The following is a 57,671-nucleotide window of genomic DNA, read 5'->3' as shown; positions in this document are numbered from 1 at the left end:
GCGACTTTTGAGCGCCAATAGTTACCCGTGGAATTGCCCCGCCTAAATCTGGCGGTGAGGCGAAGGTTTAAAAAACTTCGTAACTAATTGATTTCGATGGTGGGCGCACAAGGGCTCGAACCTTGGACCCGCTGATTAAGAGTCAGCTGCTCTACCAACTGAGCTATGCGCCCATCGAAACGCCGACGCGATTTGCTGCGCCGTCGAAGCGTGGGGCTGTTTAGCAAAGCGGAATCGGCCTGTCCAGTGTCCGGCCCGCGCTTTTGCGATTTTATGACGCACGCATTTTTGTCGAAACCGTCCCCTCGCCGTGATAAGAGCGCGCAGCCTTGTTGGCGGAACGGACAAGGGGGCAAGGGCGAGACACGCAATGGATGATGCGGCAGAAGTGCTGCGCGAAACACCGGATGATGGCGCGCGGGAGAGGTTTCTGGCCTTTCTGACGCCGCCAAGGCTCGATTGGCGCGGCTGGACGCTGCTGGCGGCCCTGGCGCTCACGGTCTGGGTTTCGACCGGCTTCTACAAGGTTCAGCCGGATGAGCAGGGGCTTGTGCTCCGTTACGGCGCCTGGGTGGCGACGACGCCGCCGGGCCTGCATTTCCACGCGCCCTGGCCGATCGAGGGCGTGCTACTGCCCAAGGTCACCCAGATTCGGCAGATGCAGCTCGGCCTGCCGCCCAATGGCGGCGTGCCGAGCGCTCGCGACACGCAAATGCTGACCGGGGACGAGAACCTTCTCGAAGCCGACGCGGATCTGCTGTGGCAGATCAAGGACGCGGGGCAATATCTGTTCAATGTCGCCGATCCCGAGACGGCGCTGCGGGTCGCGGCGGAAAGCGCCCTGCGCGAGGTGGTGAGCCGCACCCCGATCCAGGGCGTGCTGTCGGACAAGCGCAGTCAGGTCGCCGACGAAACGGCGGACCTGCTGCAAAGCGTGCTGGATCGGGAAGGCGCCGGGATTCGCGTCGTGCAGGTCCAGTTGACGCGGGTCGATCCGCCGAGCGCGGTGATCGACGCCTTCAACGACGTTCAGCGCGCCCGCGCCGATCAGGAGCGCTCCCGCAACGAGGCGGAGGCCTATACCAACGACATTCTCCCGCGCGCCGAGGGCGAGGCGGTGCGAATCACGCAGGACGCCGACGCCTATAAGTCGCAGGCGATCAATCTGGCGCAAGGCGAGGCCGGCAATTACACCGCGATCTACAACAGCTACGCCAAGGCGCCGAAGGTCACCGCCTGGCGCCTCTATCTCCAAAGCATGGACTCCGTGCTGCGCAAATCGTCGCGCGTGATCCTCGATTCGTCTGGCCAGGCAATGGGGCCGCTCGCGCCCTATCTCCCGCTCAGCGAGATCAAGCCGCCGCCGGCTCCCGCTCCCGCGACGGGAGGCGGCAAATGAGAAAGGCGCTGATCGTCCTCATCGCCCTCGTCGTGATCGCGACGGTCGTTGCGATGCAGAGCTTTTACACGGTTAATCAATGGGAAAGCGCGCTGGTCATCCGGCTCGGCGCGCCGGTCGCCGTGGTCCAGACTCCGGGCCTCAAGTTCAAGGCGCCGTTCATCGATTCGGTGGTGATTTTCGACCGGCGGCTTCAGCTGCTGGAGCCGCCGTCGGAGCAGGTGATCCTCGGCGATCAGAAACGCATCGTAGCCCAGATCTATACGCGCTTCCGTGTCACCGATCCGCTGCGCTTCTATCAGAGCCTCCATTCGATGGAGGTGGCCCGCGCCCAGCTCGCTTTGTCGGTGGATACGGCGATGCGCCGCGAATTCGGCCAGATCGACCTGCCGACCCTGCTGTCGGCGGGCCGCCCGGCGGTGATCCATAGGGTTCACGCCGACGCCAAGGCGAAATTCGCGCCGATGGGGCTCGACGTCGCCGAAGTGCGCCTGCACCGCGCCGACCTGCCGCTCGAAACCAGCCAGGCGATCTACGACCGCATGAAGTCGGAGCGCCAGCGCCAGGCCAAGCAGCTGCGTGCGCAGGGCGTTCAATGGGCCCAGGAGATCGAGGCGAAGGCGGACCGCCAGCGCACCGTGATCCTGTCCGAGGCCCAGCGCCAGGCGCAGATCACCCGCGGCCAGGGCGACGCCGAGGCGAATCTCATTCTCTCCAATGCGCAGAAGGGCGATCCGAAATTCTATACTTTCTATCGCTCGCTGCAGTCTTACGGCAAGGCGCTGGCGGACAGCGCGCCGGTGCTGCTGCTGACGCCAGACGCCGAATTCCTCAAGGCGCTGAAATCCGGCCCGCCGGAGACGCCCGCGGACGCGAAATAATGCCGGCCTGAACGGGGAAGATTGTCATGGACGGAGCCGCCGCCGCCTCTTCGCTCGGGGTCGTGTTGCAGATCATTTTTCTCGATCTGCTGCTGTCCGGCGACAATGCGCTGGTGATCGCGCTCGCCTGCCGCCGGCTGCCGACGGAACTGGCGCAACGCGCGGCCTGGATCGGCGCGGGGGGCGCCATTCTCCTGCGCCTGTTTCTGACGCTGATGACCGGCGCCCTGCTGTCTCTGCCCTTCGTGCAGCTGCTGAGCGCGTTCCCGCTGCTGGTCATCGCGCTCAATCTGATGAACGGAGAGGACGAGGCGGATGCGGCCGGCGATGAGGGCCGGGGCGAGGCCACCATGCTCGCGGCCATCGGTGTCATCATCGTATCCGACGTGGCGATGAGTCTCGACAATGTCGTGGCTCTGGCGGCGGTTTCGGGCGGTAATTTCTGGCTGCTCGCCTTCGGCCTCGCGTTGAGCGTTCCCCTGATCGTGTTCGGCAGTTTCGGCTTCTCCCGCGTGATGCAGGCCTATCCCTTGCTCACCGACTTCGGCGCCGGTCTGCTCGGCTGGGTGGCTGGCGGCATGATTTCGCGCGATCCCTGGCTCGCGGGCTGGATCGATACGCAGGCGCCGGCGCTCGATCTGGTTCTGCCTCTGGCCTGCGCCATTTTCGTTGTCGTCCAGGGCCGTTTCGCCCGGCAAAACGCGGCGAAGGACAAAGCGAAACGCCGGCGGAGGGCGGCGCCCAGGTACGCAGTCGCGCCCGTCGAGGCGCCCCAACCCGCGCTTCAGCCGGCGCCCGGGCCTGAGCCCATGGCGAAATTGATCGAACCGCCGGCGCCGGCGGTTTCCGAGGATAGGCCCGCGCCCGCGCGCGAAGGGGAGCGCGCGTTTCTCCAATCGCCTTCACCAGAGGCGGCCATGACGGCCATGGGGATGGGCATGGACGAGGAGGCGAGTTCCGGCGATCGTCTGATAATCTATGGGCTCGCTGGGTTGTTCCTGCTCTTCGGCGTTTTTCTTCTTATTTTCATTCTGGTTCCCGACTGATGCGTGACGCCCGCCGGCGTCACGACGCGGGGCCGATGATCGCCGCGACCTCGGCGGCGTTGAGATTGCTCACGGCAAAGCCCATCTGGCGGTCGAATTGCAGCGCCTCGGTCTGGGCTGTGAGCGCGGCCACGCGGTCGTCGTAGCCGCGCGGGCACTGGAAGGTGAGGGCGCGGCCGTTCCGCCCGCGGTAATAGGCTTCGAACCGCCGTTCGAGCCGCCCGCCTTCGGCGGGGCTGGAGAAAATGTCGGTGATGATCGTTTCATGCGAGGCCGCGGCGACCCCGATGCAGAAACGCCAATCCCTGGCGTCGGCCGCGCCAGCGAAAACGAGCAGGATCGGGAAGGCGAGGGCGCAGGAAGGAAGCCGCCGGACGAAAAAGGGCATGGGAGAGCGGGCCGTACTGGCGTGAACGAACGCTTTCCCGATAATCTCTCCACAAGGTAAACAAAGCCTCAAGAGGCCCGAGGTCCCGGCCGACGCCATGCGCCGGCGCGAAAATCGCGTATTTTCATCAAATATTTGCTCTCCTTCGCCCGTTTCCGCGCGGCCCGGCGCTTCGCCGCCCAGCCGATGGCGCGCAAACCCGCCGGACGCCCGGCTTTCGCCGCGGCCGCTTCGCAATCGCGGCAACAAGCTGTTTACGGCCCCAGCCTAGATTGGCCTTTGCGGCGCTCCCGCGCCGCGCGGGCTTGCGGCCCGGTGGAAAGTGGAAATCGGTTCATCATGCGCATGGCGGAACGCCTGTCCTCCAGAATTCAGCCCGGTTCGGACGCCGCGCCCGAGGGCTGGGGGCGGCCGGCCTTTCATGTCGCCGATTTGACGCGCCTTCGCCGTCCCGAGACGGCGCCCGGCGTCGAACCCTGGCGGGGGAAGGCTATTCCGCCCGATGCGCGGATTTCCCAGCCCTTGCTGGTCGGCGCGCTTCTGCTGTTCGACGTCCTGAACTTCCCGGCGAGTGGACTTCTCGCCTATCTCGCGACATCCGCGCCGCGATCGCTCGATTGGAACGAAGTCTGGGCGAGCCTCGCCGTCGTGACGCTGGTCGGGCTGGCGGCGCTCCATGCGCGCTGGTCCTATACGATCCGCGCGATGGGCGATTTCACGCGCCAGAGCCTGAATCTTACCCTGGCCTTCGGCGGCGCGCTCGCGCTGTGGAACGCCGGCGCGGTGATGGCCGGCTTCGGCGCGCCGGAACTGCTGCGCGGCTGGACCCTGGCCTGGTTCTGCGGCGGCTGGGCGGCGGGCTCGCTGGCGCGCGGCGTTTTCGCCGTCGCGGTGAAGATCTGGACCCGGCAGGGGCGGCTCGCGCGCCGCACCGTCATCGTCGGCGGCGGGCAGCACGCGCTCGAAACGCTCGGGGAGCTGGAGCGGTCGGGCCGGGGCGCGCTGCAGATTCTCGGCCTGTTCGATGACCGCAACCGCGACCGCCTGCCGGAGGCAATCGAGGATTACGCGCTGCTCGGCACCTTCGACGATCTCGAAGCCTTCTGCCGCGAGCAGAAGGTCGATCTGCTGATCGTCGCCATTCCCACCAGCGCCGAGACGCGGATTCTGCAGATTCTCAAAAAACTGTGGATCCTGCCGGTGGACATCCGCATTTCCGCGCTCGGCAGCCGGCTGAAGCTGCGTGACCGCGCCTATCATCACATCGGCGACGTGCCCTTCCTGCCGGTGTTCGACAAGCCGATTTCCGACTGGGGCTCCGCGCTCAAGGAAACGTTCGACCGCGTCGTCGCGGCGCTGCTGATTCTGGCCCTGTCGCCGGTGCTGGCGGCGGTCGCGCTCGGCGTCAAATTGTCCTCGCCGGGGCCGGTCCTGTTCCGTCAGACGCGCTATGGCTTCAACAACGAGCAATTCGCCGTCTTCAAGTTCCGTTCGATGTACACGGAAAAATGCGACGCATCGGCGAGCAAGCTCGTCACCCGCAACGATCCCCGCGTGACTCGCTTCGGCGCCTTCATCCGGCGCTGGTCGCTCGACGAGCTGCCGCAATTGTTCAACGTCCTGCTGGGCGATCTTTCCCTGGTCGGCCCGCGCCCGCACGCCATCAAGGGCGCGGCGGCGGGCCTGTTTTACGACGAGGCGGTCGAAGGCTATTTCGCCCGCCATCGCGTCAAGCCGGGCATCACCGGCTGGGCGCAGGTCAATGGCTGGCGCGGCGAGACCGACACGATCGAGAAGATAGAGCAGCGCGTCGCCCACGACCTTTATTATATCGAGAACTGGTCGGTCTGGTTCGACCTCAAGATTCTGGCGATGACGCCGATCTCGGTCATGTTGACGAAAAACGCCTTCTGACCGAATTCGTCGCGGGACAATAAGCGCTGTTCATGCGATCGCGGCTCGCGCGGGCGCCGCTCACTGGAGCGAAACCTCGCCCGCGTCCGTCGCGTTTTCGGACTCGTCGTCCGCCAACCGGACGATCACGTCGATGCCGACGACTTTTTTCCCCTTCGGCGGGGTGATCTTCAGCTGTCCGGCGACGTCCTCGGCCATGTCGAACAGATTCGCCCGGTCCTCGTCGTAGAAATGGCAATGCGAGCCGGTCTTGGTATCGTACCAGACCTTGGAGCCATAGAGGGCGATCTCGCGCACCAGCCCCGCGGCGACGAACTGGTGCAAGGTGTTATAGACCGTGGCGCGCGAGAGGGGCATGCGCAGCGCCTTGGCCTCGTCGAACAATTGGTCCACGGTGACATGCCGGTCGCCCGCGACGAACAGCAGGCTCGCCAGGCTGATGCGCTGGCGGGTGGGCCGCAGATCGACCATGCGCAGCTTATCGCGGACCAGCCGCGCCAGCGCGCCGTCCTTCCAGTCGAATGTCGGTTTCGCGACAGCGCGCCGACCCGCTGCCTTTTTGGGTTCCGAATCGGTCATGCCTTTCATGGTCCGGTTTGTTCCTCGATCTGGCGACAGCGGGAATGGGTGGCGTTCGAACTTTTTTGAATGGTTCTAAACATTTTGTAAAGGGGCGCCCGGCGCCAGACACAGTCGAGCAAATCCGGCGCCAATAGGGCGAAGGCGCGGGCCCGCGCCAAGCTAGCGGAGCTTTCGAGGACCGACGCTTCTGGCGGAACGTCGAGGCGTCACGCCGGCCGATCGTCAGGCCGCGACGTGCCTTTCGGCAGAGCCGACGTGCGCCGGGCGTCGCTTGGCGATTTTTCATTGCCCCTGGCAGGAGGCGCCTCCGTCGCTGACCCAGCTGCCGTACGTTAACTCAATCCTCAATAAATTCATGGTTCTATGAGGTTCACGCTTGATTGATCGCCATCGACGAAAGTCGTTTACAGCCATGAAGAACTCGTTCGACTGCGTTCGACATATCGGTTCCTTCGCTTCCGACCGCCGCGGAAACGTGACGATCATCGGCGCCTTCCTCATCGGCGCACTGATCGCCTTCGTTTCGCTTGTGAGCGAATATGGCATGGGGCTGGAGCGTCAGAACAAGGACCAGCGGATCGCGGATCTCGCTTCCTTCGCCGCCGCCAATTATTACATGGCGAATTCGACCGATGGGAACGTGATGGCTTCGGCGACTTCCGTCGCCCAGAATGTCGCCGCGCTGAACGGCGTTCCCGGCTCGGACGTCCAGGTCAATCTCGTGACCTCGCCGACCAATGCCTCGGCCAACGCCATCAAGGTCAAGGTGACGACGGCCGCCCCCTTGTTCCTCGCGAAGCTCGTCGGCGGCGGCACGAGCCTGACCGACTCGGCGAGCAGCTATGCGCAGGTCGTCAGCGGCCCTGGCAATGGCTGCGTGCTTTCGCTCAACAATTCGGCGGTTGACGACCTTTGGGCGAACGGCAACACGACCTTGAATCTGAAAAACTGCGATATCTATGACAATTCTTCCAGCAGCGCCGCATTATCGGTCGGCGGCAGCGCCTCGGTGACGGTGAGGTCGGCCTACATCGTGGGCGGCGTTTACGGATCGAGCAAAATCAACGCGTCTGGGACCGTCCAGACGGGGGCCTCGCGGACGCAGGACCCCTATCGGTCGGTCGATATTCCGGCCTATACCGGCTGCGATCACACGAGTTATTCGACGACGACGAACGCGACGCTGAATCCCGGCGTCTATTGCAATGGTTTTCAGATCACCTCGCACGCGGTCGTCACATTGAATCCCGGCCTTTACATTTTCGATCGCGGCGCCTTCTCGATCAGCGGTCAGGCGACTTTGCAGGGCGCGACAGTGAACGGGGTCAGCGGCGTCACTTTGGTTTTCACGTCGAGCACCGGCTCCAGCTGGCCGACGGTCACGATAAACGGCGGCGCGACCGTCAATCTTACGGCGCCGACGACCGCGGATATCAAAGCGGGAAACAACGGCCTGAACGGGATCCTTTTCTACGGTGACCGGAACATGCCGGTCGGCACGGCCTTCAAGATTAACGGAGGCTCGAGCCAGACGCTGACCGGGGCAATTTATCTGCCGGAAGCCGCCATCAACTATTCCGGCACGACAGATGTGAACAACGCCTGTCTCCAATTGATTGGCGATACGATCACCTTCATCGGCACAAGCAATGTGGCCATCAGCGGCTGCGGGCAGTTCGCCCTGCGCACTTTTGGCGCTCCGCTCGACAATAGCCAAAACAAAGTGGGTTTGGTCGAGTGACGCGCCATCGCCGAAAATGGGCGATGGGGTGAGGGACGCGGCGTAACCGAGTTCGAAAACAACCGGACCGGCAAAAGTGGAACTGGTGCAATGAAAACGACGGGCGCCTTTTGGCATGCAATCGGGGAAGGCAGGGCAGGGCGGCGGCGAGGGCTTTCCGCTCCACGACTGTGGCGCGACCGCAAGGCGGCCGCCATAGTCGAATTCAGTCTGATCGTTCCGGTCTTTTTCGCGGTGCTGGCCGCGTCGATCGATCTGGGACAAGCGGTGCGGACCAAGTTCCAGCTGGCCTCGGCGCTGGCGGCGGCCTCGAATTACGCGCTGAACAGCGCCTCATCCGCCACGTCGGGCGGCGGCGCGGGCCTGGCCTCGAATCTCGCCAAGATCGCGGCCTCCTACAATGGCTCCAGTGCGACCAATAACGCCAGTGTGGTGGTGAACAATGGCCCGACCGCCTCGGTTACGACAGGCGGAACGGTGACCACCGGCGGGACCGCCTCCAACGCCGACCTGTACTATTGCCCATCAGGGGCCAGGGCCTCGATCGTTTGGGGCTCGGGCTCCAATTCCAGCTCGTCCTGCGCCTCGGGCGGCGTCTCGAGCGGCAAATTTGTTCTGATCACGGTGAGCCGCGCCTATACGTCGCTCATCCTGCCGTCGCCCATGGTCGCCTCGTCGCTGACCGCTTCCAGCATGGTCCAGGTCCAATGAGGAAAGCGGCGCGTCGCCTGCTGAAAGCCTTGACGAGAGATCGGAGCGGCGCGGCGGCGCTCGATTTCGCGATCGTCAGCCTGCCGCTTTTCTTGTTCCTTTTCGGCGTCGCGGAATTCAGCCGAGCCATCTGGATCGAGGAAGCGCTGCAGAACACGGCCTCGGACGTGGCGCGCTGCGCCGGACTGCCGGTGCAGGGAGGCTCATACCCTTGCGCCGCCTCGGGGGCCACCACGTATAGTTCCTCGCTCACGACCACGCGCGCCCGATACACGGCGGGGAAATGGGGCGTCTCGCTCGCAGGGCAAGACCTGACTTTGGCCACCACGAACGCGTGCCCCGGCATGCCCACTGGCGCGACCTATGTGAGCGTGAGCCTGTCCTATCCTTTCAGCACCGTGGCGAAATCGCTCATTCCCGCGCTGACCAGCAAGACGCTCACCGCGCAGGCTTGCTTTCCGATGAGTTGACGCCGCGGCGTCAGGTCTCTTGACGCGGGCGGGCCGCGGACACATAACATTCATGATAGCCAAGGGGAGCCCCGCGCGAATTTTTCGTTCCTGGGGGCTGAGAGGCTGGCGGTCGAAAGACGCCCGGCGACCCTCAGGCGGCCTGTCCAAGGCTGCCGCACCTGATCCAGTTCGCACTGGCGGAGGGATGGCGCGATCCGAAGCCTCGTCTTCGCTCACGCTCGTTTCTTCATCAGGGCAAAACCAGCGCAAGCGGTTGGCGTATGCCAGAGCGCGCGCAAAGAATCTGCGCAAGCGGTTGGCGCATGCCAGAGCGCGCGCGAAGAATCTACGCAAGCGGTTGGCGTACGCCAGAGCGCGCGAAAAAACCTCACCCATAGGGCGGGAAGCGAGGGCGAACATGCGCATCCGCATCATCGGCGCCGGCGCGGCGGGGCTGACCGCCGCTTACGAGCTTGTCACCCGCGCCCAAGCGTCGGGCCGCGATCTCGCACTGCAAATCGTCGAGAAAAACCTTGGCCCGGGCCAGGGCTGCTCCTTCCACGCCGGCGGCATGATCGCGCCCTGGTGCGAGGCCGAATCGACCGAGCCGATCGTCGCAAGCCTTGGCGCCGAGGCGCTGGAATTCTGGACCAGAGCGGCGCCGCTCGCCGAAAGGCGCGGAAGTCTCGTCGTGGCCCCGGAGCGTGATCGCGCCGAACTGGTCCAGTTCTCGCGCCGCACCTCGCATTTCACCACCCTCGATCGCGCCGGCCTCGCCGCGCTGGAGCCCGACCTCGCCGGCAATTTCTCGGGCGCGCTCTATTTCGAGGAGGAGGCCCATCTCGATCCGCGCGCGGCGCTGGCTTTTCTGGCGAAAACGCTCGCCGCCGAGCCCAACGTGATTTTCGATTACGGCGTGGACGCCACGACCCTTCCCGACGATTGCGACTGGACGCTGGATTGCCGCGGCTATGCCGCCAAGCCCGATCTCGCGGGCTTGCGCGGCGTGAAGGGCGAGATGATGGTCCTGCGCTCGGCCGACATTAAACTCGCCCGGCCGGTCCGCATGCTCCATCCCCGCCATCCCGTCTATGTCGTGCCGCGCGCCGACGGAACCTTCATGGTTGGCGCCACCATGATCGAGAACGAGGAGCGGGCGCGGGTCACCGCGCGCTCGCTGGTCGAACTGGTCAATTCGGCTTTCGCGATCCATCCGGCTTTCGGCGAGGCCGAAGTGGTCGAAACCGGCTCCGACCTGCGGCCGAGCTTCTGGGACAATCTGCCGCGCATCCGCCGCGAAGGCCGCAAGCTTTATCTCAACGGACTCTACCGCCACGGCTTCCTTCTGTCGCCGGCCCTGGCCCGCCGCGCCGCGCAAATCGTGCTGGAAGACGCCCATTTCCCGGAGGTCATGGATGAAGATCGTGGTCAATGGCGAGACGCGCGACGTGCGCGCGCCTGATCTCGCCGCTCTGCTCGCCGAACTCGACTTCCCCCCCGAACTGGTGGCGACCGCCGTGAACGAGACTTTCATTCGCGCCAAGGAACGCCGGATCTGCGTGCTCGCCGAGGGCGACCGCGTCGAAATTCTCACGCCCCGTCAGGGAGGCTGAGCCATGAGCGACCTTCTTTGTTTTTACGATGTCGAGTTGAAATCGCGCCTGCTGGTCGGGACGGCGCAATATCCCTCGCCCGCCATTCTCGCCGACTCTCTTTTGGCCTCGCGCACGGAAATCGTCACCGTGTCGCTGCGGCGCGAGGCGGGGGGCGCGCGTGCGGGCGAAAGCTTCTGGAGCATGATCCGCTCGCTCGGCCTGCGCGTGCTGCCCAACACTGCCGGTTGCCGCACGGTGAAGGAGGCGGTGACGACCGCGCAGATGGCGCGCGAATTGTTCGCCACCAACTGGATCAAGCTTGAGGTGATTGGCGACGAGGACCTGCTCGCGCCCGAGGTTTTCGGTCTGGTCGAGGCCGCGCGCATCCTTTCCGACGAAGGTTTCGCCGTCTTTCCCTATACGACCGACGATCTCGGGGTGGCGGAAAAACTGCTCGACGCCGGCTGCAAGGTGCTGATGCCCTGGGGCGCGCCGATCGGTTCCGGCAAGGGACTCAACAATATCTTCGCTCTGCGCGCGATGCGGGCCCATTTCCCGGATACGCCGCTGGTGGTGGACGCCGGGCTCGGCGCGCCGTCGCAGGCGGCTCACGCCTTCGAGCTTGGCTATGACGCCGTGCTGCTCAACACCGCGATCGCGCGGGCCGGCGATCCGGTCGCTATGGCGCGCGCCTTCGCCGCCGCCAGCGAGGCGGGCCGGGCGGCCTTCCTCGCCTCGCCGATCGAACCGCGCGACATGGCCGCGCCCTCGACTCCGGTGCTGGGCCGTGCCTTTTCATGAGCCTCGACCCGTTCTACCTCATCGTCGATCATGTCGATTGGCTCCGGCGCCTGCTGCCCTGCGGCGTCAAACTGGCCCAGCTTCGGGTGAAAAACGCCGCCGAGGACGATTTGCGCGCCCAGATCATCGCCGCGCGCGACCTCTGCCGCTATTTTGGCGCGCAACTGATCGTCAATGATTACTGGCGCCTCGCGCTCGAGTTGGGCTGCGATTTCGTCCACCTCGGCCAGGAAGACCTGATCGACGCCGACCTCGCCGCCATTCGGCGCGGCGGGCTGAAACTGGGCGTCTCGACCCATGACGACGCCGAACTGGCGAAAGCGCTCGCCGCCAGGCCCGATTATGTCGCGCTCGGGCCGATCTTCCCGACCCTGCTGAAGAAAATGCCCTGGGCGCCGCAGGGCCTAGAAAAAATCGGGCGGTGGAAGCAGAAAATCGGCGCTTTGCCTCTCGTCGCCATCGGCGGCCTGACGCCGGAACGCGCCGTGAGCGCCTTGAGCGCCGGCGCCCAAAGCGCGGCGGTCGTCACCGACATCACGCTCAATCCAGACCCGGAAGCGCGCGCCCGGCAATGGGTCGCGACGACGCGGGCCTTTGTTTGAGCAGCGGACTGGAAATCTCGTCCGGCGTCGCTTCGGCCCGCATCGCCTTGCGGGGCGCCGAGCTGAAAAGCTGGCGCGTCGGCGGGCTGGAGCTGATCTGGCCGGGCGACGAAAAATATTGGGCGGATTCGGCGCCGATCCTTTTTCCCGTCGTCGGCTGGACGCGCGACGGCGTTTCGGTGGAGGGAAGGCGTTACCCGCTCGGCCTCCATGGCTTCGCGCGCGGCGAGGAATTTTCGCTCATCGAACAGACGGCGGACCGCGTCCTGCTGCGGCTGCGCGCCAATGAGCGGACGAGCACGCTTTATCCATTCGCCTTCAGGATTGATGTAGAATATCTTCTTTATAACAATGTATTGAAGATTATTCTTCATGTCATGAACGAGGGCGGCGCCGCCATGCCCTTCGCTTGCGGCCTGCATCCCGGCTTCAACTGGCCGCTGCCCGGCGCGAGCGGCGAACATTTTTTGCGCTTCGACGCCGAGGAGCGCGCCGAGGTTCCGATCATCGCGCCGGGCGGGTTGTTCTCGACGCGGCGCCGTCCTATTCCGCTGCGCGGCCGCGAGCTTATGCTGACCCCGGACCTGTTCGAGGAGGCCTTGTGCTTTCTCGACGCCAACAGCGCCGGGCTGGAATTCGCCGCCGCAGGCGGGTCCAGCCTGCGCATGGAGCTGGAGAATTTTCCCCATATCGCTTTGTGGTCGCTTTCCGGCGCCCCCTTCCTCTGCCTCGAAGCCTGGACCGGCCATGGCGACCCTGAGAATTTTGCTGGCGACCTGTTCGCCAAGCCGTCGATGCGGATCCTGGCGCCGGGCGAAAGCGCCCGCAGCGCCGCAAGTTTTCTTTGGCGCCCATGAAAGGACTGAAACCCCGGATCACGCTATGACGCGCCATGCATGATCGCTCCCTTCTGACCCGGCCCGGAAGCGCCCGGCGCAATGTCCTGCTTTTCCTGATCGGCCGGGGGCTGGTCGCTTTCGCGTCGCAGATGCTCGCGGTCGCCCTGGGCTGGCAGGTCTACGCCTCGACCGGCAGCGCCCTGACGCTTGGCTTCGTCGGGCTGGCCCAATTCCTGCCGCTTCTGGTCCTGCTGCGCTGGAGCGGCGCGGTCGCGGACCATTTCGACCGCCGCAAGGTCGCAAGTTTCGCCGCGCTCGGCCAGGCGGCCGCCTCGTTGGCAATCTTCGCCGTCGCCGCGAAGGGCGCGCCGGTCTGGATGCTCTATCCGGCGCTGTTCGCGCTCGGCTCGGCGCGGGCTTTCGCCGGCCCGGCCAATTCCGCGCTCCTGCCTGAGATCGTCGATACGGAGACCTTTCCGCGCGCCGTCGCCATGTCCACCACGGTGTTCCAGATGGCGACCATCGCCGGCCCGGCGCTCGGCGGCCTGCTGTTCGCGGCGTTTGGGCTTAAAATCTTCCCGTTCTGCGCGGCGCTCGCCCTCGGCGCCGCGCCAGCCGTGTGGGCGATCCGGCGTCCAGAGGGCGCGGGCACGCGCCCCGAGCTCGACCCGGCGCAACGCGACGCATTGGCGGGGCTTCGCTATATCTGGTCGAACAAGGTCGTCCTGGGCGCGATCTCGCTCGACCTGTTCGCGGTGCTGTTCGGTGGCGCGACGGCCCTGCTGCCGATCTTTGCGCATGACATTCTCCATGTCGGACCACAGGGCCTCGGCATTTTGCGCGCGGCGCCGGCGGCGGGCGCCGTCGTCGTCAGCCTGGTTCTGACGACCTTCCCGCTGCGCCGCGGCGCGGGACGGAAAATGTTCGTCGCCGTCGCCGGTTATGCGCTGGCGACCGTGGTTTTCGCTTTGTCGACGTCCTTTCAGCTGTCGCTCGCCGCCATGGCGGCGCTCGGCGCCTTCGACGTGGTGAGCATGGTGGTGCGCCAGACCCTGATCCAGCTCGCCACGCCCAATGAGATGCGCGGGCGGGTGTCGGCGGTCAATTTCGTGTTCATCGGGGCGTCAAATCAGCTCGGAGAGTTCGAATCGGGCGTCGCCGCCGCGATCATCGGGCCGGTCGGCGCGGCTTTGTTCGGCGGCTGCGCCGCGCTGGTCGTGGCCGCGGTCTGGGCGGCCATGTTCCCGCAATTGCGCAAGGCGGACGCGATCGGGGGTTAACAAGCCGCCTAAGCTCTGCCACAAGCGTGAAAATGTTGCGGGAGCCGGACATGACCCAGACAATCATAAAACCCTCGGCCGGAAAGGCGCTGCTGATCGACGGCAAGGCCGCCTCCACCGCCGTGCTGGAGCGCGTCGCCCGCGAGGCCGAAGGCATGAAGATCAAGCCCGGTCTCGCGGTCGTTCTGGTCGGCGAGGACCCGGCGAGCCAGGTCTATGTCAGGAACAAGGGCAGGGCGGCGCAATCCTGCGGCTTCCATTCCGTGCAGCACGATCTTCCGGCGACGACCGGCGAATCGGAGCTGATCGGCCTGATCGGCAGGCTCAACGCAGACCCCGCCATCCACGGCATTCTCGTGCAACTGCCGCTTCCCGCCGGAATCGATTCGACGAAAGTGCTCGAAACCATCTCGCCCGACAAGGACGTCGACGGTTTCCATCCGGTCAATGTCGGCCTGCTGGCGACGGGCCTCGTCGAGCGGGCTTTGGCGCCCTGCACCCCGGCCGGGGCCATGCTGCTGATCGAGGAGGCGGCGAAAGCGCTTCAGCGCGACATTTCGGGAGCGGAAGCGGTCGTTGTCGGCCGCTCCAACATCGTCGGCAAGCCGATGGCGCAAATGCTGCTGGCGAAAAACGCGACCGTCACCATCGCCCATTCGCGCACCCGCGATCTGCCCGGCGTCGCGCGCCGCGCCGACATTCTGATCGCCGCCGTCGGTCGCCCGGAAATGATCCGCGGCGACTGGATCAAGCCGGGCGCTTTGGTGATCGACGTCGGAATCAACCGCGTTCCCGGCGCCGAGCCCGGCAAGACGCGGCTGGTCGGCGACGTCGCGTTCGCCGAGGCGCTCGAAGTCGCCGGCGCGATCACGCCGGTCCCCGGCGGCGTCGGCCCCATGACCATCGCCATGCTGATGGCGAACACCCTGCGGGCGGCGAAACGCGGCGCGGCCTGACGCCGCCCCTTCTCGTTGCGGGCTCCCGCCGGTTCGATTCATATTGCGCCGCGATTCAAAGAGTAAGCCGGAGGCTGACGCATGGACATCGGGTTCATTGGACTGGGGCAAATGGGAAGCGCCATCGCCCATAATCTGGTGAAGGCGGGGCATAGCGTCGCCGTCTGGAACCGCAGTCCCGAAAAAACCAAGGCACTGGTAGAGGCGGGCGCGCGAAAAGCGGAAACGCCAGCCGAGGCCGCGGGCGGCAAGGTTGTCGTCACCATGCTGGCGCATGACGCGGCGGTCGAGCGCGTCGTCTTCGGCGAGGACGGCGTCCTCGCTTCTCCGGCGCGGCCGATCCATGTCTCGATGAGCACCATCGGCATTGGGCTCGCCGAGCGCCTGACCATGGCGCATGCCGGAGCCGGCGGCGGCTTTGTCTCGGCGCCCGTATTCGGCCGGCCCAACGCCGCCGAGGCCGGCAAACTCTTCGTGGTCGCCGCCGGCGCCGCCGAGGCGCTCGCCGTCTGCGCCCCGCTGTTCGCGGCGGTCGGCCAGCGCACATTCACCGTGGGCGAAGATCCCAAGGCGGCGAATGTGATCAAGTTGTGCGGCAATTACATGATCATGGCCGCCATCGAATCACTGGCGGAGGCCATGACTCTCGCCGCCAAGAACGGGGTGGACAAGGCGAGCCTGCTCGAAGTCCTGACCAGCACTTTGTTCAGCGCCCCTGTTTTCAAGACCTATGGCGAGATTTTGGTCCACGAGCAATTCAAGCCGGCGGGTTTCGCGGCGCCGCTCGGCCTCAAGGACATGAACCTCGTCGACGCCGCCGCCTTGAACGCGAAGGCCTCCATGCCCGTCCTCGCCGTCCTGCGCAGCCAGCTCGTGACGGCCATCGCGCGTCACGGCGAGGAAGTCGATTGGTCGGCCATCGCCAAGGTCGTGGACGAAAACAGCGGCGTTTGAGCATCGCGTTCTGGCTGCTTCGACGTTCTGGCGATCTGCGCGGGGACGTGCGGACAGCGCGGCCGGGTTCGGTCCGGGACATCGGCCTCATCGATTTCGAGCCCGCGCTCGATCTCTATGAAGGCGCGCGCCGCCGGAGACAAGCTCCCGCCGCGACGGGTGATGAAGCCATAGTTGAGACGCAGCCACGGCAGGCGCCACCGAAAATAGATCAGGCGCGCAATCCAGCCCTCATGCGCTGTCTTGCCGCCAATGACCGTTATGCCGCCGGGCGCGGGCTGTGAAAAGACCACGCGATCGGCGCTAAGCAATCGCGGTGAGCGTTACGTTCAAGCCTTCGTCAATCTCGTATCAATTCGCCTGTGGTTGAGCCATTTTGTCAAAAATTACCTTCGGACATTACGGATATGACGAAGTTATTCTCGTGGGTAAGCTTAACACCGTTACATAATGAGCTAACCAGCTCCTAAAGTGTTTGGCCTGGGGAGGCGGAAAGATGAGTTGGAAGACAGCCACGTTGGGCGCGGCGATTGGCGCGGCGGTATGCGTTTCGCCGGCGGCGGCCGAGAATGCGACAAAGCAGCCCAACTTCGTCATCATATGGGGCGACGACATCGGCCAATCGGACATCAGCGCTTATTCCCACGGCGTGATGGGCTTCCATACGCCGAATATCGACCGCATCGCTAAGGAAGGCGTGATGTTCACCGATTATTACGGCGAACAGAGCTGCACGGCCGGCCGCGCGTCCTTCCTCACCGGCCAGTCCGGCCTGCGCACCGGCCTCACCAAGGTCGGCCTGCCGGGCGCCACGCTCGGCCTGCAAAAGGAAGACCCGACGATCGCGGAGCTGCTGAAGCCGCTCGGCTACGCCACCGGGCAGTTCGGCAAAAACCATCTCGGCGACCGCAACGAGTTCCTGCCGACGGTCCATGGCTTCGACGAATTTTACGGCAATCTCTACCATCTGAACGCCGAGGAAGAACCGGAGCTGCCGGATTATCCGAAAAATCCCGCTTTCCGCGCCAAATACGGGCCGCGCGGCGTGCTCGACTGCAAGGCGTCGGATAAGGACGACCCGACGGTCGATCCGCGTTTTGGCCCGGTCGGCAAGCAGGTCTGCAAGGACACCGGCCCGCTCACCAAGGCGCGGATGGTGACCATCGACGACGACATCGCCAATCGCGCGGTCGATTTCATCAAGCGGGAGCATGAGGCCGGCAAGCCGTTCTTCGTCTGGGTGAACTTCACCCACATGCATTTCCGCACCCATACCAAGCCGGAGAGCATCGGCCAGGCCGGGCGCTGGCAGAGCCCCTATCACGACACGATGATCGACCACGACAAGAACGTCGGCGAAATCCTGAAGGCGCTCGACGATCTGGGCCTCGACGACAATACCTTCGTCATGTATTCGACCGACAACGGCCCGCATATGAACTCGTGGCCGGATGCGGCGATGACGCCGTTCCGCAATGAGAAGAACTCGAACTGGGAAGGCGCCTATCGCGTCCCCGCCATGTTCCGCTGGCCGGGGCACATCAAGCCGGACACGGTGTCGAACGGCATCGTCTCGCATCTCGACATGTTTCCGACGATTCTGGCGATGGCGGGCGAACCGGAAGTCGCCGAAGACCTGCGCAATGACAAGAAGGTCGGCGATATGACCTACAAGGTCCATCTCGACGGCTATGATCTCGTTCCCTACCTGACCGGGAAGACGGACAAGGACCCGCGCGAGTCGTTCTTCTACGTCAACGACGACCAGCAGCTCGTCGGCCTGCGCTACGACAACTGGAAGCTGGTGTTCATGAAACAGGACGCGCCCGGCACCCTCAAGGTCTGGGCCAATCCTTTCACGACGCTGCGCGTTCCGGAAATCTACAATCTGCGGACCGATCCCTACGAGCGCGCGACGATCACCTCGAACACCTATTACGACTGGCTGCTCGACCACGCCTTCCTGCTCGTGCCGGCGCAGGATTACGTCGGCAAGTTCCTGTTGACCTTGAAAGACTACCCGCCGCGCCAGAAGGCGGCGAGCTTCAACATGAATGAAGTGATGGACAAGCTGAAACAGCCCGGCGGCGCGCCGGACTGACGCGTGAAACTCGGCCCCGCGCGCTTTTTTTTTCGCGCGCGGGGCCACACGGGCGCCGCCGCTTTTTTGCCGGCGTCGGCGGCCTTGGGCTCAAAACCCTGTTTCCTTACGAAGAATTTAGTTTGCGGTCCCGATCCGGCCAAATTTCGGGTTCAGCCTTGTCCGCGTCTTCGCCCTTCAGGGAGACCTTCATGCGAACTTCCAGAAATTTCGTTCTCGCCGGCGCGGTCGCGCTGGCTTTGGCCGGCGGCGCCGGGCTCGCGCTCGCGCAATCCATGCATGTGATGACGGTTCCGCTGCCCGACGGCGGTCTCGCGCGGATCGAATATTCCGGCAATATCCCGCCGCGCGTGGCCTTCGCGCCCGAACCCGTAGCGTTCGGATATGCCCCGCCGGACGCGGCCTTCGCGGCGTTCGACCGGATTTCCGCGCAGATGGACCGCGACATGATCCTCCGCCTGGACGCGCTGATGAGCGACATGGCCATGCCTGCGCCCATCGTCGCTCCTGACCGGATGATCAATGTTGGCCTGGACAATCTGCCGCCGGGCGCGATGCAATATTCCTATGTCTCGACCATGGGCGATAATGGCGGCTATTGCATGCGCTCCATGGAGATGGTGCAGGACGCCCCCGGCGCCCGGCCTCATGTCGTGACCCATATGTCGGGCGATTGCCGCGGCGTGGGCGTGCGTTTCAACGGCCCGGCTTTCGTCCAGCCGCGGAACAGCGCGCCGAGGATCGACGGGCAACCCTGGCAGGGCGGCCATCGCGCCGGTCCGGAACTGCTGAACGTGAATTATCAGCCGACGCGCTAAGGGCGTCAGCCCGAAAATCCGAAGCCGCCTTACGGAAAAGATGATGCTTTGATTGCGCGCCCGCGCGACGAAGGTCCCGGCGATCCCTCCCGCGCCGCGCCTTCGTCGCGCGGGCGCGCGGCCATTAAGTCACGGCCCGGATGACGCGGCAAAGGACGCCAGCGTCAGTCCCGCGGCGAAAATAACAATGAAAACCACAGCTGGAATGGCGGCGACGCTTTTTATCAACGGCGCTTTTCGTCAGTTCTCGCGCTGCGGCGCCCTCTCGCCGAGAGCCGGCCGCCGCCAGGCGCTCATCGTCATGGCGCGCCTGTTCTGCTGCGGGCCGCCGGCCGGAAAGCGGCATCTCTCAGCTGTCGCGAGCGCCGTGGCCAGGCCGGCGAGAATGACGATGCCGCCCTCTGCGTTCTTGACCCGAATCGATGCGCCCGGATAATTTCTCATCATCAGGGCGACTATTTCGACCTCTCGCCAGGCGGCGGCGAGATCGTCAAGATCCCTCGTCCGGACAAGCAACGGCGGCCTTCCGGCGCGAACGACCTCGAACGAGAACAGCGTCATGGCGGCCTCATGTTAAGGGCGGCTGACACTAGCCATGCCGTGATCAGGTGTCATCTAGCGCCGCAACAGGATCGATGCTGCGCTGCCGCATGGCGGCAGAGGTCGTGTCCTTGCAGGGCCTCAGGGATAAAGGCCTCGCTCCATATGGGCGGTCAGCACGCGTTCGCAAGCGACGATGAAAGCCGCCGTGCGCAGGGAGACACCCCGCCGCTCAGCGGTCTCCCAGATATGGCGCAGCGCGCCGCGCAGGATTTTGGCGAGCCGGTCGTTGATTTCATCTTCCGTCCAGAAATAGCTGGCGAAATCCTGAACCCATTCGAAATAGCTGACGGTTACGCCGCCGGCGTTGCAGATGACGTCGGGCACCACGGTGACGCCGCGCGAGGCCAGAATGTCGTCCGCCTCGGGCACGGTCGGGCCGTTGGCGCCTTCGAGCACGAGCCGGGCCTTGATCCGGTTGGCGCGCGCAGCGGTCAGCTGGCCCTCCAGCGCCGCCGGAATGAGGACGTCGCAGGGTATGTCCCAGAACGCCTCGCGGTCGATGGTTTCGCCATGGGGGAAATGCGCCACTCCGCTGTTTTTCCGGGCGTGCGCGACAAGCTCGGCTACGGGCAGGCCGGACGGATTGGCGACGGCGCCGCGCGAATCCTGAACCGCGACGATCTTCGCTCGGGCCTCGGCGAAAAGCTCGGCGGTGGTCGCGCCGACATTGCCGAAACCCTGGATGGCGATGCGCGCGCCTTCCATCGCCATGTTCAGGCGTCTTATGGCGTCGCGACCGATCACGAACACGCCGCGTCCGGTCGCCGGGGCCCGGCCGAGGGAGCCGCCGAGATTGATCGGCTTTCCGGTGACGACGCCCGTGCTCGCCAGCCCGGTGTTCATGGCGTAGGTGTCCATCATCCACGCCATGATCTGGGCGTCGGTATTGACGTCCGGCGCCGGAATATCCTGCTGCGGCCCGATGATCCCGCCGATTTCGCTGGTATAGCGCCGCGTGACGTGCTCGATTTCCTTCCGCGACAGCTTTTTGGGGTCGAGCCGGACGCCGCCCTTGGCGCCGCCGAAAGGCAGATTGACCGCGGCGTTCTTGATCGTCATCCAGCCCGCGAGCGCCATGACTTCTTCGAGCGTGACGCCCGGATGAAAGCGCACGCCGCCCTTTCCCGGGCCTCGCGCCAGATTGTGCTGGATGCGGAAGCCTTCGAAATGGCCGATCGAGCCGTCGTCCATTTCAATGGGAACATCGACGATCAGCGTTCGTTTCGGGCGGCGCAGGGTTTCCGCCATTTTCGCAAGCGCCCCCAGATGAGGGGTCACGCGTTCGATCTGTTCGAGGAAGGTTCCCCAGGGGCCGGCAGGTTCGGGATGGACGTAGGATATGCCGCTGCGAAAAGCCGATGCGCGATCGTCGGTCACGTTCGTTTCCTTCCCGTTGCGCCTTGCGCCCTCAAGCGGCGACGTGCCGAACATAGGCTTTCCGGCGCGCGACGCCGAGATGTGAAGGAACATTTTTCCGCGACGACGCTTAGACCTTTGACGGAACGATTCGGTTCCGGTGCCGGCGCGGCGCCGGGATGCTCCGGCCGGAGGCGGCTGACGACAATCATGGCGGGCGCATGATCAAACGCATGGTTATTATGCTTGCGGCCGTCGCGGTCGTGTTCGGATTGATTTTCGGCTTTCTTTCGTTCAAGCGTCGCATGATCGCCGGGGCGATCGCGGCGATGAAAAATCCGGCGCAAACCGTATCCACGACGACGGCTCAAGCCGAGGACTGGCAGACCCGGCTGCGCGCGGTCGGCAGCGCGCGGGCAGTCAATGGTGCGGATGTGAGCGCGCAGGTCGCCGGCATCGTGTCCGCGATCCATTTCAAGTCGGGAACGGACGTCAAGGCGGGCGATCTCCTCCTGGAGCTCGTCTCCACGGCGGACTTCGCCCATCTCGACGCCTTGAAGGCGGCGGCCCACCTGGCCCAGCTCAATTATGACCGCGACAGCAAGCTGAACTCCATGGCGGTCAGCCGGCAAGCAGTCGATACGGATCTGGCGACGCTTCAGAGCGATCAGGCTCAGGTCGCGGAGCAGCAGGCCCAGATCGAATACAAAAAGGTCCGCGCGCCGTTCTCCGGGCGGCTCGGCATACGTCAGGTCGATCTCGGCCAATATATCGCCGCGGGCGCGCCGATCGTGACGCTGCAGCAGATCAAGCCGATCTATGTCGATTTCCATGTGCCCCAGCAGGCGCTCGCGAGCATTGCCGTCGGCCAGGAGGTGAATGTGACGGTGGACGCCTTCCCCGGCGAAAATTTCGCCGGCAGGATTTCCTCCATCAGTTCGCGGATCGAAAAGGCCACCCGCACCGTCGAGACGCGCGCCGTGCTGGCCAATGCCGACGAGAAGCTGCGCTCAGGCATGTTCGTCAATGTGGAGATCGTGGTCGGGTCGCCGAAGCGTTACGTCACGCTGCCGGAAACGGCGATCGCCTATAATTCATACGGCGACATCGTCTATCTCGTGGAGCGGCGGGGCGACGAGCTCATCGCCCATCAGACCTTCGTCAAGACCGGCCCTACCCGGGGCGATCAGGTCGCCGTGATCCAGGGCGTCAAGCCGGGCGACGTCGTGGTGACGGCGGGGCAGTTCAAGCTCCGCAACGGGTCGAAGGTGAAGATCGACAATCAGATTCAGCCGCCCAGCGACGCCCATCCCAAATTGTCCGAGGATTAGGCCGGACATGAACTTTACCGACCTCTTCATCCGCAAGCCCGTCCTCGCGATCGTCATCAATCTGATGATTCTCGCGCTCGGGCTGCGCTCGGTGGGTTTGCTGCCGGTTCTGCAATATCCGCGCACGGAAAACGCCGTGGTCACCGTCACGACGACCTATTACGGCGCCGATCCGGACGTCGTCGCCGGCTTCATCACGACTCCGCTCGAAAATGCGATCGCCCAGGCCAATGGCATCGATTACATGAGTTCGAGCAGCACGGTCGGGCTCAGCGTCATCACCGTCTATCTGCGCCTCAACTACGATCCCGACAAGGCGCTCACCGAGATCAACACCAAGGTCAGTTCGGTCCTCAATCAATTGCCGGCTCAGTCGCAGCGGCCGGTGCTGACGGTGAAGATCGGCCAGACGATCGACGCCATGTATCTCGGCTTCAACAGCGACGTTCTGGCGCGCAACCAGATCACCGATTATCTGGCCCGCGTGGTCCAGCCGAGACTCCAGGCGGTGAAGGGGGTGCAGACGGCGGAAATCCTGGGCGGCCAGCAATTCGCGCTGCGCGCCTGGCTCGATCCCGCCAAGCTCGCCGCCTATGATCTCACCGCCGCCGACGTCAGCGCCGCCTTGGCCGAGAACGATTATATTTCCGGCGTCGGCACGACCAAGGGGCAGATGGTTCAGGTCAGCCTTTCCGCTTCCACCGGCCTGCATACGCGGAAGGAATTCGCCAATCTCATAATCAAACAGGCCGGCGGCGCCATCGTTCGCCTGAAGGACGTCGCCCATGTCGTTCTCGGCGCCGACAGTTACGATGCGCAGGTGGCGTTCGACGGCAAGCGGGCGGTCTATATCGGCATCCAGCTGGCGCCGAACGCCAATCTGCTGGACGTGCTCGCGAGCGTGCACAAGGTCTTTCCCGCGCTCGTCGCGCAATTTCCGCGCGGATTGCATGGCGCTATCGTCTATGATTCCTCCGAATTCGTGCACAGCGCGATCTATGACGTCATCCGCACACTGGTTGAGGCGCTCGTCATCGTGAATCTGGTCGTGCTCCTGTTTCTGGGAGCCTTGCGGCCGATGTTCATCGCCAGCATCGCGATACCGCTGTCCCTGATCGGCGCCTTCGCCATGATGCTGGCGCTGGGATTTTCCATCAACCTGCTGACTCTGCTCGCGCTGGTTCTGGCGATCGGCCTGGTGGTCGATGACGCGATCATCGTGGTCGAGAACGTCAATCGCCATCTCGAAGAAGGTCAGCGCCCGCTCCAGGCCGCGATCCTGGCCGGACGCGAGCTGGGCGCGCCCATCATCGCCATGACGGCCGTGCTCATCTCGGTCTATGTGCCGATCGCCTTCCAGGGCGGCCTGACCGGCGCCTTGTTCACGGAATTCGCCTTCACCCTCGCCGGCGCGGTGACGATTTCGGCGATCGTCGCCCTGACCCTGTCGCCGATGCTGTGTTCGCGCCTGCTGCGGCCGCATGACGAGGCCGGAGCGCGCGGGCGCCGTTTCACCGAGCTGGTAGACCGCGCCTTCGACGCCGTGCGCCGGCGCTACCGGGGCGCGCTCCACGGCAGCCTGAACACTTTGCCGGTAACGCTCGTCTTTGCGGCGCTGGTCCTTGGCGGCATCTATTTTCTCTATAACAGCTCCAAGAGCGAACTGGCCCCGCAGGAGGACCAGGGCGTGGTCCTCGCCTCATCGACGCTCGCGCCCGACGCCACCCTGGATCAGAGGCTGCTCTATTCGCGTCAGGTCTTTCACATGATGAAGGGCTTTCCCGAGACCGCCCATGTCTTCCAGATCGACGCGCCGGGCCAGTCCATTTCCGGCATGGTGCTGAAGCCCTGGGACCAGCGCAGCCGCACCAGCAACCAGTTGCAGCCCATCCTGCAGAAGAAGCTCGACGGCGTCGCCGGCGCGCGCATCGCCGCCTTCCAGCTTCCGTCGCTGCCCGGCAGCCAGGGCTTGCCGGTGCAGTTCGTCCTCACCTCGACGCAATCGTTCGACCACCTGAATGAGGTGGCGGAAAAATTCCTGCATCGCGCGCTGAACAGCGGCAATTTCATCTTTCTCGATTCCACGCTCAGGATCGACAACCCGCAGGCCGTGATCGAGATCAACCGCGACAAGGCCGCGGAGCTGGGCCTGAAAATGAGCGATATCGGCAACAGCCTGGCCGCGTTGCTCGGCGGCGGCTATGTCAATTATTTTTCCCTCGACCGGCGCTCCTATGAGGTGATCCCGCAGGTTCAGCAGCGCTTCCGCCAGAACGTCGATCAATTGCTCAACTATTATATCGCCAACATCAAAGGCGTTCCCGTTCCTCTGTCGGCCATAGCCCATATCGTCACCAGGACCGTTCCCGAATCCCTGGACCATTTTCAGGAGCTCAACAGCGCGACGATCCAAGGCGTCGCGGCGCCCGGCGTCACCCAGGGCGACGCGCTGAAATTTCTGGACGATCTCGCCGCGCGGACCCTGCCCCAGGGCTATTCCGTCGATTATGCCGGCATGTCGCGGCAATTCGTCCAGGAATCCGGCGGGTTCCTGCTCACCTTCTCCTTCGCTTTGCTGATCATTTTCCTGTCGCTCGCGGCCCTGTTCGAAAGTTTCCGCGATCCCTTCATCATTCTGGTCTCGGTGCCGATGTCGCTGGCCGGCGCGCTGGTCTTCATCGCCATCGGCGTCGGCGGCGCCTCGCTCAACATCTATACCGAGGTCGGTCTCGTCACCCTGATGGGGCTCGTCAGCAAACACGCCATCCTGATCGTGAAATTCGCTAACGACCTGCAGGAGGAGGGCCGCTCGAAACGCGAGGCCATCGAGGATGCGGCTTCCGTCCGCCTGCGCCCGATCCTGATGACGACCGCGGCCATGGTGCTCGGCGTCGTCCCGCTGATCATCGCGACCGGCGCCGGCGCCGTCTCCCGCTTCAACATCGGCCTCGTGATCGGCAGCGGCCTGCTGATCGGGACCTTCTTCACTTTGTTCGTGGTTCCGGCGGCGTTCATGGCGCTTGCGCCGGAAAAGATGCAAGAGCCTCTCGCCGAAGGGGAGGGCGCGCCAGCCTAGCGGCGAAAATCCCCCGCTTGGCGCCCTATTCCCATGACAAAATTCGGCTCAACGCTGACCTTCCTGATCGGGCCGGCAACCGGCCCGTCATGTGAAGGGTTTCGGGCGCCGGCCCCGCGGCGACCCGATCGCGCGTTGTCAGGGCCGGCGACCGAAACCCTTCACACTTTGAGCCAATTGCAATACGGGAGCCATTCGTCAGATTTCGGCTACTGGCTCAAACTTCCGTGGACAAAGGCGCCGCGACTTGTTCCAGCGGCTTGCGCTCCGCCCGGACGGCTGACGCCGGCTGGCGCAGTTGCAGTCCGCGTTCTGGAGCCGCGCCAACCGTGTCAGCGGCGCTGCGCAACTTGCGGCCGGGCGGTGGATGGCGTCGCATGTCCATTCGGCAGACCCTGCGCAAGCCGCCGGTGAATTCCCGAAATCTCGTCAATCAGCACATTGCAAAGTCGAATCCGCGACTCAAGCTCCGCTGGAGCGGTCACTGCATCGTCGAAATCATATAATTGACTATGTGCATTCTTGATTGTTCTTAACGAACGATCAATCGAATTGCATCGAGCTTGGTCAAACAAATCAGTCGCCCGCATAGCCATTACCTCTTTGATCGACGCACATTTAGACTGGGCTGGCTCTTCACCGGCGAACCACGTCAGACAACGCAGGGAAGTCGATTGCGAAAGTGGCGTTATATGGTGACAATAATTTGTCGGGATTTGCGTCATACATCACAAAAAAGTGAGGTCATTTCAAAGCAACAACTTACGTAAAACGAGTAGACGGCGTCGTTCTGCAAATGCACGTTTTTTGTTGACAGTTGGCCGTTGATGCCAAGGTAAGGCCCCCTTCATCCCTGCGATGGCTTCCGTCTCCTGCGCTGGCGTGAAGTTCGCGCGGACGAGGTTTTCGTCGGGCAAAGCTCTGGTTGTCCCCGCCTTGCGCGCGCGTTCAGTTTTCCGTGGACAAAGGCGCCGCCACCTGTTCCAGCGGCTTGCGCTCAGCCCGGACGGCGAAGAGGGCGGCGACGGTCGCCGCCGTGAGCATCAGGATCGCGGCGAAGATATAGCCCGCGAACAAATCCTCCCTGGCGCCGCTGGCGATCAGGCTGCCGAAGACGAAGGGCGCGGCGACGCCGCCGATCGCGGTGGAAAACGCGTAGAACAGGCCGATGGCGAGGGCGCGGATTTCGATCGGGAAAGTTTCGGCGACCGTCAGATAGGCCGCGCTCGCCGCCGTCGAGCCGAAGAAAAAAACCGCCATCCAGCCAAGGGTTTGCGTGACCGCGCTCAAGAGATCGTTCTGGAACAGCAAAGCGCAGGCGACCAGAAGCGCGCCGGACAGACCATAGGTCAAGGTCAGCATCAGCCTGCGGCCCCAGACGTCGAACAGCCGGCCGAGGAGGAGGGGGCCGAGGAAATTGCTGATCGCGAAGGTCAGGACATGCCAGCCGACATGGTCGGGCCGGACCTGGTAGAATTTGGTCAGCACCAGCGCATAAGTGAAGAAGATGGCGTTGAAGAAGTAGGCCTGCGCCGCCATCAGCGTCAGGCCGACCACGGTGCGCCGGCGGTAGCGGCGGAAGAGGACGTCAAGCACTTCGAGCCAGGGCGTGTGCTCGCGCGCCCACAAGCGGATGCGCGAGCCATCCGTGGGCGCGAGCGCGTATCCTTCGTCCCTTAAACGCTGTTCGATCTGCGCCACGACGTTTTGCGCCTCGGCCTCGCGTCCGTGCAGGACAAGCCAGCGGGGACTTTCCGGTATCCACATCCGCATAAAAAAGACGCCGACGCCGAGGGCCGCGCCGGTCAGGAAGGCGATCCGCCAGCCAAGGTCTGGCGAGAACAGCGCGGGATTGAGCAGCACGACCGCGACGACCGCGCCAAGGGCGGCGCCGAGCCAGAAACTGCCGTTGATGACGAGGTCGGTGAAGCCGCGATAGCGCGCCGGCACGAGTTCCTGAATGGTCGAATTGATGGCCGAATATTCGCCGCCTATGCCCGCGCCGGTCAGCAGGCGGAAGGCGAAAAAACTCGTCCGGTCCCAGGCGAGTCCGGTCAGGGCCGTCGCGGTGAGGTAAAGCGCGATGGTGGTGAAGAAGAGCCTTTTCCGGCCGTGCCGGTCGGTCAGCCAGCCGAAGAGAATCGCGCCGGCGACGGCGCCGACCAGATAGGCGCTTCCCGCGAGACCGACGTCGGCGTCGGAAAAGACGAGCGCCGGACTGGTTTTCAGCGCGGCGGCGACCGATCCGGCGAGCGTGACTTCGAGACCGTCGAGAATCCAGGTGACGCCGAGGGCCGCCACGACCAGACGGTGAAATCCGCCCCACGGCAGGCGCTCCAGCCTCGCCGGTATGTCGGTTTCGACGATGTGAACCTCGGTTGGCGGGCCGGACGCCGTTTCCACTGCGGTTCCCCCTTGAGCGTCGCAGCATAGCGAAGCCGAGAGGGCTGAAAAGGGGCGGCGCGCCTCTGCCAGCCGCGGATGCGCCGTTCGCGGAAGCGCGGAGGTTGGTCGATGCCGGGCAGGCCGCTGACGCGGCCAACGTCGCCATCAAACTCTGCACCAAAACAAAAAAAGCCGCCCAGAGGCGGCTTTAGGCGTGGTTTTTCAAGGATTACTTGATCTTGGTTTCCTTGAACTCGACATGCTTGCGCGCGACGGGGTCGTATTTCTTGAAGGCCAGCTTGTCCGTCTTGGTGCGGGCGTTCTTCTTGGTGACGTAGAAATAGCCGGTGTCGGCGGTGGACAGCAGCTTGATCTTGATCGTGGCGGCCTTGGCCATGGCGAATAACCTTGAAGCGGATCGGGCAGGCCGCATCCTCAAAAAGCGGACGGGGCCTTTGGGAACAAAAGGGGCCGGATCGCTCCGGCCCAAACTCGCGGGCACCATACGCGCTGTCGTTTGTTTGTCAAGCAGCGCTTGAAAGGCGCGGCGCGCATTTTACCGTGGCAGGCGGCCCGTCGCAGCACTAAATTAAAGGCATTGGGGGAGGAATCGCCGTGACGATCGAGTCTGCTTCATCCGGGGGCGACGCACTCCATATATGCGCGCTGCTGCCAGAGGTCGAGACCGCGCTTTCGACGCTGCAATGCGCCGTTGCGGCGGCCAGGGGATTCGCGGCCGAGATTTGCGCCGCCCATGTCGGATTCGACGCCCGGGCCGCGCTGGTGGACGCCGAGGAAACGGAAATCCAGCAATTGCGCGAGATTTACGAGGGTCCGCCCGAGGTGCGCGCCGCCCGCGTCAAGGCCGTTGTCGACGGCTTCTGCGCCACGGCGTCCGGCGCGCCGCCGATCCGCTGGCATGACGACGCGGGCGACGTCGCGGCCAATGTCGCGATGGAGACCGGCGGCGCCGGTCTGATCGTCGTCAGCCGCCCGGTCCATCTCGACGCCGCCGACGCTTTCCATGCCGCCTTGTTCGGGGGGCGCCGGCTGGTGCTGGTCGCTCCGCGCGATGTCGCCGATGGAGGGCGCGTCATCGGCCGCCATATCGTGATCGGCTGGAAGCCCGGCGCGCCGGTCGAGGAGACGGCGCAGGCCGCGTCGCCCTGGCTGAAACGCGCCGAAAAGATCACGGTTCTGTGGGCAGCGAGGCCGGGCTCCGGACCTTACGAGCCGAGCGCGCGGGCCTTTTTCGAACGGCTGGGCGTCGAGGTCGAGATCGCCAAGCTCGCAAGGAGCGCGGGAAGCGTCGGCCACGACCTGATTGGCGAGTCGACGCGCCGGGGCGCCGATTGTCTGCTGATCGGCGCCTATACCCACGGCGCCTGGTGGGAGACCATGTTCGGCGGCGTCACCCGCGACGTGCTCGCGGAAGCGAACGTCCCGGTCTTCATGATGCGGGCGCGTTGAGCCTTGTCGGGGGCCGTCCTCCATCGTCTGGGCCATTTGTGGCCGGGGGTTCCGCTCGCGCTCGGCTCGGCGGTTTTGTTCGGCCTGACCGCGCCCTTGTCGAAACTGTTTCTGGAGCGTTTCGATCCTCAGCTCCTTGCGGGCTTCCTTTATCTCGGCGCGGGGATTGGCCTTGCCGGCTTCCATTTTGGCCGGCGGGCGGTCGGGCTTCCCGCGCCCGAGGCGCCGCTGCGGCGGAGCGATCTGCCGTGGCTCGCGGCGGTCGTGTTGTTCGGGGGCCTGCTCGGGCCTTTGCTGCTGATGATGGGACTGAGCGCGACGAGCGCCGCCAACGCCTCGCTGCTGCTCAATCTCGAAGGGCTGGCGACCATGGCGATCGCGTGGCTGGTCTTTCGCGAAAATGTGGACGCGCGCCTGTTCGGCGGGGCCATGGCCATTCTGGCCGGGGCCGCCGTCCTGTCCTGGCAGGGGAGCGGTCTGGCTTTGGACAAAGGCGCGCTGCTGGTCGCCGGCGCCTGTGTCGCCTGGGGGATCGACAATAATCTCACCCGCAAATTGTCCTCCGCCGATCCGGTCTCGATCGCGGCGATCAAGGGGTTGGCGGCGGGTTCGGTCAATGCTTCCGCCGCTCTCGCCCGCGGGGCCGAGGCGCCCGGCGCCTTGCTCGCGGGGGCAGCCGGCCTGCTCGGCTTTTTCGGCGTCGGCGTCAGTCTCGTCCTCTACATTCTGGCGCTGCGGCGATTGGGCGCGGCCCGCACCGGGGCCTATTTCGCGCTCGCACCCTTCATCGGGGCGCTGGTGGCCCTGGTCCTGCTGCACGAGCAGCCGACCGCCAGCCTGCTCATCGCCGGCGCCCTGATGGGCCTCGGCCTGTGGCCGCATCTCGCCGAGCGGCACGAGCACGAGCACGCCCACGAGGCGGTGGAGCATGAGCACGTCCATGTCCACGACGAGCACCATCGGCACAGCCACGACGGGCCGGTGATCGAGCCGCATTCCCACCCCCATCGGCACTCGCCGATGGTCCACGCCCATCCCCATTACCCGGATTCGCACCACCGCCATTCGCATGGTTGAAACCGGTCAAGAAGATGATCTGCAGCCTGTGCCGCCGGCCGCTCGGCGTGAAGGTCGAAGCGCATCATCTGACGCCCAGGACTTTCGGCGGGCGTGAGACGGTCCCGCGCCACCCGATCTGCCATCGCAAAATCCATACGGCTTTGTCGGAGCGCGAATTCATGCGCGCGTTCCATACGATCGAGGCCCTGCGGGGCCATGTGGAGATCGCCCGTTTCATCGCCTGGGTGACGAAAAAGGACCCGGATTTTTACGCCCCGACCTTCGACAGCAAGACACGCAAGGCCAAGCGCAAGCGGTGAAAATCTCAAGCGCCCCGATCACAAAGAATCAGCGCGCGGCATTAGTTGCGCGGCAGGGGCGCGAGGGCGCCGACCTCGCGCGAAAACCTGCGCCGCCAGTTGGGGCGCTCGCGGTCGGTGCCCGGCAGGTTTACGGCCACCGTTTCGCCGAGCAGATCGTCGATCTGGATCATCGCCAGAACCGAGGGGGTTTTCGCGACGAAGGCGTGGATCGCCGCGGCGAAATCCGCGTCGGATTCGGCGTTTGCCGGCGCCAGATGTTCCGCGGCGAGCGCCTTGAGCAGGCGTGAGATGTCGTCATCGCGGCGCGTGCGCTCGCGCGCGGCTTCTTCCGGCGAAACGAGGCCCAGCGCGGCCTTTTCCTCGATGTCGGCGCCGCGCCGCCAGCCCGCCAGCGTCGGCAGGTCGTGGGTCGAGGCGCAGGCCACGGCGCCATGGGGATAGGCCGAGGGCGGCGCGAAATCCTCCCCGTGCCGCTCGAACCACAGCACGCGATAGCTCAAGACATTGGCCGCCGCCATCCGGTCGCGGAAGCCCGCGGGCACGGTGCCGAGGTCCTCGCCGACGACCAGGCATTGCGCGCGATGGCTTTCCAGCGCCAATTGTCCGAGCAGATCGTCGAGCGGAAAGGCGAGATAGGCGCCTTCGAGCGCGGACGCGCCTTCCGGCACAACGAAAAGCCGTGTCAGCGCCATGACGTGGTCGATTCGCAAGGCGCCGGCGTGACGCATATTGGCGCGCAGCAATTGGGCGAAAGCCGCATAGCCCATGCGCGCCATTTTCAGGGAATCGGGCGGCGGAAGGCCCCAGTTCTGGCCGCCCTCGGCGAAAGGATCGGGCGGGGCGCCCACCGAGACGCCGTGCAGGAACAGTTCGCGTTCGGCCCAGACTTCGCCGCCGTCGGGCGCCGCGCCGACGGCGAGATCGCGATAGAAGCCGAGCGACAGCCCGGCTGCTTTCGCCCGCGCCGCCGCCCGGGCAATCTGCCGGTCGCACAGCCATTGCTCGAAACAGATCGCGCGAATGGCCTCGCCGCGCACGGGCGCCTTTCCCTGCCGCGCCTCGGCTTCAAACGCCGCGAACAGAAAAAGCCTTTCGCCGCCTTCGGCGATGAAGGCCTCGAAATCGCGCGCCGCCGGCAAGCTGGGGTCGCGCTTGGCGGCCTCTTCGAAAGCCGCGAACAGGCTCGTGATCTTCCCGGCCTTCAGCGCCCAGACCGCCGGATAATCGACTTCGTTCTTGGTGGCGAGGGCCTTGGCGCGCTCCCGTTCGTCGGGCTCGAGCGCGCAGGGCAGGCCGGTGATTTCGCCGAGCGTTTCAAGGTCGAGGTAGATGGAATCGAGAAAATTGCGGTCGCTCGGATAATAGGGGCTGGCGCGGTCGCGGTCGCGCGCGAACAAAGCGTGGAGCGGGTTGATCCCGACCGCGGCATAGCCTGCCCGGCCCGCGGCCTCGGCCAATTCCGCAAGCGAGGTGAAATCGCCGATTCCCTGATCGCCGTCGCGGCGCAGGCTGTAGAGCTGGGTGGAGAGCCCCGAGACGCGGGCGTCGAGCCCCGGCGGCCAATAGCAGGCGGGCGGCGCAACGGTGAGCGCGCAGGATAAGCCGGGCTCATCAGCCAGCATGAGCTTGTAGCGACCGATCGGCAGCGGCGGCAACGTTGCGACATGGACGGCGAAAACCAAGCCGTCGCAGGCGCGGCGCTGCTCGCGGCGCAAGGATTCGGCGCCGAGCGCGAGGCGCCGGCGCGCGCCGGATTCGTCCTCTATGTCGAGTTCCGCGCGCGGCCCGGCGAAGACCAGCGGCGCTTCGATCGCCTCTCCCTCGCGCGCGACCAAAGCGAAGGGCAGGGCGCGGCGGTCGCGCTCGTCGGCCAGGCGCTTGAGGCTGGCGCGCGACTCGGCCTGGGTCGCGGCGGGCAGGCCCATGGCTTTCAGCAGCGCGGCCTTGGTCGCGTCGGGGACGATATGGCGCTCGCCCTTGATGTCGTGCCAGTCCGGCGCGATTCCGGCGGCGCGGGCGAGGGCGTCGAGCGTTTCGGGCGACGGCGCCAAATCGTTCGCCGGGCCATCCGGCGTCTCGATCAGAACGAGCGTCGAGCGCGGCGCGACGATCAACGTTTCGCCGCAGTCGAACGAGGCGCCGTCGCCCGCGCCGTCCTCGGCCTGGGTGTCGAGCGCGCGGCGCCAGAAATGGTTTTCGCGCGGCTGCGGCAGGCGGAAATGGGCGCCGTGGCCCCCGGCGTTGAACAGGACGCCGGCGCGCGAGCCGTCCGCCGCGAAAAAGGCGCCGAGGAAGCGCCGCTCATCGTCGCGCCATTGCGCGGGGGTCAGGATTTCGCCGTCGTCGCCGCGCCATTCGACATCCGCGTGCTCGTGGCCATCGGGCGCCGCGCCGGTCAGAAAGCGATCCTGTGTGAGGGCCGGCGTCGTCTTGCGCAGGGCGATCAGGGCGCGGGCGAAGGCGATCAGGCGCCCGTCGGCCCTGCTCCAGTCGAGCCAGGCGGTCTCGTTGTCCTGGGCATAAGCGTTGTTGTTGCCCCGCTGGCTCTGGCCGAGTTCCGCGCCCATCGACAGCATCGGCGCGCCGCGCGAGAGCAGCAGGGCGGCGAGCAGATTGCGCTGGTCGCGCCGCCGCGCCGCGAGAATCCGTTCGTCAGCCGTCTCGCCCTCGGCGCCGTTGTTCCAGGAATGATTGGCGTCGGTTCCGTCGCGATTATCCTCGCCATTTGCCTCGTTGTGCTTGCGCTCGAAAGCGACGAGATCGGCGAGGGTGAAGCCGTCATGGGCGGTGACGAAATTCACGCTGCGCGTGGGCGGCTTGCGGCCGGCGAACAGGTCGGACGAGCCGGCGATGCGGGTGGCCATCTCTCCGATCATGCCGGAATCGCCGCGCCAGAATTTGCGGGCGGCGTCGCGGAAGGCGTCGTTCCATTCGCCCCAAAGCGGAGGAAAACGGCCGATCTGATAGCCGCCGGACCCGATGTCCCAGGGCTCGGCGATCAGTTTGAGATCGCGCAATACGGGGTCCTGGGCGATTGCGGCGAGGAGCGGCGCGTGCGGGTCGAAACCCTCCGGCCGGCGGGCGAGGGTCGTGGCGAGATCGAAGCGGAAGCCGTCCACGCCGCCATAGAGCGCCCAGGCGCGCAAGGCGTCCATGGCGAGGCGCAGGGGCGCGGGATGGTCGAAACGCAGAATATTGCCGCAGCCGGCGTCATTGACATAAAGTGCGGCGTCGGCGGGATCGAGCCGGTAATAGACGGCGTTGTCGAGGCCACGCAGGGAGAGCGTCGGGCCGCCGGCGTCGCTCTCGCCGCTGTGGTTGAGCACGACGTCGATCAGCACTTCGAAGCCGGCGTCCTGCAGCGTCGCGACGCTCTCGCGCACCTCTCGCCAGCCGCCCGGCGCAAGGCGCGGATCGGGCGCGCGGAAGGCGATCGGGTTATAGCCCCAATAATTGGTCAGGCCCGCGTCGCGCAAATGGCGCTCGTCGATCGAGGCCGCGCAGGGCATCAGCTCCAGCGTCGTGACCCCGAGCAGCTTCAGATGGGCGATCGCGGCGGGATGGGCGAGGCCGGCGAATGTTCCGCGCGCCTTTTCCGGCAGGCTGCCGAGCGCGCGGGTGAAGCCGCGCGCATGCAATTCGTAGATGATCGTTTCGGACCACGGAATCTTTGGCCGGTTCGGCCGCGCGAAGGGCGGCGCGGCGGCGATCGCCTTGGGCGCGAAAGGCCCGCTGTCGGAGTCGAAATCGAACAGGGAATCGTGCAGCCGGGCCGGCCGGTCGATCGCCAGGGCGAAAGGATCGAGCAGGAGTTTGTTGGCGTTGAAGCGCAGGCCCTCCTCCGGGCGCCATGGGCCGTGGGCGCGCAGGCCATAGAGCGCGCCGGCGCTCATGCCGGGGACGAAGCCGTGGAAAATAGGGCCGGTCCGTCCCGGCAGGGCGAGGCGAGCGAGCTCAAAGCGGCCGCTCGCGTCGAAGAGGCAGAGATCGATCTGATGCGCGGTTTCGGAAAAAACAGCGATATTGGCGCCGCCTCCGGCCAGCGACAGGCCGAGCGGCTCCGGTGAGCCGGGAAGGAGCGCGTGCGGGATCAAGCCGGCGCGACCTCGCGATAGATTTCAGCGTAATGGCGGGCGGGGTTCGTCCAGCTCACGTCGGTCTTCAAGCCGTTGAACTGGATGTTTTTCCACGCTGTCTTGCGGGCGTGGAGCGCGGCGCAGCGGCGCAGCGCCCCGGCCAGGGCTTCGGCTGTCACCGGCGCGAATTGCAGGCCGGTGGCGCATTTCGCCTGCAGCGCCATTTCGTTGGCGTCGATGATCGTGTCGGCGAGGCCGCCGACCCGTGCAGCCACCGGCACGGCGCCATAGCGCATGGCGCAAAGCTGGGTGAGGCCGCAGGGCTCGAAGCGCGAGGGAATCAGAATGGCGTCGGCGCCGGCCTGGATCAGATGGGCGAGGCGCTCATCATAGGAGAAATGGACGCCGATACGGCCTGGATGCAGCTGGGCCGCCTCCTGAAACGCCGCTTCGAGCGCCGGATCGCCCGTGCCGAGCAGGACGAGCTGGGCGTTATGCTCCTCGAAAAAGGGCAGGCAGGCGAGCAGAAGATCGAGGCCCTTCTGCCATGACAGGCGGCTGACGACGCCGACGAGCAGCCGGTCCGGCGCATGGGCGAGGCCCATGCGCGCCTGCAGCGCCTTTTTGTTTTCCGCGCGCGCGGCAATTTTTTTGCGCGTGAACGGCGCGACGATCATCGGATCGGTTTCGGGGTTCCAGACTTCGACGTCGATGCCGTTGAGGACGCCGGCGAGTTGCTCCGCACGCGCGCGCAAAAGCCCGTCGAGGCCCATGCCGGAATGGCCCTGTTGGATTTCCTGCGCATAGGTCGGCGAGACGGTGGTGATGCGGTCGGAAAGCTGCAGCCCCGCTTTGAGGAAACCGACGCCGCCGTAATATTCGACGCCCTCGATGGAGAAGGCCTGCGGCGGCAGGCCGAGCGCGCCAAAAATTTCGGCCGGGAATTGTCCCTGGAAGGCGAGGTTATGCGCCGTCATCACCGCGCCGGGGCGCGGTTTGCCGCTGTAATGGAGATAAGCGGCGGTCAGCCCGGCCTGCCAGTCGTGGGCGTGGACCACCTGCGGCGCGAAACCTTCGACCAGGCCCTGGCCGAGCAGGGCACCGACCTTGGCGAGCGCGGCGAAGCGGAGGGCGTTGTCGGGAAAATCGCGGCCGTCATGACCGCCATAGGGGCCGCCGTCGCGGTCATAGAGATGCGGCGCGTCGAGCGCGAACAGGTCTAGTCCCGCCGCCCTGGCCGCCAGCAGCCGCGCCGGCCCGCCGAACAGGTCGTCGAAATGCGCCACGGCTTCCGCTTTTTTCAGCGCGGCGAGCACCGGGCGGTAGCCGGGGCAGAGCGTGCGCAGGGCGACATGCTCCGCCGCCAGCGCGCCGGGCAGGGCGCCGGCGACGTCGGCGAGACCGCCGGTCTTGATCAAGGGATAGATTTCGGGGGCGACTGAAAGAGCGGTGACGGATTTCATGTGGAGATGCGGTCGATCATTGGCTGGGTCACGAGGCAGACTCCCTCGGCGGTGCGGCGGAAGCGGGCGGCGTCGAGTTCGGGATCTTCGCCGATCACAAGGCCCTCCGGTATGCGCACGCCGCGATCCACGACCACTTTGTTGAGTCGCGCCGAACGCCCGACGTCCACGTCGGGCAGGATCACCGCGCCCTCGACGTGGGCGAAGGAATTGACCCGCACCCGGTTGAACAGCAGCGAATTGCGCACGGCGCCGCCCGAAACGATGCTGCCGCCCGAAACCAGCGAGGAAACGGCCTGGCCGCGCCGGCCATCCACGTCATGGACGAATTTCGCCGGCGCCGTCAGTTCGGCATAGGTCCAGATCGGCCAGTTGGTGTCGAAAAGGTCGAGTTCGGGCTCGATATGGGTGAGGTCGATATTGGCCGCCCAATAGGCGTCCACCGTGCCGACGTCGCGCCAATAGGGCGCGACCTCCTGAGTCGAGCGCACGCAGGACGACGAGAAGTGATGCGCGACCGCCTTGCCGTGCTTCACGATATAGGGGATCAGGTCCTTGCCGAAATCGTGGCTGGATCTGGGATTGGCGGCGTCCTCGCGCAACAGCTCGAACAGGAACTTCGTCTCGAAAACATAAATGCCCATGCTGGCGAGGCAGCGGTCGGGCGCGCCGGGAATGGTCGGGGGATTTTTGGGTTTTTCCAGAAAGGAGATGATGCGGTTGTTCACGTCCACGCCCATCACGCCGAAGGCGGTCGCCTCTTCCGGCGTGACTTCAAGACAGCCCACGGTCACGTCGGCCCCCGCGTCCACATGCTGCTGGAGCATCCGCTCGTAATCCATCTTGTAGATGTGATCGCCAGCGAGGACGACGATAAATCTCGGATCGTAGTCGAGAATGATGTCGGCGTTCTGATAGACGGCGTCGGCGGTGCCGACATACCACATATTTTCCGAAATGCGCTGGGAGGCGGGAAGCAGGTCGAAGCTTTCGTTGCGCTCCGGGCGCAGGAAGGTCCAGGCGCGCTGGACATGCCGGATCAGGCTGTGGGCCTTGTACTGGGTGGCGACCGCTATGCGGCGGATGCCCGAGTTCAGCGCGTTGGACAAAGCGAAATCGATGATTCGCGCCTTGCCGCCGAAATAGACGGCGGGCTTGGCGCGCCGGTCGGTCAGCTCCATCAGGCGCGAGCCGCGCCCTCCGGCGAGCACATAGGCCAGGGCGTGGCGGGCGAGCGGCGCGCTGGCCATTGGCGGCTTCGATAGCGGAACGGTGAAGGATTTCGTCATCGGGCGGTTCCTCCGGCAGCTGTTGCAGCGCTGCTGTTTATTGTAGGTCGGCCAGTTTCGGCCGCTTCGTTCGGGATCAAATCCCTTGTTCGGCTTCCGGTTCCAGGATCAGGTAAAGGGCGGCGAGCGGCGGAGCCATGACGCGGGCCGAGGCCGGCTGCCCCTGGCAGGGCTCGGGATGCGCATGAACCTCGCCGAAATTGCCGAGGCCTGAGCCGCCGTAATCGTGGGAATCGCTGTTGAGGATTTCGCGCCAGCGGCCGGGCGCGGGCAGGGGAATGCGGTAATCGGGGCGCGGCACGGGGGTGAAATTCACCACGACGGCGATGGGCGGATCGTCCGGCCCGCCGCGCCGCAGCCAGGCGAAGACCGAATTGTCCTCGTCGTCCACCACCAGCCATTGGAAACCCTCGTCCTCGCAGTCGCGGGCGTGGAGCGCGGGATGCGCGCGATAGAGATGGTTGAGGTCGCGAACCAGCCGGCTCAGGCCGGCGTGGGGCCAAAACTCCAGCAAATGCCAGTCGAGCGACCGGGTTTCGGTCCATTCGGCGGTCTGGCCGAAATCCTGCCCCATGAACAGAAGCTTCTTGCCTGGATGCGCCCACATGAAAGCGTAATAGGCGCGGGCGTTGGCGAATTTTTGCCATTCGTCGCCGGGCATCTTGCCGACGACCGAGCCCTTGCCGTGCACCACTTCGTCATGGGAGATCGGCAGGATGAAATTCTCGGCGAAGGCGTAGAGCAGGCCGAAAGTGAGCTGGTGGTGGCTCCAGCGGCGATAGGCCGGGTCCTGCGCGACATAGCGCAAAGTGTCGTTCATCCAGCCCATGTTCCATTTGAAGCCGAAACCGAGGCCTCCCGAATGGACGGGTTGCGACACCCCCGGCCAGGCGGTCGATTCCTCGGCGATCATCAGCGCGCCGGGGTAGCGTTCATAGACGAGGCGGTTGACCCTTTGCAGGAAGGCGATGGCTTCGAGATTTTCCTTGCCGCCATATTGGTTCGGCGTCCACTCGCCCTCTTTTCGCGAATAGTCGAGGTAGAGCATGGAGGCGACGGCATCGACGCGCAACCCGTCGATGTGGAACTGCTCGAACCAGTAGAGCGCGTTGACGGCGAGAAAATTGGCGATCTCGCGGCGACCGAAATCATAGATCGCGGTGTTCCAGTCGGGATGGAAGCCGCGGCGGGGATCGGCGTGCTCGTAAAGCGGTTCGCCGTCGAACCAGGCGAGGCCATGCTCGTCGGTCGGGAAATGCGCCGGGACCCAGTCGAGAATTACGCCCAGACCTTCCGCATGGGCGCGGTCCATGAAACGCTTGAATCCTTCCGCGTCGCCGAAACGCGAGGTCGGCGCGAACAGGCCGATCGGCTGGTAGCCCCAGGAGGCGTCGAGCGGATGCTCGGAGACCGGCAGCAGTTCCAGATGGGTGAAGCCCTGGTCCCGCGCATAGGGGATCAGGCTGTCGGCGAGTTCGTCATAGGTCAGGAAGCGATTGTCGTCGCCCCGGCGCCAGGAGCCGAGATGGACCTCGTAGATGGTCATGGGCGCGCGCCGCGGGTCGTTTGGCGCCCGCGCGGCGAGATAATCGGCGTCGGTCCACGCAAAATCCTTCACGCCCGGCACGGCGGAGGCGGTGGAGGGCCGCAATTGCGCCTCCTGGCCGAAGGGATCGGCCTTGAGCGGCATGAGATCGCCCGAGGCCGAAAGAATTTCATATTTGTAGAGGACGCCCTGTCCCAAATCGGGGATGAAAATTTCCCATAAGCCGCTGTCGACGCGCTTGCGCATGGGATGGCGGCGCCCGTCCCAGGCGTTGAAGTCGCCGACCACGGAGACCCGGGCCGCGTGCGGCGCCCAGACCGAGAAATGCACGCCCTCGACGCCTTCATGGGTCAGGACATGGGCGCCGAGCCGGCGGTAAAGCTCGAGATGCGCGCCCTCGACGAGCAGATGATCGTCCATTTCTCCGAGGATCGGCCCGAAGCGATAGGGGTCGTCCCATTCCCATGCGCCGCCCTCGTTGGCGGCGACGAGCCGATAGGCGGCGAAGACCGGCTTGCCAAGGCAGACGCCTTCGAAAAAGCCGGGTTCGCTGCGCGCATCGAGCGCGTAGCGCACGCCGTCGGCAAAGACGGCGGCGAGCGTCCGGGCGCCGGGCGCGAAGGCGCGGATGACCACGCCGCCGTCGCAGGGGTGCGGGCCGAGCACGGCGAAAGGGTCGGGATGCTGGCCGGCGGCGATCTCAGCGATGTCGGCGTCCGGCGCCCCGTCTGGGATTGGCTTCATGATGGGCGAACGGGAACCTTCCAGATGTCGTCGGCATATTCGGCGATCGTCCGGTCGGAGGAAAACCAGCCGGTGCGGGCGGTGTTGAGGATTGCCGAACGCCACCACGATTTGCGGTCGCGCCAGCGTCGGGCGATATTCATCTGCGTCGCGCAATAGGCGTCGAAATCGGCCGTCACGAGGAAATAATCGTGATAGGTCAGCATATCGACCAGCGTTGCGTAGCGATTGCGGTCATCGGGCGAGAAGGCGCCGTCCCGGATCGACTCCAGCACCTCGCGCAGCATCGGCGAAGCGGCGATGGTGTCGCGCGCGTCGTTGCCGCGTGCGCGCCGCACCGCGACCTCCTCGGCGGTGAGGCCGAAGATGCAAATATTATCGGCGCCGACGTGCTCCCTGATCTCGACATTGGCGCCGTCGAGCGTGCCGATGGTCAGCGCCCCGTTGAGCGCCATTTTCATGTTGCCGGTGCCGGAAGCCTCCATGCCGGCGGTCGAAATCTGCTCCGAAAGGTCGGCGGCCGGTATGATCGCCTCGGCCAGGCTGACATTGTAATTGGGCAGGAACACAACCTTGAGCAAATCGCGCACCGTGGGGTCGTTGTTGACCACGCGCGCCACGTCATTGGCGAGCTTGATGATCAGCTTGGCCATATGATAGCTCGCCGCGGCCTTGCCGGCGAAGATTTTCACCCGCGGCACACAGTCGCGCATGGGATGGGCGCGAATATCGTTATAATGCGCGATGGTCTGGAGAATATTGAGCAGTTGGCGCTTGTATTCATGGATGCGCTTGATCTGCACGTCGAAGATCGCGTTGGGATCGACCTTGATCATCATCCGGTCGGCGATCAGGCCGGCAAGCGCCGTCTTGTTGGCGAGCCGGGCGCCGGCGAAGCGCGCCTGGAAATCGAGGTCGGTCGCCAGAGGCTCCAGCGCCTTCAGCGCTTCGGCGTCGTTATAGAAGTCCTTGCCGATCGTCTCGGCGAGCAGCTTCGTCAGATGCGGATTGGCTTCCAGGAGCCAGCGACGGAAGGTGACGCCGTTGGTCTTGTTCACGATGCGGTCGGGGTAGATTTCGTTAAAGTCGCGGAACACGGTCTGCTTGACCAGTTCCGTATGGAGCGCCGACACGCCATTGACCTTGTGCGAGCCGAGAAAGGCCAGATGGCCCATGCGGACGTGGCGGCCGTGATGCTCGTCGATCAGCGACAGCGCGGACAATTTCCCCGGATCTTCCATGCCCTCGGCGCGCAGCCGGTCGAGGTGCCTGGCGTTGATGAGATAGATGATTTGCATGTGGCGCGGCAGCAGCCGCTCCATCAGCGGGGCCGGCCAGGTTTCGAGCGCCTCGGGCAAAAGAGTGTGGTTGGTGTAGCAGAAGGTCGCCTGCGTGATTTCCCAGGCGCGGTCCCAGTCCAGCACATAGACGTCCACCAGCAGGCGCATCATCTCCGCGACGGCGATCGCCGGATGGGTGTCGTTGAGCTGGATCACGACGTAGTCGGCGAGGGCGTCGATGTCGCCGTTTTGCCGCAGATGGCGGCGGATGAGATCCTGCAGCGAGGCGGAGGCGAAGAAATATTCCTGCCGCAGGCGCAATTCCTGCCCGGCGGGGGTGGAATCGGCGGGATAGAGGATTTTTGAGATGGATTCGGCGCGGACCTGGTCGGCCAGGGCGCCGACATAATCGCCCTCGTTGAAGACGTCCAGGCGCAAGGGATCGGGGGCGCGCGCCGACCACAGGCGCAAGGTGTTCACGAAATTGCTTTTGTCGGCGCCGGGCCACCCGACGATCGGCGTGTCATAGGCGGCCGCGACCACCGTTTCGCTCGGGCGCCAGATCCGCGCGGGCGAGCCATTATCGCGCGGCATGGCGTCGACCACGCCGCCGAAGCCGATGTTATGCGCGACCTCTGGGCGCGGGAACTCCCATGGATTGCCGAAGTCCAGCCAGTCCTCGGGATATTCGTGCTGCCAGCCGTCCGTAATGGTCTGGCGGAACATGCCGTTGTCGTAACGTATGCCATAGCCGTGGCCGGCGATGGAAAGCGTCGCCATGCTCTCCATGAAACAGGCGGCGAGGCGGCCGAGGCCGCCATTCCCGAGCGCTGCGTCGGGCTCGACCTGGCGCAATTTGTCGAGATCCATGTCGAGGCTCGAAAGCGCCGCCCGCATCTGCTCGACCAGGCCCAGATTGGTGAGCGAATCGATCAGCAGGCGGCCGATGAGGAATTCCAGCGACAGGTAATAGACCCGCCGGCGGTTCTCCTGATAGGCGGCGCGCACCGAGCGCATCCAGTCGTTGACGATATGGTCGCGGGTGGCGAGCGCCACCGAGATGAACCAGTCGCGCTCGCTCGCCGTGTTGCGGTCCTTGCCGACGGAATAAGTGAGCTTTTCGATCACGGCGTCGCGCAATTGCCCGACCTGTTGCGCGAACTGGGCGGCGCGCGCGTCGGCGGACAGCTCCGCTTCCGGCTCTGAACCGGCGGGAGCGGGAGTGGCGAGTTCGTTCATAGGGGACGTTCCGGCTGGCGGCGCGCCGGGCGCGCGCCGGTCTCGACCCACATTAAACGGCCGATGCGCCCAAGATCAATCGCCACGCTACGACCAAAGACGAAGCGCCCGATAAATACGAAAAGCGGCTTCGCTTGCGCGAAGCCGCCCGATTTCACATGAGCCGCGAAGGATCAGCGGCAGACGCGCACGCCGCGATGGTAATAGCAGCGCACCGGCGGTCGGCGGTGGGTGACCACTGCGCCGCGCGGGCCGGCGCAGCCCGCGCGATAGACGCCGCGCGCGCAGACGACCGCGTTGGCGGCCGGCATGTCGGCGACGACCATGCCGAGGGCGAAGAGAGCAAGAGCCAATTTCTTCATGGACGAATTCCTTTTCCCGATGCGCTCCGCTCCCGCAAGCCTGAAAGCCGAAGCTAAGCGATCTTCTATCACCGCGCCCGCGAGAATATGAGCGAGCTGCGACATTAAAATTGCGCCTCGACTGAGTTTGCACAGGCGTCAGCGGCAGATGCGGACGCCGGCGCGCCAGTAGCAACGCGGCCCTTAATAGGGACGGTGATAACGCGGCCCGTAATAGGGATGGTGATAACGCGGCCCATAATAGGGACGGCGATAATGCGGCCCATAATAGGGACGATAGTGCGGATGGCCGGTGACCACGGCGCCGCGCGGACCGGCGCAGCCGGCGCGATAGGGGCCGCGCGCGCAGACGACGGCGTTGGCGGCGGAAACGTCGGCGAAGATCATGCCAAGGCCGAAGAGAGCGAAAAGCACCTTTTTCATGGGTGTGTCCTTTCCAATGCGCTCCGCTCCCGAAAGCCGAAGCGCGGCGCGACTCGGGCGCCGCGCCGGACTCTACAGGAACGAGCCGCGCTATTGAAAATCCTTCGAGCTGAACGCTGGCAGAACAATTCCGGTTTCCTGGGCGATCAGCTGAGCGAATTTCTCTTCCCAGCCTTGCGGCGGCAGGTGGCTCAAGGCGCGGTCGCATTTCGCGCGCAGGGCGCCGCCGTCATAGGCGCGCTGGTCGAAGCCGGGCGCGCGCGGGTCGTCGCCGGGCCAGAACAGGCTCTGGGCGAGATTGTTCAGCTCCAGCACGACGAGATCGCGCCCGTCCGGTCCCCGAAGCTCCAGCAGAAAGCCGCAATGGTCGCTCAAATAAGTCGAAAGCGACGAACAGGGCGCATGGAGCAAGACGGCGGCGCTCTGCGCCTTGCGCGCGCCGATGAGCCGCGCCCGCGTCACGAAAGGCAGAAAAGCCCGCCAGAAGGCGCGGCGGCGCGCCAGCGCGTCCGGCTCGTCGGTGCGCAAATCCGCGACGATGCGGAAGGCGGCCTCAAGCGTGTCCGCCGCCAGCCAGCGCTCGACCTGCGCAAGCACGTCCTCGGGAATGTCGCGCCAATCCTCCAGCCCCGCGCGCGGGTCGCCGGCGATGCGGAAAGCGAGTTTCAGCGCATGGCCGATGGTTTCGGCGCCGCTGCGCGCGCCGAAACCGACCAGGCCGGAAACGAAGGCGATCTTGGCCCGCGCCCGCGCCGCGGCGGGGCCGCCGGCGCCAAGGAGACCGGCAGGTTCGAAGAAATCCAGCATGGACCCCGCCGCCGTCCAGTCGCCGGCAGCCGCGGCGCGCAAGGCGTAGTTCTCGGCCACGGCGACGAGAAAGCCCGAGCCTTGCAGGATGGGGCGCGTCTGGGCGGCGCGTTCGCCGTCGCGCAGGAAGGAAAGATCGCCCGCCGCCAGCGACCCGGCGACCCGCGCGACCGCTTCCACGCCTTCCCACAGCCGCCAGGTGCGGGCGAAATCGCCGAATCGGCCCCATAGCGCCCCGGCGCGCCCGGACAGCCAGGATTGGCTTAGACCGGCGACGGGAAGCTCGGGGTCGTAATGGCGCAGCAGCGCCATGCAGACGCGCGTTTCCGCGATGCGCGGCTTCCAGTCAGTCCCGGCCCAGCGCAGCCAGGCCTCGATGTCCGGCTCGCGCGCGATCCAGGGACCGCGCCGGCGCCACAACAGTTCGAGCACGGCTTTCTTCTCGGCAAAATCCAGCGCATCGATGTCGCCCCCGCTCGCGGCGAGTTTTCGCGCGGCGCGGTCGATCACCCGCTCCGGCGACCCGGGCAAGGCTCGCCCGGGTCCGTGGCGCTCTTCAAGATCTCTGGCGAGGCGGGCGAGCCGCGAACGCTGCGCGAGCCAAGTCCCGTCACCTGTCCCGACACCTGTCTTGTCACTTGGCGACGGCATCGAGGCTGTCCAGCCTTTTGTTCAGTTCGCGAAGAGTCTTTTCCACCTCGTCGCGGTTGACCGCCATGATCAGCCGGACCTCGATGCGGCGGTCGCGCTCCATGATCGCCTTGTCGGAACGCTCCTTCTCGGTGAGGCCTACGGTCACGGGCCTGGTGTCGGCATAGCCGCTGACGCCGAGCAGGCTCTTGCCCTCGGCGTTCCTGAGATTCGGCACGCGCGGGTCGGAGTCGCGCGCGATGCGAAAGGCGGCGATGGCGCGGGCGGCGGAAAGATCCCAATTGTCGCGAAAGCCCGCGCCGCCGCGCAGGGGCGCGGAATCGGTGTGGCCCTCGATATAGACCGCGTTCAGCACGCTGCCGCGCGATTGCGGCGGGCAGGCCGCAATCTGCCCGGATCTGGCCGAGGCGCCCGGCAGGAAGCAGGGCGCGACATCGGCCAAAGCGGCGCCCAACAGCCGGATCACGTCGCGGCCGTAGGGGGTCGGGTCAGCCTTGCCCGATTCGAACAGATTGCCGGTCGGCAGGCGCAGCACGCCGTCGCGGAAATCGGCCTCGACAGTCACGCCCCTGGCGGCGAGGCGCTTTTGCAGCATTTTCAGGATTTCGGCGCGGGTGGCGTCGGCCTCGGCGAGACGGTCGAGCAGGGGAACGACGCCCTGGGTCTTGAGGAAGGCGACAAAGTCGGAGAGTTTTGCCGCCCGTTTTTCCAGGGCGTCGCGCTGGGCCGTGACCCGCTGCAGTTCTTTCGTGGTCTGGTCGTAAAGCGAACGCGGGACAGCGTCCTCCATCATCACCAGCGACAAAGCCAGGACCATGATGATGAAGATGAACACCACGCCGACCATGAGGTCCGCGACCGGCGCGAAGACGTCCTTCTTTTCCTCTTCCTCGATTTTATGGACGCGGGCGGAGAACATCAGCGCGCCTCGGCGGTCTTTTTGCCCGCGCGATTGTCGATGATGTCGCCCATGTCGATCAGGGCCGCTTCCAGGCTGCCGATCGAGCGCGCGATTTCATTGTCGTAGGTCTCGATACAGGTCGAAATTTCGTGGCCCAGGGCCTGTACGCCGCCGGTCAGTTCGTCGAGCGTTTTGGCGACCGCGCGCTCGACCTCGCGGAAGCTCGCGGCATGGGCGCCGAGGCTGTCGTTGGCCTGGGCCGCCGAAAGACGGAAGGTCTCGACGACTTGGCGTCCGGATTCGGAAACGGCCCGAACCTGCTCGGCCGCGCCGGCGAAATTGTCCATGGCGCCCTTGAGCGAGGCGCTGGCCGAGGCGAGCGGCGGCGCCGCGTCCTTGACCGTCCCGGCGGCCTCGGCGAGCGCTTCTGACGCCCCCGACACGATGGCGCCCGCCTTTTCCAGCCGCGCGTTCTGGGCGTCCATGCCGAGCGCGACCTCGGCCAGTTTCAGCGACAGGCCGCGCGCCGAATCGGCGAAACGTTCGACGGTCCGGTTCAACATCTCGGCCGAGCCTTCCGCCGCGCCGGAAATGAGCTGCGCGCCCTGGGCGGCGCCGGCGGCGAGCATGTCCTGGCTCTCGCGCATTTTCACGCCGGAGGCGTCGCTCGCCTGCATCAGGCGGTCGGCGGCCATGGCGAGCGAGCGGGCGATCTCGTCGACCCGCGCCGCGAACAGATCGGCGCCGCCACTCGTCGCCCGCGTCGCCACCGCCGCGACGCTGTCGAGCGCGGTCTGGACCTTTTCGCCGATCTCGCGCGAGGATTGCTCGGACGCCGAAGCCAGCGCCGCCGGCATGGCGAGAATTCTGGCCTCGAACGAGGCGAGCGTCGCCGCGAGCGACGCCTGGCCCTGTTCGAATCCGGCGCTCATGCGTTTGGCGGCCTCGCCGAGCGCGGCCGCCGAGCGGCCGATTTCGTCGCCGAAGCCGCCCTCGGTCGCCTTGATCTTGTCGGGCAAAGCGTCGAAAGCGGTCAGCGCGCCGGTCATCTGCGCGCCGAAGGCGGCGATATGGCCGGCGATGGCGTCGCCGGAGCTGGAAATCTGCTCGATGCGGGCGGCGGCTTCGGTCAGGCGGGTCATGGCGTCGCGGAAGGTCAGCGTCGCGGTCGTCAAAGGCGCGGCGGCGCTTTCCATGGCGCCGGCCGCCAGCGCCAGATTGTTGGAGGCGCCGGAGACGATCTCGCCGGATTTGTCGAGACGCTCGTTATGGGCGGCGAGCGCCTGCTCGGTCTGGTCGAGCCGGGTTGAAAGGCTGGCGACGGCGGTGGCGAAGGAATCGACCATGCGCGCCAGCCGCGCGGCGGCCTCTTCGCCCGTGGCGGTGACGGCTTGCATGCCCTCGGACATTTGCGCGCGGGAATCGACGCCGGCCTGGGCCAGCGCCGAAGCCGCGGCGGTGAGCGCGGCGGCGACGCTTTCGACGCGGGCCGAAATCTCTTCGCTGTTGGTGCGGCTGGCCTGTTCGGTCACCTGGGCGGCGCTGTCGAGCGAGGCGAGCAAAGCGGAGCCGGCCTTGCGCGTGCTGTCCTCGGCGGCCGCGGCGATCGCCGGCGCGATGCCCGCGATCCTGGCTTCGAAAGCGCCGAGGGTCGCGGCGAGGCGCTCCTGCGCCTGCTCCATTTGCGCCGCCATCCGCGCCGCCGATTGCGAAAGTTCGCCGGCGCCGCGTCCGATTTCGTCGCCGAAGCCGGTCTGGGTCGCCTTGAACGTCTCGGAAAGGGATTCGAACGAGGCGAGCGAATGAGTCATCTGCGCGCCATAGGCGGCGACATGGCCGGCGATCTGGTCGCCCGAGGCGGCAATGGTCTCGATGCGGCGGGCGGCTTCCCCCAGGCCGACCATGGCTTCGCGGAACGTGTGGGTGGCCTCGGTCAGCGGCGCGGCGGCGCCTTCCATGGCGCCCGCGGCGTGGACCAGTTCGCCGGAGGCGCTTGCAACGGCCGCGCCGGATCTGTCGAGCTCCTCGTTGTGGGCGGCGAGCGCCTGCTCGGTCTGGCCCAGCCGCTCGGACAGGCGGCCGACGGCCGAGGCGAAGGCGTCAACCATGCGGGTCAGCCGCGCGGCGGCCTCTTCGCCGGAGGCCGACACGGCTTTGGCGCCCTCGGCCATCTGGGCGCGCGACTCGACGCCGGCCTGGGTCAGCGCGGCGGCGGCGGCGGCGAGCGCGGCGGCCACGCCCTCGATCCGGGCCGTCATTTTCTCGGCGCCGGCGCGGCCGGCCTCGTCGGCGGCTAAAGCGGCGCCGTCGAGGGTCTGGCGAAGCGCGGCGCTCATGTCGCGCGCGCCCTGCTCGGCGGTCGCGGCGAAGGCGGAGGGCAGATTGGCGATCTTGAGCTCGAAGGCGGCGAGCGTCGCGGCCATGCGGTCCTGGCTCTGCTCCATCAAAGCGGCCATGCGCGCGGCGGACTGGTTCAGCTCCTCCGCGCCGCGTCCGATCTCATTGCCCAAGCCGCTCTGGACGTCGCCGATCCGGCGCGGCAGGACGTCGAGCGCCTCGAACAGCCCGCCGAATCTGGCGTTCTGGGCCTCCATCAGCCGCAATTGGCGGCGCAGGATCATTTCCGGCGCGACATAGGTCGAAAGCGCCCGGATTTCATGCAGCAGGGCGTCCTCGGCCTGGGTCTGGGCGCCAGCCTGCTGGCGCGCGATCACGCTCCAGAAAATATAGGCGAGAATGCCAGCGATCGAGGTGATGAACTTGACCGAGCTGACGGCGAGAATGCCCTCGACCGCCTGTTTGAGCTGGGCCGGCGACAGCGAATCGTGACCGTGGCCGCCAAGCTGCAGGAGCGCGGCGGACAGACCGACAAAGGTGAAGAACAGGCCGACGGTCAGAAAGACGCCGGCAAGGGTGGACGACCATTTGGGATAGGAATGGCCGGGCAGGTGGACGAGTGCGAAGAAATCGGCCGGGTCGGAATAGGAAAAGGCGGCGCCGTCCTCAAATTCGACCCCCGAATGGTAGCGCCGCCAGGCGGGGGCGAGGCTGTTCGCGGCGAAAACCGCATCGGCCTCGGCGAACAAGGCCTCAGGCGTTTCCGCTTTGGCGCTCAATGCGCGCAGGGCGCGGGCGGTTCGCCACAGCGGGCTCAAGAAACGGCGTTCGGCGGGGCGCAGGGCCAGAAGCCACAGCAGCAGCGCCGAGCCGATTATGCCGAAAGCGATGCCGACCGCCAAGGGGCGGCCGGAAAACAGGGCGATTGGCGTCAGGACAAGGTCGGCGAAACGATCCATCATTCATCCCGGCCGTCGCACGATTTGCAAAGCGCCGCCGCGCCACAAGGCGACGCGGCGGCTTCAAGCCGTTCAGGCGGCGGACTTCAGGGTCTTTTCGAACTGGCCCTTGATCGGCTCGACGCATTCCTTGGCGATCTTCTGCGCCAGAGCGGAGAGGTCCTTGGTCTGATCGTTGAGGGCCTTGAACTGCTTCTCGGCATAGGCCGACTGCAGCGGAACGATTTCGGTCGGGGCCTTCACGCTGGCGAGCGAGGCCAGATAGTCGAGGGTCATGTGGGCGTTGGCGTGAAAGGCTTCGAGCGCCTTGGCGTTGAATTCGACGAGGCCCTTGAGGACGATGGAGGCGCTGGCGTCGAGCGAGCCGGCGGTTTCCTTGGCGGCGGCGTTGAGCTTCTCGTAGGTTTCGCGGGCCTGGCTCACGCCCTTTTCCGCCATTTTGCGGACGTTTTCGCTGGAAATTTGGGCGACTTCGGCGGGGATCTTGGTCTCGGACATGGCAACACCTTATGGACGATTTGGTCGGAACAGTCCTGCGCGGCGAGGCCGGTCGAGGCCGCTCCGCAGCGCCATCCATACTAGTTGAGGCCGTAATGCGCCGCAATAAAATTGTGCGACGCAATATGAAGCTCAAGCCGGAAACCCGCCGCGGATCGGTCAGCGCGTGTACCAGCGGACGGTTTCGACCAATGCGATCGCCACGCCGACGGCGATCGCGGCCGCGGCGACGCGCCACATCCAGATCCGCTGGCGGTCGGACAATCGGTCCCCGAAGGCCATGGGCCCGATATAGAGGAGCAGCGCCACCAGGGCGAGGATCCGCATCAACTGATTTTGATCCATGGGAACTCCGTCGCGCCAGACGAAAGGCCGCCGGGGCGCCGAAGCTTACGTCAGCCCGCTTTCCCCGCGCAATATGGGCCTCGCCTTGGGGGCTTCTTGAGGGGCTTCGCCAGCCGCTTCCCTTCTGCTATGGGCTTCCCGGGGAGCGCGCCGCCTTCGGAATGAACCATGCCATTTGAAATCGTATCGATCGAGGGATCGCCGAACGGGCCGCCGCCGGCGCGGCTGTGGCCGTTCGTCTGGCATTTCGTGCGCCAGATCAAAGGACTGCTGGCTGTTCTTCTCGTGCTGGAGGCCTGCGTCGCCGCCGGCGCGACGATGATTCCGGTGATGATCGGCTGGCTGGTCAACGACATCAACGCGTCGCAAGCGACCCGCGACGTCCTGAGCCACCCCTGGCTGTGGCGCATCGCCGCGCCGATCCTGCTTGGCTGGGGCGCCTGCATGGCGATGCTGTGGTATATCTACGACCACCATTACACGGCGCGGTTCAACAATCTGATCCGCTATCAGCTCGCGCGTTATACGCTCGGCCATTCCATGGCCTATTTCACCAATGATTTCGCCGGACGGCTCGCCAACAAGGTAGTGGACGGCGGCGCGGCCATGCGTGATCCCCTGCGCAGCGTGATGAGCGCGGTGTGGTATTGCGGCTTTTTCGTCTTCGCCTCGGTCGTGGCCATGATGCGGTTCGACGTCTGGCTGGCGGCGCCGACTTTGATCTGGCTGACGGGATTCATCGCCTCGCTGGTCTATTTCCTGCCCCGCGTGCGCGCGCTCCAGCTGGCCCATGCCCGCCACCACACCGAACTGGTCGGCCATGTCAACGACGTCTTCGCCAATATCGGGCTCGTAAAACTGTTCGGCCGCGAGCAGGAGGAAACGGCCGCCAATCTCAACGAACTCCGCCGCCACACCGACAGTTTCGGCGCCGCTTTGCATAAGATCTGGCTGATGGGCGCCTCGCACACGGCGATGAACGTGGCGCTGCTGATGACCTCGCCGGCTCTGGCGCTGGCGCAATGGCAGGCGGGACGGATCACCTCCGGCGTCGCGATCATGGTGATCCCGATGGCCTGGCAGATGGTCAATATGTCGGGCTGGATTCGCACCGAAATCACCAATGTCTTCGAGACCCTGGCGCGGGTCGAGGAATGTATGGAGACGATCGCGCAGCCCTATTCGGTGGTGGACGCGCCCGGCGCCCGCGCGCTCGAAGTCCGTCCTGGCGGCGGGCGGGTCGAGTTCCGCGACGTCGCCTTCCATTACGGCCAGAACCGCAAGCCGGGCGATGGCGGCGTGATCGAAAACCTCAGCCTGGTGATCCCGGCGGGGCAGAAGGTCGGCCTCATAGGCCGCAGCGGCGCCGGCAAAAGCACTCTGGTCAACCTTCTCCTGCGTTTCCACGATCTCGAATCGGGTCGGATTGTCATCGATGGCCAGGATATTTCGCTGGTGACACAGCAAAGCCTGCGCCGGCTGATCGCGGTGGTGACCCAGGACAACACCCTCCTGCATCGCTCGATCGCCGAGAACATCTGCTATGGAAGGCCGGAGGCGAGCGACAGGGAAATGCTCGACGCCGCGCGACGCGCCCACGCCCACGACTTCATCCTCGCCTTGCGCGACAAAAGCGGCGGCGCCGGCTATGCCGCGGAGGTCGGGGAAAGGGGCGTCAAACTTTCAGGCGGGCAGCGCCAGCGCATCGCCATCGCGCGGGTGATTCTCGAAGACGCGCCGATTCTGGTGCTGGACGAGGCCACCAGCGCGCTCGATAGCGAGGTGGAGGCCGCCATTCAGGAGGAAATGACCCAGCTGATGGAAGGCCGCACAACAATAGCCATCGCCCACCGCCTCTCGACCATCGCGCATATGGATCGGCTCATCGTGCTGGACAAAGGCCGGATCGTCGAGGATGGCGGCCACGACGAACTTCTGGCGCGCAACGGCATCTACGCCCAGCTATGGCGGCGCCAAAGCGGCGGCTTCCTCGGCGCCGAGGTCGCGTAAGGCGAGCGGAACGGGCTGACGGACGCCGTTCCGGGAGGCTTGCCAAGCGTTCCGGCGCTTGGCATAACCAGACCCGCGCGGGTGTAGCTCAATGGTAGAGCAGCAGCCTTCCAAGCTGAATACGAGGGTTCGATTCCCTTCACCCGCTCCATCTTCTTCACGACGCCCGCGAACCCGCGCCCTTCTCCACGGGCAGGCCCGCGGCTTTCCATTCCGGGAAGCCGTCTTCCATCCGGCGGGCGTTGAAGCCGGCTTTGCGCAGTTCGGCCACCGCCTCGAAGGACAGGATGCAATAGGGGCCGCGGCAATAGGCGACGATCTCGTCGTCGCGGCCGAGCTTCGGCGCCTCGCGGCTGATCTGGTCGAGTGGCAGGTTGCGGGCGCCGGGGAGGTGGCCGGCGGCATATTCGTCCTCGGGCCGCACGTCGAGGACGGTGACGGCGCCCTTCTCCAGTTTTCCCATCAGTTCGGCGCGGGACATCGGCGACAGATTGTCACTGGCGTCGGAATAGGCGCGCAATATCCGGTCCACTTCGCCGATATTGCGTTCGGCCACCTTGCGCATCGCCGCCAGCATCGCCAGCACGGAATCGTCGGCGAGGCGATAGAGCGCGAATTTGCCCTGGCGGCGCGCGGCGACGAGGCCGGCGCGGCGCAAATGCTGCAAATGCTGGGAGGCGTTGGCGATCGTAATGCCGCTGCGCTCGGCGAGGTTTTCCACGCTGCGCTCGCCCTGGGCCACGAGTTCGAGCAGTTCGAGCCGGTGCTCGTGGGCCATCGCCTTGGCGACGGCGGCGAACTGGGCGAACAAGGCTCGTTTCTGATTGCATCTTGACATCGAAGCTGTCTTCTCCATATCAATCAATTAATCATTTGAATGATGTTGTGTCGGACGTCAAGAGGCGCCGAAGCGGCAGGCAAGGAACCCCGCATAATGTCGCAAATCAGCTGGATCCCCGTTTTCAGCGCCGCCTTGGCCGCAGCCGCGGCCTATGGATTGGCGGCGAGAGTGCAATGCGCGGCAAACGCCGGCGCCGTCGCCCAGGCCGGCGGCGAAAAGCGAAAAGGCGCGGCCTCTGCCAGCGCGCAGAAGCCGCGGCGCGGATTGTTCCTCGTTGGGGCGCTGCTCGCTGCCGCTCTGGCCTATGTCGCCGTGGAGCGCGCCCTGACTCCGGCCAGCGAGGAGGCGCTGAACGTCGCGCCGGCGGCGACGCCGGTCAGGATCGCGGACGCCGTCGCGACGCAATGGCCGACCAGCGTCACGATTCCGGGCAATGTCAGCGCCGTGGACACCGCCAATATCGCCTCGCGCTCGGGCGGCCTGGTGACCAGGGTTCTGGTTGACGCCGGCGCCCAGGTCACGAAGGGCCAGCTTCTCGCCGAGGTAGGAACGGCTGACGCGCACGCCCAGATCGCCCAGGCGCAGGCGCGCGTCGATACCGCCCAGGCCGTTCTCAAGCAGGTCTCGGCCGAATATGACCGCTACAATACGCTGCACGAGAAGCAATTTGCCTCGACGGCGCAGTTCCAGCAGGCCGAGCGCCAATATCTCGCCGCCAGGGCGGAGCTTGACGCGGCCGATCGCGGCCTGTCGGCGGCCCAAACCGACATCGGCTATGCCGAAATCCGCGCGCCTTTCGACGGCATCGTCGCGCAGAAGAGCGTGTGGCCGGGCGATTACGCCAATCCGGGGACGACGCTGTTCGTCGTCGCCAGCGCCACGCCCGAGATCAGGGCCTCGGCCGGGCCGGCGACTTTCGCCGCCCTGAAGGTCGGCGACGCGGCCGTCGTCCGCGTCAACGGGCAGGACCTGCCGGCGAAAGTGACGAGCCTGGTGGACGCCGCCGATCCGCAGACCCGCACCCATCTCGTCAAGCTGTGGCTTGACCGCGGCGCCGCCGCGCCCTTCGGCTCTTACGCCGAAGTGCGCTTCAATCTCGGCCAGACGCCTGCTCTGTCGGTTCCCGAGGCGGCCCTGACCGAGCGCGCCGGCCTCGTCGGCGTCTTCGTCGTCGGCAAGGACGATCATGCCCATCTGCGGCTGGTGCGCGCCGGCGCGCACGCCGGCGGACAGGTCGCGATCATGGCGGGCCTCAAGGCCGGCGACAGGGTAATTCTGTCGCCCCCGGCCGATCTCGAAAACGGCAGCCCGGTTTCGCCGCAAACTGCCGTCAAGGCCGCGACGGAGGGGAACAATGGCTGAGCGGGAAGGGCGCGCGAGCCTCAACGTCACGGGAAGGATCGCGCGCGCCTTTCTGCATTCCAAGCTGACGCCGCTCATCATCCTGGCGATCACGGTCTTCGGGGCGCTGGCGGTCGTGCTGACGCCGCGCACCTATAATCCCGACATCATCGTCCCGGTCGTCAATGTCACGGTTCAGCGGCCCGGCTTCAGCGCGCCCGAAATGCTCAATCAGGTAGTGCGCCCGCTCGAAGCTTTGCTCGCCGCCATACCCGACGTCGATCACACTTACGGAACGGCGCAGGACGACCTCGCCATGGTCACCGTTCGTTTCAAGGTCGGGCAGGACGAGGAGAAGAGCCTCGTCCGGGTCTATAACCAGATCAGCAGCAATATCGACCGTCTGCCGCCGGGGGCGCGCCAGCCCTTCGTTCAGCAACTGAGCCTGTTCGACGTCCCGATCCTCACGCTCACCTTCAGCTCGTCAAAAATTCCGACCGACAGTTTGCGCAATGTCGCGCTGCATGTCCTGGAACAGTTGACCAATGTGCCCGGCGTCGGCAAGACCACGATTCAGGGCGCGGCCGCGCGCGCGGTCAGGGTGTGGCTCGACCCGGCCAGGCTCGTGGGCTATGGCCTCAGTCCCGACGCGGTCCGGGCGGCGATCGAGACCACCAATGTCAACAGCCCCGCCGGCCATGTCGTCACCGACAACCGCGAGCATCCGATCCGCGTCGCCGGCGCGCTCGGCGACGCCGAGGCCGTTGGCGCCGTGGTGGTCGCCGTCCATAATGGTCATCCCGTCTTCCTGCGCGACGTCGCGACCGTAACCTCGGCCCCGGCGTCCTCGGACGTGCGCTCCTTCATCGCCTTCGGCCCTTCGGCCAAGGATAAGGCCGAAGCGGCCGGGCCGGCCGTCACCATCGCCATCGCGCGGCAGAAGGGCACGAACGGCGTCGATGTCGCCGAGGCCGTGCTCGCCAAGCTTCAACGGATCAAGGCCGAGGCCCTGCCGCAGGGCGTTTTCGCCACCTTTACCCGCGATGACGGCGCCACCGCCAATGACGCGGTCAACACTTTGATGGAACATCTGACCATCGCCATCGTCGCCGTGGTCGCCATCCTGCTCGCTTTCCTCGGCTGGCGCGAGGCGGGGGTGGTCGCGCTCTCCATTCCGCTCATTCTGTTCGTGGTTCTGGGCGTCGGCTGGGTTGCGGGCCAGACCATCAACCGCATCACGCTCTTCGCCCTCATCCTGTCGCTCGGCCTGCTGGTCGATGACAGCATTGTGGTGATCGAGAACATTCACCGCCATCTCCATCACGCGCCGCAGCGCAATCTGAGCCGGCTGGTGATCGCGGCGGCCAATGAAATCGGCAAGCCCACCATCATCGCCACTTTGACCGTCATGCTGGCCCTGATCCCCATGGCCTTCGTCACCGGCATGATGGGGCCCTTCATGATGCCGATTCCGTTCAATGCGCCGGTGGCGATGATCGCCTCTTTGTTCATGGCCTATACGGTCGTGCCCTATATCGCCTACCGCTGGCTGCGGCGGAAGGCGCTGCGGATCGTCGCCGAGCACGAGAAGGCGCTGGACGAGCGCGGCGCGGAAAAGCGGGACTGGATGCGCGCCGCCTATCTGAAACTCTTCCGGCCTTTGCTGCATACCGGGCCGCGGCGCGTCTTCATGGGCGTGGTTTTCGTGCTGCTGCTCGGCGCCATGGCGCAGCCGGCGTGGCAATTCATCCGCCCGCAGGGGACCAACGGTCCGCTCTCATCTTTCGGCGTCGGCCTGAAAATGCTGCCCGACGACAATGTCGATACTTTTCTCGTCGAGATCGACGCGCCGGAGGGGACGCCGCTCGAAGACACCGGCCGGGTCGCCGCGGCGGTGGACGGCATGCTTGCGGGAACGCCCTATGTCACCAATTACCAGACTTTTCTGGGCGAGGCGGCGCCGGAAGATTTCGCCGCGCTGGTCAGGGGCGACGTCTATCTCGCCGGGCCGAACTTTGCGCAGATTCGCGTCAATCTGGTCTCGAAACACGACCGCGCCATCGGCTCCCACCAGATCGCGGAGAAGCTTTATGCCGCGCTGGCGCCGGTGCGCGCCGCCTTTCCCGAGACGCGCATCAAGATCAGGGAGACGCCGCCCGGGCCGCCGGTGCGCTCGCAGATGATGGCGGCGATCTACGGCCCCGATTACGCGACTTTGCGCAATCTGGCGGAAGAGTTCCGCACCAAATATTATCCGCGCGTCTATGGCATGATCAATGTGGACAGTTCGGTCCAGCATGAGGTCGATGAATTCAAGGTGGTGATCGATCCGCAGCCCGCGGCGATCGCCGGATTTTCGGCGCAGGCGGCGGCGGCGGCGATCAGCGCCTATTTCGCCGGCGTCCAGGCCGGGTCGACGCACGACCCGACGGCGCGCGAGCCGGTCCCGATCATCCTGCGTCTGCCTCGGCCCCAGCGGATCGGCGCGAGCGCGCTCGATGGAATCTACCTGACCGACAAGGCGGGCAAACCGGTCGCGCTTTCGTCCATCGCCCATGTCGAAAAGCTTCCCGCCGACCAGTGGATCTTCACCCGCGACCAGCATCCCGTGTCCTATGTCACCGGCCACATGCTGCGGTCGAGCCCGGTCAATGGCGTGATCGCGCTCACCAAGGAGCTATCCGGCCGGAAGCTGGCGAACGGCCAGAAACTCATCGTCGGCAATCTCGGCCTTGTCGCGGCGCAGCCGGACGACGTCAACCATTACGCCCTGCACTGGCTCGGCGAAATGCGGCTCACCCTCGACGTCTTCCGCGACCTCGGCGCCGCCTTCATCGTCGCGCTGCTGCTGATCTATCTGCTGCTGGCCGGCTATTACAGCTCGTTCTTCATGCCCGTCGTGGTCATGGGGGCGATCCCGCTGACTTTGATCGGGGTCTTTCCCGGCCATTGGGCGATGCACGAGCCCTTCACCGCGACCTCGATGATCGGCGTGATCGCCCTCGCTGGCATTGTCGTGCGCAATTCGCTGCTGCTCATCGACTTCATCCTGGCGCGCCGCGCCGAGGGCCTGTCTTTGGAGGACGCGGTGATGGAGGCGGGGGCCGTGCGCCTGCGGCCGATCATTCTGACCGCGCTCGCCATCATCCTCGGCTCGGCGATCATGGTGTCGGATCCGGTGTTCGGGGGCCTGGCGATTTCGCTGATTTTCGGGGCGCTCGCCTCGACGACGCTCACTTTGTTCGTCATCCCGCTGGTCTATTATTGCTGGCAGGATGCGCGCCGGCGGCGTTGGGCGTCGCCGCCCCCGACGGTGGCGACGTGAGAGCAAAGCAGGGGCGCGGCGGTTGAACCGGGACGGCGCCCGTTCCTAAATAGGATAGGCAGGCGAAGGGCATTTGTCTGGTTTGACGCCGTATCGCCGCGCCGGAGGCGCGCCATGGACAAAAGACAGCAATGGCATTTCTGGTATTGGATGGCCGCGCTCTTCGGCGTCGTCCTGATCGCCCAGACCTGGGCCGCGGCGGACAAGATCGCGTCCGTTCCCTATAGCCAGTTCCTCGACGACCTTCATTCCGGCAAGATCGCCGAGGTGCGGGTCTCGGGCGATTATATCCAGGGCAAATGGAAGAAGGCGGAGAAGGACGGCGTCGATCAATTCGTGACGACGCGGGTCGCGCCCGAACTCGCCGCCGAACTCCAGCGCAATCACGTGAAGTTTTCGGGCGCGATCGAAAGCCATTTCCTCAGCACGCTGCTGTCCTGGGTCGTTCCGACCGCGCTGTTCTTCGGACTGTGGATGTTCTGGTTCCGCCGTATGGCTGCCGATCAGGGCGGCGTCGGCGGCCTCATGTCGATCGGCCGGAGCAAGGCCAAGGTTTATGTCGAGACCAACA

At 65.6% G+C, this 57,671-nt stretch carries 46 protein-coding genes and 2 tRNA genes (1 of these 48 running past the window's edge); 28 read left to right on the top strand and 20 right to left on the bottom strand.

Going from position 1 to position 57,671, the window contains the following annotated elements; translation table 11 throughout:
• Positions 1-97: 97 nt before the first annotated feature.
• A tRNA-Lys gene (locus tag K2U94_RS12185) sits at positions 98-173 on the bottom strand.
• Positions 174-370: 197 nt separating this feature from the next.
• Here K2U94_RS12185 and hflK point away from each other — a divergent pair.
• Genes hflK through K2U94_RS12170 form a run of 3 tightly spaced genes read left to right on the top strand, consistent with a single transcriptional unit; the run spans position 371 to position 3,326 of the window.
• Positions 371-1,399, top strand: a complete 1,029-nt coding sequence (gene hflK / locus K2U94_RS12180; RefSeq protein ID WP_243067469.1) for an FtsH protease activity modulator HflK — start codon at positions 371-373, stop codon at positions 1,397-1,399.
• Positions 1,396-2,280, top strand: coding sequence for a protease modulator HflC (hflC, locus tag K2U94_RS12175; RefSeq protein WP_243067468.1), 885 nt, complete (start codon positions 1,396-1,398; stop codon positions 2,278-2,280). The genes hflK and hflC overlap by 4 nt, the downstream gene beginning before the upstream one ends.
• Before the next feature lie 26 nt (positions 2,281-2,306).
• Complete coding sequence (locus K2U94_RS12170; protein ID WP_243067467.1) at positions 2,307-3,326, top strand: TerC family protein; 1,020 nt, start codon at positions 2,307-2,309, stop codon at positions 3,324-3,326.
• Between the two features lie 19 nt (positions 3,327-3,345).
• Here K2U94_RS12170 and K2U94_RS12165 read toward each other — a convergent pair whose 3' ends face one another.
• Entirely contained in the window at positions 3,346-3,714 is a 369-nt protein-coding gene (locus tag K2U94_RS12165; RefSeq protein WP_243067466.1) for a hypothetical protein, read from the bottom strand.
• 339 nt (positions 3,715-4,053) lie between these two features.
• Between K2U94_RS12165 and K2U94_RS12160 the strand changes: the two genes are divergently transcribed.
• Positions 4,054-5,628: an undecaprenyl-phosphate glucose phosphotransferase gene (locus tag K2U94_RS12160; protein WP_243067465.1), complete on the top strand. Its 1,575-nt coding sequence runs from the start codon at positions 4,054-4,056 to the stop codon at positions 5,626-5,628.
• A gap of 60 nt (positions 5,629-5,688) precedes the next feature.
• Here the strand turns inward: K2U94_RS12160 and K2U94_RS12155 are convergent, their stop codons facing one another.
• Complete coding sequence (locus K2U94_RS12155; protein ID WP_243067464.1) at positions 5,689-6,207, bottom strand: Fur family transcriptional regulator; 519 nt, start codon at positions 6,205-6,207, stop codon at positions 5,689-5,691.
• A 478-nt stretch (positions 6,208-6,685) separates the two neighbouring features.
• Here K2U94_RS12155 and K2U94_RS12150 point away from each other — a divergent pair, with 478 nt between their 5' ends.
• The 14 genes from K2U94_RS12150 to K2U94_RS12085 all read left to right on the top strand — a co-directional run bounded on the left by K2U94_RS12150 (position 6,686) and on the right by K2U94_RS12085 (position 19,060).
• Positions 6,686-7,951, top strand: a complete 1,266-nt coding sequence (locus K2U94_RS12150; protein WP_243067463.1) for a Tad domain-containing protein — start codon at positions 6,686-6,688, stop codon at positions 7,949-7,951.
• 90 nt (positions 7,952-8,041) lie between these two features.
• Positions 8,042-8,662 carry a TadE/TadG family type IV pilus assembly protein gene (locus K2U94_RS12145; protein WP_243067462.1) on the top strand — a complete coding sequence of 207 codons (621 nt, stop codon included), beginning with the start codon at positions 8,042-8,044 and terminating at the stop codon, positions 8,660-8,662.
• A 29-nt stretch (positions 8,663-8,691) separates the two neighbouring features.
• Entirely contained in the window at positions 8,692-9,132 is a 441-nt protein-coding gene (locus K2U94_RS12140; protein ID WP_243067461.1) for a TadE/TadG family type IV pilus assembly protein, read from the top strand.
• A gap of 400 nt (positions 9,133-9,532) precedes the next feature.
• Positions 9,533-10,576 carry an FAD-dependent oxidoreductase gene (locus K2U94_RS12135; RefSeq protein WP_243067460.1) on the top strand — a complete coding sequence of 348 codons (1,044 nt, stop codon included), beginning with the start codon at positions 9,533-9,535 and terminating at the stop codon, positions 10,574-10,576.
• A complete protein-coding gene (thiS, locus tag K2U94_RS12130; protein WP_243067459.1) occupies positions 10,530-10,727 on the top strand; it encodes a sulfur carrier protein ThiS in 198 nt (65 codons plus the stop codon). The genes K2U94_RS12135 and thiS overlap by 47 nt, the downstream gene beginning before the upstream one ends.
• A gap of 3 nt (positions 10,728-10,730) precedes the next feature.
• Positions 10,731-11,510 (top strand): thiazole synthase, encoded by a 780-nt coding sequence (locus K2U94_RS12125; protein WP_243067458.1) that lies wholly within the window; start codon positions 10,731-10,733, stop codon positions 11,508-11,510.
• Complete coding sequence (locus K2U94_RS12120) at positions 11,507-12,112, top strand: thiamine phosphate synthase (RefSeq protein WP_243067457.1); 606 nt, start codon at positions 11,507-11,509, stop codon at positions 12,110-12,112. Before K2U94_RS12125 ends, K2U94_RS12120 begins: the two co-directional genes overlap by 4 nt.
• Complete coding sequence (locus tag K2U94_RS12115; RefSeq protein ID WP_243067456.1) at positions 12,082-12,969, top strand: aldose epimerase family protein; 888 nt, start codon at positions 12,082-12,084, stop codon at positions 12,967-12,969. Before K2U94_RS12120 ends, K2U94_RS12115 begins: the two co-directional genes overlap by 31 nt.
• A 35-nt stretch (positions 12,970-13,004) precedes the next feature.
• On the top strand, positions 13,005-14,231 hold the full coding sequence (locus tag K2U94_RS12110; RefSeq protein ID WP_243067455.1) for an MFS transporter: 1,227 nt from the start codon (positions 13,005-13,007) through the stop codon (positions 14,229-14,231).
• Between the two features lie 50 nt (positions 14,232-14,281).
• Positions 14,282-15,187, top strand: a complete 906-nt coding sequence (locus K2U94_RS12105; protein ID WP_243067454.1) for a bifunctional 5,10-methylenetetrahydrofolate dehydrogenase/5,10-methenyltetrahydrofolate cyclohydrolase — start codon at positions 14,282-14,284, stop codon at positions 15,185-15,187.
• A gap of 81 nt (positions 15,188-15,268) precedes the next feature.
• Entirely contained in the window at positions 15,269-16,141 is an 873-nt protein-coding gene (locus K2U94_RS12100; RefSeq protein ID WP_243067453.1) for an NAD(P)-dependent oxidoreductase, read from the top strand.
• On the top strand, positions 16,138-16,425 hold the full coding sequence (locus K2U94_RS12095; RefSeq protein ID WP_243067452.1) for a hypothetical protein: 288 nt from the start codon (positions 16,138-16,140) through the stop codon (positions 16,423-16,425). Before K2U94_RS12100 ends, K2U94_RS12095 begins: the two co-directional genes overlap by 4 nt.
• Positions 16,426-16,637: 212 nt before the next feature.
• Positions 16,638-18,242 (top strand): arylsulfatase, encoded by a 1,605-nt coding sequence (locus K2U94_RS12090; RefSeq protein WP_243067451.1) that lies wholly within the window; start codon positions 16,638-16,640, stop codon positions 18,240-18,242.
• 191 nt (positions 18,243-18,433) lie between these two features.
• On the top strand, positions 18,434-19,060 hold the full coding sequence (locus K2U94_RS12085) for a hypothetical protein (RefSeq protein ID WP_243067450.1): 627 nt from the start codon (positions 18,434-18,436) through the stop codon (positions 19,058-19,060).
• Between the two features lie 240 nt (positions 19,061-19,300).
• Here the strand turns inward: K2U94_RS12085 and K2U94_RS12080 are convergent, their stop codons facing one another.
• Complete coding sequence (locus tag K2U94_RS12080; RefSeq protein WP_243067449.1) at positions 19,301-19,621, bottom strand: hypothetical protein; 321 nt, start codon at positions 19,619-19,621, stop codon at positions 19,301-19,303.
• 120 nt (positions 19,622-19,741) lie between these two features.
• Complete coding sequence (locus tag K2U94_RS12075) at positions 19,742-21,040, bottom strand: Glu/Leu/Phe/Val family dehydrogenase (RefSeq protein ID WP_243067448.1); 1,299 nt, start codon at positions 21,038-21,040, stop codon at positions 19,742-19,744.
• Between the two features lie 200 nt (positions 21,041-21,240).
• Between K2U94_RS12075 and K2U94_RS12070 the strand changes: the two genes are divergently transcribed.
• Together K2U94_RS12070 and K2U94_RS12065 are read left to right on the top strand one after the other, a co-directional pair.
• A complete protein-coding gene (locus tag K2U94_RS12070; protein ID WP_243067447.1) occupies positions 21,241-22,350 on the top strand; it encodes an efflux RND transporter periplasmic adaptor subunit in 1,110 nt (369 codons plus the stop codon).
• Positions 22,351-22,357: 7 nt separating this feature from the next.
• Complete coding sequence (locus K2U94_RS12065) at positions 22,358-25,426, top strand: efflux RND transporter permease subunit (RefSeq protein ID WP_243067446.1); 3,069 nt, start codon at positions 22,358-22,360, stop codon at positions 25,424-25,426.
• Positions 25,427-26,374: 948 nt separating this feature from the next.
• Here K2U94_RS12065 and K2U94_RS12060 read toward each other — a convergent pair.
• Both K2U94_RS12060 and rpmG read right to left on the bottom strand, forming a co-directional pair.
• Complete coding sequence (locus K2U94_RS12060; protein ID WP_243067445.1) at positions 26,375-27,829, bottom strand: MFS transporter; 1,455 nt, start codon at positions 27,827-27,829, stop codon at positions 26,375-26,377.
• Between the two features lie 211 nt (positions 27,830-28,040).
• Positions 28,041-28,208, bottom strand: a complete 168-nt coding sequence (rpmG, locus tag K2U94_RS12055; RefSeq protein WP_243067444.1) for a 50S ribosomal protein L33 — start codon at positions 28,206-28,208, stop codon at positions 28,041-28,043.
• Positions 28,209-28,426: 218 nt separating this feature from the next.
• Here rpmG and K2U94_RS12050 point away from each other — a divergent pair, with 218 nt between their 5' ends.
• Genes K2U94_RS12050 through K2U94_RS12040 form a run of 3 tightly spaced genes read left to right on the top strand, consistent with a single transcriptional unit; the run spans position 28,427 to position 30,660 of the window.
• Positions 28,427-29,281: a universal stress protein gene (locus K2U94_RS12050; protein WP_243067443.1), complete on the top strand. Its 855-nt coding sequence runs from the start codon at positions 28,427-28,429 to the stop codon at positions 29,279-29,281.
• A gap of 3 nt (positions 29,282-29,284) precedes the next feature.
• Complete coding sequence (locus K2U94_RS12045; protein ID WP_243067442.1) at positions 29,285-30,358, top strand: DMT family transporter; 1,074 nt, start codon at positions 29,285-29,287, stop codon at positions 30,356-30,358.
• Positions 30,359-30,372: 14 nt separating this feature from the next.
• Entirely contained in the window at positions 30,373-30,660 is a 288-nt protein-coding gene (locus tag K2U94_RS12040; RefSeq protein ID WP_243067441.1) for an HNH endonuclease, read from the top strand.
• Positions 30,661-30,701: 41 nt separating this feature from the next.
• On the opposite strand, the gene glgX is transcribed toward K2U94_RS12040, so the two are convergent.
• The 12 genes from glgX to K2U94_RS11980 all read right to left on the bottom strand — a co-directional run bounded on the left by glgX (position 30,702) and on the right by K2U94_RS11980 (position 49,583).
• Positions 30,702-34,757: a glycogen debranching protein GlgX gene (gene glgX / locus K2U94_RS12035; protein ID WP_243067440.1), complete on the bottom strand. Its 4,056-nt coding sequence runs from the start codon at positions 34,755-34,757 to the stop codon at positions 30,702-30,704.
• Positions 34,754-36,202: a glycogen synthase GlgA gene (gene glgA, locus K2U94_RS12030; RefSeq protein ID WP_243067439.1), complete on the bottom strand. Its 1,449-nt coding sequence runs from the start codon at positions 36,200-36,202 to the stop codon at positions 34,754-34,756. Before glgA ends, glgX begins: the two co-directional genes overlap by 4 nt.
• On the bottom strand, positions 36,199-37,452 hold the full coding sequence (gene glgC / locus K2U94_RS12025; RefSeq protein ID WP_243068861.1) for a glucose-1-phosphate adenylyltransferase: 1,254 nt from the start codon (positions 37,450-37,452) through the stop codon (positions 36,199-36,201). The genes glgA and glgC overlap by 4 nt, the downstream gene beginning before the upstream one ends.
• Positions 37,453-37,567: 115 nt before the next feature.
• Positions 37,568-39,781 carry a 1,4-alpha-glucan branching protein GlgB gene (gene glgB / locus K2U94_RS12020; protein WP_243067438.1) on the bottom strand — a complete coding sequence of 738 codons (2,214 nt, stop codon included), beginning with the start codon at positions 39,779-39,781 and terminating at the stop codon, positions 37,568-37,570.
• On the bottom strand, positions 39,778-42,300 hold the full coding sequence (locus tag K2U94_RS12015; protein ID WP_243067437.1) for a glycogen/starch/alpha-glucan phosphorylase: 2,523 nt from the start codon (positions 42,298-42,300) through the stop codon (positions 39,778-39,780). Before K2U94_RS12015 ends, glgB begins: the two co-directional genes overlap by 4 nt.
• A 173-nt stretch (positions 42,301-42,473) precedes the next feature.
• Complete coding sequence (locus tag K2U94_RS12010) at positions 42,474-42,662, bottom strand: hypothetical protein (protein WP_243067436.1); 189 nt, start codon at positions 42,660-42,662, stop codon at positions 42,474-42,476.
• A gap of 183 nt (positions 42,663-42,845) precedes the next feature.
• On the bottom strand, positions 42,846-43,085 hold the full coding sequence (locus K2U94_RS12005; RefSeq protein ID WP_243067435.1) for a hypothetical protein: 240 nt from the start codon (positions 43,083-43,085) through the stop codon (positions 42,846-42,848).
• A gap of 90 nt (positions 43,086-43,175) precedes the next feature.
• Positions 43,176-44,423 (bottom strand): EH signature domain-containing protein, encoded by a 1,248-nt coding sequence (locus K2U94_RS12000; protein WP_243067434.1) that lies wholly within the window; start codon positions 44,421-44,423, stop codon positions 43,176-43,178.
• Positions 44,424-44,526: 103 nt separating this feature from the next.
• Positions 44,527-45,462, bottom strand: coding sequence for an OmpA/MotB family protein (locus K2U94_RS11995; RefSeq protein WP_243067433.1), 936 nt, complete (start codon positions 45,460-45,462; stop codon positions 44,527-44,529).
• Positions 45,462-48,740, bottom strand: a complete 3,279-nt coding sequence (locus K2U94_RS11990; protein WP_243067432.1) for a hypothetical protein — start codon at positions 48,738-48,740, stop codon at positions 45,462-45,464. The genes K2U94_RS11995 and K2U94_RS11990 overlap by 1 nt, the downstream gene beginning before the upstream one ends.
• Positions 48,741-48,812: 72 nt before the next feature.
• The gene (locus K2U94_RS11985) at positions 48,813-49,238 is read right to left on the bottom strand and encodes a phasin family protein (protein WP_243067431.1); all 426 of its coding nucleotides are present in this window, start codon (positions 49,236-49,238) and stop codon (positions 48,813-48,815) included.
• A gap of 159 nt (positions 49,239-49,397) precedes the next feature.
• Complete coding sequence (locus K2U94_RS11980; RefSeq protein WP_243067430.1) at positions 49,398-49,583, bottom strand: hypothetical protein; 186 nt, start codon at positions 49,581-49,583, stop codon at positions 49,398-49,400.
• A 168-nt stretch (positions 49,584-49,751) separates the two neighbouring features.
• Here K2U94_RS11980 and K2U94_RS11975 point away from each other — a divergent pair, with 168 nt between their 5' ends.
• A complete protein-coding gene (locus tag K2U94_RS11975; RefSeq protein ID WP_243067429.1) occupies positions 49,752-51,593 on the top strand; it encodes an ABC transporter ATP-binding protein in 1,842 nt (613 codons plus the stop codon).
• 77 nt (positions 51,594-51,670) lie between these two features.
• Positions 51,671-51,744 (top strand) — tRNA-Gly (locus K2U94_RS11970).
• A 6-nt stretch (positions 51,745-51,750) separates the two neighbouring features.
• On the opposite strand, the gene K2U94_RS11965 is transcribed toward K2U94_RS11970, so the two are convergent.
• A complete protein-coding gene (locus K2U94_RS11965; protein ID WP_336606161.1) occupies positions 51,751-52,404 on the bottom strand; it encodes an ArsR/SmtB family transcription factor in 654 nt (217 codons plus the stop codon).
• Between the two features lie 123 nt (positions 52,405-52,527).
• Between K2U94_RS11965 and K2U94_RS11960 the strand changes: the two genes are divergently transcribed.
• The 3 genes from K2U94_RS11960 to ftsH all read left to right on the top strand — a co-directional run.
• Positions 52,528-53,796 carry an efflux RND transporter periplasmic adaptor subunit gene (locus tag K2U94_RS11960; protein ID WP_243067427.1) on the top strand — a complete coding sequence of 423 codons (1,269 nt, stop codon included), beginning with the start codon at positions 52,528-52,530 and terminating at the stop codon, positions 53,794-53,796.
• On the top strand, positions 53,789-57,100 hold the full coding sequence (locus K2U94_RS11955; RefSeq protein WP_243067426.1) for an efflux RND transporter permease subunit: 3,312 nt from the start codon (positions 53,789-53,791) through the stop codon (positions 57,098-57,100). The genes K2U94_RS11960 and K2U94_RS11955 overlap by 8 nt, the downstream gene beginning before the upstream one ends.
• Before the next feature lie 114 nt (positions 57,101-57,214).
• Positions 57,215-57,671 carry the 5' portion of an ATP-dependent zinc metalloprotease FtsH gene (ftsH, locus tag K2U94_RS11950; protein ID WP_243067425.1) on the top strand. It continues 1,385 nt past the right edge of the window, so only the first 457 of its 1,842 coding nucleotides appear in the window; its start codon is at positions 57,215-57,217; its stop codon lies off the right edge, out of view.

This window comes from Candidatus Rhodoblastus alkanivorans, assembly GCF_022760755.1.
GTDB lineage: Bacteria > Pseudomonadota > Alphaproteobacteria > Rhizobiales > Beijerinckiaceae > Rhodoblastus > Rhodoblastus alkanivorans.
The sequence above is the reverse complement of the archived record's forward strand: the minus strand, read 5'-3'. Positions and strand labels throughout refer to the sequence as shown.

What these genes read in the sequence shown, in the direction of transcription:
- K2U94_RS12160 (WP_243067465.1), top strand. Translation starts at nt 4,054, where the DNA reads ATGCGCATGGCGGAACGCCTGTCCTCCAGAATTCAGCCCGGTTCGGAC.
- K2U94_RS11995 (WP_243067433.1), bottom strand. Translation starts at nt 45,462, where the DNA reads ATGTTCTCCGCCCGCGTCCATAAAATCGAGGAAGAGGAAAAGAAGGAC.
- K2U94_RS12010 (WP_243067436.1), bottom strand. Translation starts at nt 42,662, where the DNA reads ATGAAGAAATTGGCTCTTGCTCTCTTCGCCCTCGGCATGGTCGTCGCC.
- rpmG (WP_243067444.1), bottom strand. Translation starts at nt 28,208, where the DNA reads ATGGCCAAGGCCGCCACGATCAAGATCAAGCTGCTGTCCACCGCCGAC.
- K2U94_RS12005 (WP_243067435.1), bottom strand. Translation starts at nt 43,085, where the DNA reads ATGAAAAAGGTGCTTTTCGCTCTCTTCGGCCTTGGCATGATCTTCGCC.
- hflK (WP_243067469.1), top strand. Translation starts at nt 371, where the DNA reads ATGGATGATGCGGCAGAAGTGCTGCGCGAAACACCGGATGATGGCGCG.
- K2U94_RS12170 (WP_243067467.1), top strand. Translation starts at nt 2,307, where the DNA reads ATGGACGGAGCCGCCGCCGCCTCTTCGCTCGGGGTCGTGTTGCAGATC.
- K2U94_RS12120 (WP_243067457.1), top strand. Translation starts at nt 11,507, where the DNA reads ATGAGCCTCGACCCGTTCTACCTCATCGTCGATCATGTCGATTGGCTC.
- K2U94_RS12085 (WP_243067450.1), top strand. Translation starts at nt 18,434, where the DNA reads ATGCGAACTTCCAGAAATTTCGTTCTCGCCGGCGCGGTCGCGCTGGCT.
- K2U94_RS11975 (WP_243067429.1), top strand. Translation starts at nt 49,752, where the DNA reads ATGCCATTTGAAATCGTATCGATCGAGGGATCGCCGAACGGGCCGCCG.
- hflC (WP_243067468.1), top strand. Translation starts at nt 1,396, where the DNA reads ATGAGAAAGGCGCTGATCGTCCTCATCGCCCTCGTCGTGATCGCGACG.
- K2U94_RS12065 (WP_243067446.1), top strand. Translation starts at nt 22,358, where the DNA reads ATGAACTTTACCGACCTCTTCATCCGCAAGCCCGTCCTCGCGATCGTC.
- K2U94_RS11980 (WP_243067430.1), bottom strand. Translation starts at nt 49,583, where the DNA reads ATGGATCAAAATCAGTTGATGCGGATCCTCGCCCTGGTGGCGCTGCTC.
- K2U94_RS12165 (WP_243067466.1), bottom strand. Translation starts at nt 3,714, where the DNA reads ATGCCCTTTTTCGTCCGGCGGCTTCCTTCCTGCGCCCTCGCCTTCCCG.
- thiS (WP_243067459.1), top strand. Translation starts at nt 10,530, where the DNA reads ATGAAGATCGTGGTCAATGGCGAGACGCGCGACGTGCGCGCGCCTGAT.
- K2U94_RS12110 (WP_243067455.1), top strand. Translation starts at nt 13,005, where the DNA reads ATGCATGATCGCTCCCTTCTGACCCGGCCCGGAAGCGCCCGGCGCAAT.
- K2U94_RS12125 (WP_243067458.1), top strand. Translation starts at nt 10,731, where the DNA reads ATGAGCGACCTTCTTTGTTTTTACGATGTCGAGTTGAAATCGCGCCTG.
- K2U94_RS12100 (WP_243067453.1), top strand. Translation starts at nt 15,269, where the DNA reads ATGGACATCGGGTTCATTGGACTGGGGCAAATGGGAAGCGCCATCGCC.
- K2U94_RS11990 (WP_243067432.1), bottom strand. Translation starts at nt 48,740, where the DNA reads ATGGATCGTTTCGCCGACCTTGTCCTGACGCCAATCGCCCTGTTTTCC.
- K2U94_RS11985 (WP_243067431.1), bottom strand. Translation starts at nt 49,238, where the DNA reads ATGTCCGAGACCAAGATCCCCGCCGAAGTCGCCCAAATTTCCAGCGAA.
- K2U94_RS11960 (WP_243067427.1), top strand. Translation starts at nt 52,528, where the DNA reads ATGTCGCAAATCAGCTGGATCCCCGTTTTCAGCGCCGCCTTGGCCGCA.
- K2U94_RS12135 (WP_243067460.1), top strand. Translation starts at nt 9,533, where the DNA reads ATGCGCATCCGCATCATCGGCGCCGGCGCGGCGGGGCTGACCGCCGCT.
- K2U94_RS12040 (WP_243067441.1), top strand. Translation starts at nt 30,373, where the DNA reads ATGATCTGCAGCCTGTGCCGCCGGCCGCTCGGCGTGAAGGTCGAAGCG.
- K2U94_RS12080 (WP_243067449.1), bottom strand. Translation starts at nt 19,621, where the DNA reads ATGACGCTGTTCTCGTTCGAGGTCGTTCGCGCCGGAAGGCCGCCGTTG.
- glgA (WP_243067439.1), bottom strand. Translation starts at nt 36,202, where the DNA reads ATGAAATCCGTCACCGCTCTTTCAGTCGCCCCCGAAATCTATCCCTTG.
- glgB (WP_243067438.1), bottom strand. Translation starts at nt 39,781, where the DNA reads ATGAAGCCAATCCCAGACGGGGCGCCGGACGCCGACATCGCTGAGATC.
- K2U94_RS12115 (WP_243067456.1), top strand. Translation starts at nt 12,082, where the DNA reads ATGGGTCGCGACGACGCGGGCCTTTGTTTGAGCAGCGGACTGGAAATC.
- K2U94_RS12015 (WP_243067437.1), bottom strand. Translation starts at nt 42,300, where the DNA reads ATGAACGAACTCGCCACTCCCGCTCCCGCCGGTTCAGAGCCGGAAGCG.
- K2U94_RS12145 (WP_243067462.1), top strand. Translation starts at nt 8,042, where the DNA reads ATGAAAACGACGGGCGCCTTTTGGCATGCAATCGGGGAAGGCAGGGCA.
- K2U94_RS12090 (WP_243067451.1), top strand. Translation starts at nt 16,638, where the DNA reads ATGAGTTGGAAGACAGCCACGTTGGGCGCGGCGATTGGCGCGGCGGTA.
- K2U94_RS11955 (WP_243067426.1), top strand. Translation starts at nt 53,789, where the DNA reads ATGGCTGAGCGGGAAGGGCGCGCGAGCCTCAACGTCACGGGAAGGATC.
- K2U94_RS12105 (WP_243067454.1), top strand. Translation starts at nt 14,282, where the DNA reads ATGACCCAGACAATCATAAAACCCTCGGCCGGAAAGGCGCTGCTGATC.
- K2U94_RS12070 (WP_243067447.1), top strand. Translation starts at nt 21,241, where the DNA reads ATGATCAAACGCATGGTTATTATGCTTGCGGCCGTCGCGGTCGTGTTC.
- K2U94_RS12155 (WP_243067464.1), bottom strand. Translation starts at nt 6,207, where the DNA reads ATGACCGATTCGGAACCCAAAAAGGCAGCGGGTCGGCGCGCTGTCGCG.
- glgC (WP_243068861.1), bottom strand. Translation starts at nt 37,452, where the DNA reads ATGGCCAGCGCGCCGCTCGCCCGCCACGCCCTGGCCTATGTGCTCGCC.